The organism is Motiliproteus sp. MSK22-1, assembly GCF_001968815.1.
GTDB lineage: Bacteria > Pseudomonadota > Gammaproteobacteria > Pseudomonadales > Balneatricaceae > Motiliproteus.
In genome coordinates, this window is the sequence record NZ_MIEQ01000096.1 from 403,701 (window position 1) to 460,126 (window position 56,426).

57 protein-coding genes and 1 riboswitch (1 of these 58 only partly in view) are annotated in these 56,426 nt (G+C 47.6%); of the genes, 26 read left to right on the forward strand and 31 right to left on the reverse strand.

Annotated features, from left to right (window positions below):
* Positions 1 to 913, forward strand: partial view of an ABC transporter substrate-binding protein gene (locus BGP75_RS25395; protein WP_198939539.1) — the 3' portion only. Its footprint begins 164 nt before the window's first position; the window shows 913 of its 1,077 coding nt (coding positions 165–1,077); its start codon lies off the left edge, out of view; the stop codon is at positions 911 to 913.
* Between the two features lie 165 nt (positions 914 to 1,078).
* On the opposite strand, the gene BGP75_RS25400 is transcribed toward BGP75_RS25395, so the two are convergent.
* Complete coding sequence (locus tag BGP75_RS25400; protein ID WP_076721688.1) at positions 1,079 to 1,315, reverse strand: hypothetical protein; 237 nt, start codon at positions 1,313 to 1,315, stop codon at positions 1,079 to 1,081.
* A gap of 166 nt (positions 1,316 to 1,481) precedes the next feature.
* Between BGP75_RS25400 and BGP75_RS25405 the strand changes: the two genes are divergently transcribed.
* Positions 1,482 to 1,850, forward strand: a complete 369-nt coding sequence (locus BGP75_RS25405; protein WP_076721689.1) for a hypothetical protein — start codon at positions 1,482 to 1,484, stop codon at positions 1,848 to 1,850.
* A gap of 82 nt (positions 1,851 to 1,932) precedes the next feature.
* On the opposite strand, the gene BGP75_RS25410 is transcribed toward BGP75_RS25405, so the two are convergent.
* Positions 1,933 to 2,442 carry an HPP family protein gene (locus tag BGP75_RS25410; protein ID WP_076721690.1) on the reverse strand — a complete coding sequence of 170 codons (510 nt, stop codon included), beginning with the start codon at positions 2,440 to 2,442 and terminating at the stop codon, positions 1,933 to 1,935.
* 376 nt (positions 2,443 to 2,818) lie between these two features.
* Here BGP75_RS25410 and BGP75_RS25415 point away from each other — a divergent pair, with 376 nt between their 5' ends.
* The gene (locus tag BGP75_RS25415; RefSeq protein ID WP_076721691.1) at positions 2,819 to 3,133 is read left to right on the forward strand and encodes a hypothetical protein; all 315 of its coding nucleotides are present in this window, start codon (positions 2,819 to 2,821) and stop codon (positions 3,131 to 3,133) included.
* A gap of 138 nt (positions 3,134 to 3,271) precedes the next feature.
* Here the strand turns inward: BGP75_RS25415 and BGP75_RS25420 are convergent, their stop codons facing one another.
* From BGP75_RS25420 to BGP75_RS25445, 6 genes are all read right to left on the reverse strand, one after another.
* Positions 3,272 to 4,087: an ATP-binding cassette domain-containing protein gene (locus BGP75_RS25420; RefSeq protein ID WP_076721692.1), complete on the reverse strand. Its 816-nt coding sequence runs from the start codon at positions 4,085 to 4,087 to the stop codon at positions 3,272 to 3,274.
* Positions 4,088 to 4,124: 37 nt separating this feature from the next.
* On the reverse strand, positions 4,125 to 5,204 hold the full coding sequence (locus BGP75_RS25425) for an ABC transporter permease (RefSeq protein WP_076721693.1): 1,080 nt from the start codon (positions 5,202 to 5,204) through the stop codon (positions 4,125 to 4,127).
* Positions 5,205 to 5,332: 128 nt separating this feature from the next.
* Positions 5,333 to 6,352: a sugar ABC transporter substrate-binding protein gene (locus BGP75_RS25430; RefSeq protein WP_076721694.1), complete on the reverse strand. Its 1,020-nt coding sequence runs from the start codon at positions 6,350 to 6,352 to the stop codon at positions 5,333 to 5,335.
* A gap of 430 nt (positions 6,353 to 6,782) precedes the next feature.
* Positions 6,783 to 7,580, reverse strand: coding sequence for an enoyl-CoA hydratase-related protein (locus BGP75_RS25435; RefSeq protein ID WP_076721857.1), 798 nt, complete (start codon positions 7,578 to 7,580; stop codon positions 6,783 to 6,785).
* A 10-nt stretch (positions 7,581 to 7,590) separates the two neighbouring features.
* Positions 7,591 to 8,454, reverse strand: a complete 864-nt coding sequence (locus tag BGP75_RS25440; RefSeq protein ID WP_076721695.1) for a 3-hydroxybutyryl-CoA dehydrogenase — start codon at positions 8,452 to 8,454, stop codon at positions 7,591 to 7,593.
* 474 nt (positions 8,455 to 8,928) lie between these two features.
* Positions 8,929 to 9,963: a LacI family DNA-binding transcriptional regulator gene (locus BGP75_RS25445; RefSeq protein ID WP_076721696.1), complete on the reverse strand. Its 1,035-nt coding sequence runs from the start codon at positions 9,961 to 9,963 to the stop codon at positions 8,929 to 8,931.
* A 208-nt stretch (positions 9,964 to 10,171) separates the two neighbouring features.
* Between BGP75_RS25445 and BGP75_RS25450 the strand changes: the two genes are divergently transcribed.
* From BGP75_RS25450 to BGP75_RS25465, 4 genes are all read left to right on the forward strand, one after another.
* The gene (locus BGP75_RS25450) at positions 10,172 to 10,684 is read left to right on the forward strand and encodes a gluconokinase (RefSeq protein WP_143821191.1); all 513 of its coding nucleotides are present in this window, start codon (positions 10,172 to 10,174) and stop codon (positions 10,682 to 10,684) included.
* 56 nt (positions 10,685 to 10,740) lie between these two features.
* Positions 10,741 to 11,793: a TRAP transporter substrate-binding protein gene (locus BGP75_RS25455; protein ID WP_076721698.1), complete on the forward strand. Its 1,053-nt coding sequence runs from the start codon at positions 10,741 to 10,743 to the stop codon at positions 11,791 to 11,793.
* A 101-nt stretch (positions 11,794 to 11,894) separates the two neighbouring features.
* Positions 11,895 to 12,554, forward strand: coding sequence for a TRAP transporter small permease subunit (locus BGP75_RS25460; protein ID WP_083705058.1), 660 nt, complete (start codon positions 11,895 to 11,897; stop codon positions 12,552 to 12,554).
* Complete coding sequence (locus BGP75_RS25465; protein WP_076721859.1) at positions 12,547 to 13,878, forward strand: TRAP transporter large permease subunit; 1,332 nt, start codon at positions 12,547 to 12,549, stop codon at positions 13,876 to 13,878. The genes BGP75_RS25460 and BGP75_RS25465 overlap by 8 nt, the downstream gene beginning before the upstream one ends.
* A 138-nt stretch (positions 13,879 to 14,016) precedes the next feature.
* Here BGP75_RS25465 and BGP75_RS25470 read toward each other — a convergent pair whose 3' ends face one another.
* From BGP75_RS25470 to BGP75_RS25480, 3 genes are read right to left on the reverse strand one after another with little or no spacing between them, the layout of a single operon-like run.
* Positions 14,017 to 15,063, reverse strand: coding sequence for an iron ABC transporter permease (locus BGP75_RS25470; RefSeq protein ID WP_076721699.1), 1,047 nt, complete (start codon positions 15,061 to 15,063; stop codon positions 14,017 to 14,019).
* A 26-nt stretch (positions 15,064 to 15,089) separates the two neighbouring features.
* Entirely contained in the window at positions 15,090 to 16,049 is a 960-nt protein-coding gene (locus BGP75_RS25475) for an ABC transporter substrate-binding protein (protein ID WP_076721700.1), read from the reverse strand.
* A gap of 1 nt (position 16,050) precedes the next feature.
* Entirely contained in the window at positions 16,051 to 16,848 is a 798-nt protein-coding gene (locus BGP75_RS25480) for an ABC transporter ATP-binding protein (protein WP_076721701.1), read from the reverse strand.
* A 135-nt stretch (positions 16,849 to 16,983) separates the two neighbouring features.
* A riboswitch (cobalamin riboswitch) is annotated at positions 16,984 to 17,194 on the reverse strand.
* Positions 17,195 to 17,400: 206 nt separating this feature from the next.
* Between BGP75_RS25480 and BGP75_RS25485 the strand changes: the two genes are divergently transcribed.
* The gene (locus tag BGP75_RS25485; protein WP_158070177.1) at positions 17,401 to 19,359 is read left to right on the forward strand and encodes a DUF3592 domain-containing protein; all 1,959 of its coding nucleotides are present in this window, start codon (positions 17,401 to 17,403) and stop codon (positions 19,357 to 19,359) included.
* A gap of 570 nt (positions 19,360 to 19,929) precedes the next feature.
* Positions 19,930 to 20,445, forward strand: a complete 516-nt coding sequence (locus BGP75_RS25490) for an adenylate kinase (protein WP_076721703.1) — start codon at positions 19,930 to 19,932, stop codon at positions 20,443 to 20,445.
* A gap of 61 nt (positions 20,446 to 20,506) precedes the next feature.
* Here BGP75_RS25490 and BGP75_RS25495 read toward each other — a convergent pair whose 3' ends face one another.
* Entirely contained in the window at positions 20,507 to 21,034 is a 528-nt protein-coding gene (locus tag BGP75_RS25495; RefSeq protein ID WP_076721704.1) for a Crp/Fnr family transcriptional regulator, read from the reverse strand.
* A gap of 97 nt (positions 21,035 to 21,131) precedes the next feature.
* Between BGP75_RS25495 and BGP75_RS25500 the strand changes: the two genes are divergently transcribed.
* The 4 genes from BGP75_RS25500 (at position 21,132) to BGP75_RS25515 (ending at position 23,707) form a co-directional block, all read left to right on the forward strand.
* Positions 21,132 to 21,863: an SDR family NAD(P)-dependent oxidoreductase gene (locus BGP75_RS25500; protein WP_076721705.1), complete on the forward strand. Its 732-nt coding sequence runs from the start codon at positions 21,132 to 21,134 to the stop codon at positions 21,861 to 21,863.
* 94 nt (positions 21,864 to 21,957) lie between these two features.
* Positions 21,958 to 22,392: a DUF2141 domain-containing protein gene (locus tag BGP75_RS25505; RefSeq protein WP_076721706.1), complete on the forward strand. Its 435-nt coding sequence runs from the start codon at positions 21,958 to 21,960 to the stop codon at positions 22,390 to 22,392.
* A gap of 12 nt (positions 22,393 to 22,404) precedes the next feature.
* Positions 22,405 to 23,079 carry a TVP38/TMEM64 family protein gene (locus tag BGP75_RS25510; RefSeq protein WP_076721707.1) on the forward strand — a complete coding sequence of 225 codons (675 nt, stop codon included), beginning with the start codon at positions 22,405 to 22,407 and terminating at the stop codon, positions 23,077 to 23,079.
* Positions 23,080 to 23,335: 256 nt separating this feature from the next.
* The gene (locus tag BGP75_RS25515; protein WP_076721708.1) at positions 23,336 to 23,707 is read left to right on the forward strand and encodes a VOC family protein; all 372 of its coding nucleotides are present in this window, start codon (positions 23,336 to 23,338) and stop codon (positions 23,705 to 23,707) included.
* A 323-nt stretch (positions 23,708 to 24,030) separates the two neighbouring features.
* Here the strand turns inward: BGP75_RS25515 and BGP75_RS25520 are convergent, their stop codons facing one another.
* From BGP75_RS25520 to BGP75_RS25535, 4 genes are all read right to left on the reverse strand, one after another.
* Positions 24,031 to 24,423: a hypothetical protein gene (locus BGP75_RS25520; RefSeq protein ID WP_076721709.1), complete on the reverse strand. Its 393-nt coding sequence runs from the start codon at positions 24,421 to 24,423 to the stop codon at positions 24,031 to 24,033.
* Positions 24,424 to 24,573: 150 nt separating this feature from the next.
* Positions 24,574 to 25,503, reverse strand: coding sequence for an SEL1-like repeat protein (locus tag BGP75_RS25525; RefSeq protein ID WP_076721710.1), 930 nt, complete (start codon positions 25,501 to 25,503; stop codon positions 24,574 to 24,576).
* A complete protein-coding gene (locus BGP75_RS25530) occupies positions 25,485 to 26,546 on the reverse strand; it encodes a hypothetical protein (protein ID WP_076721711.1) in 1,062 nt (353 codons plus the stop codon). The genes BGP75_RS25525 and BGP75_RS25530 overlap by 19 nt, the downstream gene beginning before the upstream one ends.
* Positions 26,547 to 27,100: 554 nt before the next feature.
* Positions 27,101 to 27,955 carry a LysR substrate-binding domain-containing protein gene (locus BGP75_RS25535; RefSeq protein ID WP_076721712.1) on the reverse strand — a complete coding sequence of 285 codons (855 nt, stop codon included), beginning with the start codon at positions 27,953 to 27,955 and terminating at the stop codon, positions 27,101 to 27,103.
* Positions 27,956 to 28,066: 111 nt separating this feature from the next.
* Between BGP75_RS25535 and BGP75_RS25540 the strand changes: the two genes are divergently transcribed.
* Both BGP75_RS25540 and BGP75_RS25545 read left to right on the forward strand, forming a co-directional pair.
* Positions 28,067 to 28,624 carry a tautomerase family protein gene (locus tag BGP75_RS25540; protein WP_076721713.1) on the forward strand — a complete coding sequence of 186 codons (558 nt, stop codon included), beginning with the start codon at positions 28,067 to 28,069 and terminating at the stop codon, positions 28,622 to 28,624.
* A 45-nt stretch (positions 28,625 to 28,669) separates the two neighbouring features.
* Positions 28,670 to 29,434 (forward strand): pyrroline-5-carboxylate reductase, encoded by a 765-nt coding sequence (locus BGP75_RS25545; RefSeq protein ID WP_076721714.1) that lies wholly within the window; start codon positions 28,670 to 28,672, stop codon positions 29,432 to 29,434.
* A 13-nt stretch (positions 29,435 to 29,447) separates the two neighbouring features.
* On the opposite strand, the gene BGP75_RS25550 is transcribed toward BGP75_RS25545, so the two are convergent.
* A complete protein-coding gene (locus tag BGP75_RS25550; protein WP_076721715.1) occupies positions 29,448 to 30,044 on the reverse strand; it encodes a MarC family protein in 597 nt (198 codons plus the stop codon).
* Positions 30,045 to 30,606: 562 nt separating this feature from the next.
* Between BGP75_RS25550 and BGP75_RS25555 the strand changes: the two genes are divergently transcribed.
* Positions 30,607 to 30,945, forward strand: a complete 339-nt coding sequence (locus BGP75_RS25555; RefSeq protein WP_076721716.1) for a carboxymuconolactone decarboxylase family protein — start codon at positions 30,607 to 30,609, stop codon at positions 30,943 to 30,945.
* A 79-nt stretch (positions 30,946 to 31,024) separates the two neighbouring features.
* On the opposite strand, the gene BGP75_RS25560 is transcribed toward BGP75_RS25555, so the two are convergent.
* The 8 genes from BGP75_RS25560 to gap all read right to left on the reverse strand — a co-directional run bounded on the left by BGP75_RS25560 (position 31,025) and on the right by gap (position 38,648).
* On the reverse strand, positions 31,025 to 32,026 hold the full coding sequence (locus BGP75_RS25560) for a Gfo/Idh/MocA family protein (protein WP_076721717.1): 1,002 nt from the start codon (positions 32,024 to 32,026) through the stop codon (positions 31,025 to 31,027).
* A 72-nt stretch (positions 32,027 to 32,098) separates the two neighbouring features.
* The gene (gpmI, locus tag BGP75_RS25565) at positions 32,099 to 33,667 is read right to left on the reverse strand and encodes a 2,3-bisphosphoglycerate-independent phosphoglycerate mutase (protein WP_076721718.1); all 1,569 of its coding nucleotides are present in this window, start codon (positions 33,665 to 33,667) and stop codon (positions 32,099 to 32,101) included.
* Positions 33,668 to 33,822: 155 nt separating this feature from the next.
* Positions 33,823 to 34,281 (reverse strand): methylglyoxal synthase, encoded by a 459-nt coding sequence (locus BGP75_RS25570; RefSeq protein ID WP_076721860.1) that lies wholly within the window; start codon positions 34,279 to 34,281, stop codon positions 33,823 to 33,825.
* Between the two features lie 7 nt (positions 34,282 to 34,288).
* Positions 34,289 to 34,462 (reverse strand): hypothetical protein, encoded by a 174-nt coding sequence (locus BGP75_RS27125; RefSeq protein ID WP_158070178.1) that lies wholly within the window; start codon positions 34,460 to 34,462, stop codon positions 34,289 to 34,291.
* A complete protein-coding gene (gene eno, locus BGP75_RS25575) occupies positions 34,434 to 35,726 on the reverse strand; it encodes a phosphopyruvate hydratase (protein ID WP_076721719.1) in 1,293 nt (430 codons plus the stop codon). The genes BGP75_RS27125 and eno overlap by 29 nt, the downstream gene beginning before the upstream one ends.
* Positions 35,727 to 35,821: 95 nt before the next feature.
* Positions 35,822 to 36,046, reverse strand: coding sequence for a hypothetical protein (locus BGP75_RS25580; protein ID WP_076721720.1), 225 nt, complete (start codon positions 36,044 to 36,046; stop codon positions 35,822 to 35,824).
* A gap of 70 nt (positions 36,047 to 36,116) precedes the next feature.
* The gene (gene pyk, locus BGP75_RS25585; protein ID WP_076721721.1) at positions 36,117 to 37,565 is read right to left on the reverse strand and encodes a pyruvate kinase; all 1,449 of its coding nucleotides are present in this window, start codon (positions 37,563 to 37,565) and stop codon (positions 36,117 to 36,119) included.
* Between the two features lie 72 nt (positions 37,566 to 37,637).
* Entirely contained in the window at positions 37,638 to 38,648 is a 1,011-nt protein-coding gene (gene gap, locus BGP75_RS25590; RefSeq protein WP_076721722.1) for a type I glyceraldehyde-3-phosphate dehydrogenase, read from the reverse strand.
* Positions 38,649 to 38,941: 293 nt separating this feature from the next.
* Here gap and BGP75_RS25595 point away from each other — a divergent pair, with 293 nt between their 5' ends.
* Positions 38,942 to 39,847, forward strand: a complete 906-nt coding sequence (locus BGP75_RS25595) for a MurR/RpiR family transcriptional regulator (RefSeq protein WP_076721723.1) — start codon at positions 38,942 to 38,944, stop codon at positions 39,845 to 39,847.
* A gap of 94 nt (positions 39,848 to 39,941) precedes the next feature.
* Here BGP75_RS25595 and BGP75_RS25600 read toward each other — a convergent pair whose 3' ends face one another.
* Positions 39,942 to 41,147 (reverse strand): multidrug effflux MFS transporter, encoded by a 1,206-nt coding sequence (locus BGP75_RS25600; RefSeq protein WP_076721724.1) that lies wholly within the window; start codon positions 41,145 to 41,147, stop codon positions 39,942 to 39,944.
* Positions 41,148 to 41,355: 208 nt separating this feature from the next.
* Between BGP75_RS25600 and BGP75_RS25605 the strand changes: the two genes are divergently transcribed.
* A complete protein-coding gene (locus BGP75_RS25605) occupies positions 41,356 to 42,315 on the forward strand; it encodes a LysR family transcriptional regulator (protein ID WP_076721861.1) in 960 nt (319 codons plus the stop codon).
* A gap of 120 nt (positions 42,316 to 42,435) precedes the next feature.
* The gene (locus BGP75_RS25610) at positions 42,436 to 43,341 is read left to right on the forward strand and encodes a transporter substrate-binding domain-containing protein (protein ID WP_076721725.1); all 906 of its coding nucleotides are present in this window, start codon (positions 42,436 to 42,438) and stop codon (positions 43,339 to 43,341) included.
* 133 nt (positions 43,342 to 43,474) lie between these two features.
* Here the strand turns inward: BGP75_RS25610 and BGP75_RS25615 are convergent, their stop codons facing one another.
* A complete protein-coding gene (locus tag BGP75_RS25615; RefSeq protein ID WP_076721726.1) occupies positions 43,475 to 44,248 on the reverse strand; it encodes a ferredoxin--NADP reductase in 774 nt (257 codons plus the stop codon).
* A 131-nt stretch (positions 44,249 to 44,379) separates the two neighbouring features.
* Between BGP75_RS25615 and BGP75_RS25620 the strand changes: the two genes are divergently transcribed.
* From BGP75_RS25620 to BGP75_RS25640, 5 genes are all read left to right on the forward strand, one after another.
* Positions 44,380 to 45,258 (forward strand): LysR family transcriptional regulator, encoded by an 879-nt coding sequence (locus BGP75_RS25620; RefSeq protein ID WP_076721727.1) that lies wholly within the window; start codon positions 44,380 to 44,382, stop codon positions 45,256 to 45,258.
* Between the two features lie 184 nt (positions 45,259 to 45,442).
* The gene (locus BGP75_RS25625; protein ID WP_076721728.1) at positions 45,443 to 46,888 is read left to right on the forward strand and encodes a nodulation protein NfeD; all 1,446 of its coding nucleotides are present in this window, start codon (positions 45,443 to 45,445) and stop codon (positions 46,886 to 46,888) included.
* A gap of 2 nt (positions 46,889 to 46,890) precedes the next feature.
* A complete protein-coding gene (locus tag BGP75_RS25630) occupies positions 46,891 to 47,664 on the forward strand; it encodes a slipin family protein (protein ID WP_076721729.1) in 774 nt (257 codons plus the stop codon).
* Between the two features lie 327 nt (positions 47,665 to 47,991).
* Complete coding sequence (locus tag BGP75_RS25635; protein WP_076721730.1) at positions 47,992 to 48,564, forward strand: rhomboid family intramembrane serine protease; 573 nt, start codon at positions 47,992 to 47,994, stop codon at positions 48,562 to 48,564.
* Between the two features lie 176 nt (positions 48,565 to 48,740).
* Positions 48,741 to 50,021 (forward strand): DEAD/DEAH box helicase, encoded by a 1,281-nt coding sequence (locus BGP75_RS25640; protein WP_076721731.1) that lies wholly within the window; start codon positions 48,741 to 48,743, stop codon positions 50,019 to 50,021.
* Between the two features lie 64 nt (positions 50,022 to 50,085).
* Here BGP75_RS25640 and BGP75_RS25645 read toward each other — a convergent pair whose 3' ends face one another.
* From BGP75_RS25645 to dapA, 3 genes are all read right to left on the reverse strand, one after another.
* Positions 50,086 to 50,712, reverse strand: a complete 627-nt coding sequence (locus tag BGP75_RS25645) for a LysE family translocator (RefSeq protein WP_076721732.1) — start codon at positions 50,710 to 50,712, stop codon at positions 50,086 to 50,088.
* Positions 50,713 to 50,903: 191 nt separating this feature from the next.
* Positions 50,904 to 51,860 (reverse strand): DMT family transporter, encoded by a 957-nt coding sequence (locus tag BGP75_RS25650; RefSeq protein WP_083705062.1) that lies wholly within the window; start codon positions 51,858 to 51,860, stop codon positions 50,904 to 50,906.
* A gap of 375 nt (positions 51,861 to 52,235) precedes the next feature.
* Positions 52,236 to 53,102 (reverse strand): 4-hydroxy-tetrahydrodipicolinate synthase, encoded by an 867-nt coding sequence (dapA, locus tag BGP75_RS25655; RefSeq protein WP_076721733.1) that lies wholly within the window; start codon positions 53,100 to 53,102, stop codon positions 52,236 to 52,238.
* Between the two features lie 551 nt (positions 53,103 to 53,653).
* On the opposite strand from dapA, the gene BGP75_RS25660 reads away from it, so the two are divergent.
* Positions 53,654 to 54,112: a DUF1499 domain-containing protein gene (locus BGP75_RS25660; RefSeq protein ID WP_158070179.1), complete on the forward strand. Its 459-nt coding sequence runs from the start codon at positions 53,654 to 53,656 to the stop codon at positions 54,110 to 54,112.
* A gap of 179 nt (positions 54,113 to 54,291) precedes the next feature.
* Here the strand turns inward: BGP75_RS25660 and BGP75_RS25665 are convergent, their stop codons facing one another.
* Positions 54,292 to 55,383: a cation diffusion facilitator family transporter gene (locus BGP75_RS25665; RefSeq protein ID WP_076721734.1), complete on the reverse strand. Its 1,092-nt coding sequence runs from the start codon at positions 55,381 to 55,383 to the stop codon at positions 54,292 to 54,294.
* A 347-nt stretch (positions 55,384 to 55,730) separates the two neighbouring features.
* Between BGP75_RS25665 and BGP75_RS25670 the strand changes: the two genes are divergently transcribed.
* Positions 55,731 to 56,279, forward strand: coding sequence for a cytochrome b (locus BGP75_RS25670; RefSeq protein ID WP_076721735.1), 549 nt, complete (start codon positions 55,731 to 55,733; stop codon positions 56,277 to 56,279).
* Positions 56,280 to 56,426: the final 147 nt, after the last annotated feature.

Below are 56,426 nucleotides of genomic sequence, written 5' to 3' on the forward strand. Positions count from 1 at the left end.
CAAGCGATCGAAGCCAACGGCAATATCGGCCACGGATGCTAACGCGCTGATGCCAAAAGCTGGTTTGTCTATCGGTGTAACGGTGTCGGATCTGGGCAATCCATTCTTTGTACAGATAGCCCGTAGTGCGGAGAACAAAGCACGAATGTTAGTTGGTGATAATATTCGAATAAAAGTGGTTTCTAGCGCTTATGATTTACACCGACAGATAAACCAGATTGATCAGTTTATTCTGGATAAGGTCGATATGATCCTGTTATCCGCTGCTGATGAGCAAGCCATAGAACCCGCCGTATTGCGCGCCCGGCAGCACGGTATTCAGGTGCTGGCCGTTGATGTAAAGGCCAAGGGGGCTGATGCAACCATCAGCACTGACAATACCCAAGCGGGAGAAATCGCTTGTGAATTTCTTGCCACTAGTCTGGGGGGCACAGGTAACGTGGTCATTCTTAACGGCCCGTCGGTTTCCTCCGTATTGGAGCGGGTCGATGGCTGTAAGCAGGTTCTGTCACAGTATTCCGATATTCATCTGCTTTCTGACAATGAGAATGCAGGAGGCAGTTTCCAGGGCGGAATGGAAAAAATGATTTATCTGATGACAGCATTCCCCAGCATTGATGGTGTTTTTACCATTAACGATCAGATAGCAGCTGGAGCAGAGGAGGCTGTCAGGCAAGCCGGTTCAAGGGTCATTATTGTGGGTGTTGATGGCGCTTTGATAGTGCGTCAGAGGCTTAAACAAAGAGACTCGATGATTATCGGAACAGCAGCTCAATTCCCCAACCTAATGGCTGAAAAAGCGGTGGAAATAGGATTTAAACTGATGCAGGGAGACTCTGTCCCAGAAAACTCCGTTTTGATTCCAGCAGAGCTGATTACCCGAAAAAACGTCGAGCAGTATCAAGGCTGGTAAGTATTCTGACCTGGGGGGGCCAGGGATAGTTATTCTTCGGAAAGAATAGTTAAGCAGAACCGCTAATGATTCGGATTTCATGCCTATTCATAGCAGGCAGTTAAATACTACCCGAGGGATGAGCTGCAGCGCTTAGTCAGCTGCAGCCTGACAGGTTTGTTCAGGTTATGAGCAGGCCATGCCTTCGAGTTTTCGAGCGCTGTCCGCTGCTACCCTACAACCATAGACGTTCACTTCACCTTTCCAGCGCATCCAGGTAATAAACTGAGCGACGGCTTCAATCGCTTTAGAAAAAGAGGACTCCTTATCTTCTGTTGAGGACTCGAAAGCGCCCATTGCCTGTAGATCCCGAGCGATCCGACGGTCATCATCAGGCAGTCCGGTAAATACCCTGTTGTTCATCGATTTTTTCCAATAGAGTTTAATATAAGACCTAAGTATAACCTGAGGCCCTGCATTGAAATATGACATTGGTTAAGTATGGTGTTGTTTCAGTAAATCATGAGTTAACGTCTTGCCGGTTGTGGTTCTATACTGCTTTAAACGGACAGTCCAACTAGGATTAAATATGGCATACAGTGTTGTAAAAGACGGTGAAGGTATAATTTCAGTAACCTACAAGGATAAGGTTGATTTGGCAGAGAGGTACTCGGCTGTCAGTGATGCATGTAAACATATTGATGATATTGCTGCCGTCAGGCTGTTGATTGATGTACGCGAAGTTGTTGTAAATATGACGCTGAATGAGCAGAAAACATTTGGTAATTTTTTGGCCAACAAATATGAACTGAGCGAGGCAAAAGTAGCTGTCCTGCACAAGAGTGACAATAATCCTAATCAGGCAATTGATACCTATGCCTATATGCAAGGTTACCACCTGGTGGAATTTACCGATCCTGGTGAAGCCCGGCTCTGGCTAAAGGGGGCGATTGCCTGAAGAAAACGCGAGATGCAGTACCAGCGAACCCGCTGGTAACAACCTTTGAGTGAAACCGGTTCGCTATCTGGCTGTTACTGATCTACCAATATTTGGGGTATTTCTCCTTTCTGTGTAAGTTGTTGTATACCAGCGCAACCAGTACTAACAATAACGCTCCGAAAAGTGTTGGTAGCAGCAAGAAGTCCCAACCCGGTTGAGCCAGGAAAACTATCACGGGATTGGATCCAGCAGGGGGGTGAACTGTACGTGTCAGCATCATCAAGGTGATGGCTGTACCCGTGGCCAGGGCTACTGACCACCAGGTTGGTCCGCATAGTGTCAGAAATAACAGTCCCATCAATGATGCCAGGAAATGACCGAGAATGACGTTTCTCGGTTGCGAAAAGGGAGCATCAGGAAAACCGAACACCAGCACGCAAGAAGCACCAAAAGAGCCCAGTACCAGTGTAGCTTCAAGATTCAGGGCAAGGCTGGCAATCACTGCAATGGCCAAAAAACCGCCGATCCCGGCAATAATAGTACTCTTAAAGGAATGTTTTGGTGGCAGAGGTGCAGCATCCCCTTTAACTTTTTCGACAATGTTCAGCATGAATAAACCCTTGGAATAGAAAGCCTTTGAAGAGTCCGTCCAACAACCACTCCAAAAGAAAACAGTAAAGATAAACCGCAAGTAGACAGATCTGTCTGCTTGCGGGTTGAATGGTAGACTGGTCTGTATACTGACGTCAATATATTTTTAAAAAGGGGCTTAGGTTAAGAATATGAAAAGGTTATTTTGACTCTCCTGCCTTTTCAGCAAAGGATCATTCGCTTAGGGATTTCTTGCCCTAAAGGGGTAGTGCTTACTATGCTGTTAGAGGTATTGACAATTTTAACGGATGTTTAAAATTTTTTCTCCGCATCGTTGTCTATACCATGGAACATGCTAGGCCCGGATAGCTGATAGATCCTGGGAGGACAGTTAGATGAAGCAGAAAATCACCGATAATGGCTATACCTATGATCCGGAATATATGATTCTGGAACCCATACTCGAATTTCTTCTTGATAATGTTAACGCAGTCGATACAGCGGCTCGGTGGGAGCATCATTCTGGTGGCTGGATATGCGTAATGAGCTACCCTATTGATTTTGAATTGATACGAGCGAATTTCGATCTGCCTAGAAGTATCAAAATTAATGAGTATTATGGTTCAGTCGATTACTGCCTGGGAACGGCTATCATTCGGCATAAAACTGAGCTGGACCCTGACACTGGTAAGCCTGTCCTGCATGGTTAGGGCAGGGGTCAATAGAGTCTTTGACGGCTTTTAATAACAAGTAGAACTCTTTAATAACAAATCGAGCTCTGCTGAACCAGGGAGAACCGACCGAAAGCTCTCCCCGGGATCTTTTGTGTAAGTGGATTCAATGAGACACTAGGCTGCCGCAAAGGCTCCGGATTCGTGCTCGTTAGGATCCATCGCTCCCGTCATGATAGCAACGGCTTCTGACATACTGTGGGTATTGGGTCGGATCACTGCAATGCGTTTTCCCAAACGGTGAATGTGAATTCGATCCGCGACCTCAAAAACATGTGGCATATTGTGACTTATCAGAACCACCGGCAATCCTTTTGATCTAACATCCTGTATCAAATTCAGAACTCGTCTGGACTCTTTCACTCCGAGTGCTGCTGTAGGCTCGTCCATAATCACTACATGCTTACCAAAAGCCGCTGCACGTGCCACGGCTACCCCTTGGCGCTGGCCCCCGGACAGAGTTTCTACCGACTGATTAATATTCTGAATAGTGAGTAATCCTAGTTCCGACAGTTTATTACGTGCGAAATCGTGCATTCCTTTACGGTCCAGCATTCTGAACAGGCTACCCAGGATACCGGGGCGCAAACGCTCACGCCCCAAAAACAGGTTATCAGCAATGTCCAAAGACGGGGAAACAGCGAGATTCTGGTAGACCGTTTCTATACCCTGGGTGCGCGCCTCCATTGGGCTTTTGAAGTGCACAGGTTTGCCATCAAGTAAAATTTCGCCTTCATCGGGTGTTAAGGCACCGGACAGGGCCTTAATCAAAGATGATTTTCCAGCCCCGTTGTCGCCTATGACCGCGAGTATTTCCCCGGGCATCAATTCGAAATCGGCATGATCAAGGGCGGTTACATGGCCATAGCGTTTGACCAGTCCCCGACCTTCAAGTACCGGTGTTTTCTGACGGCTGTTTGTGTTCTTGTTCATGACTCTGCTCCAATCAGTTCTATCGGGTATCGGTGGTTTAGGCTTTTCGAATCCATTGATCGACGCCTACGGCAACGATAATGAGCAGTCCTACGGTAAATTCCTGCCAAAGTACGTCAACGCCAGCCAGGGCCAATCCATTACGAAAGACACCTACAATCAATGCGCCTATCAGCGTTCCGAAGATAGAACCTCTGCCGCCGAACAGGCTGCAGCCACCGATCACCACTGCTGTGATGCTATCCAGGTTGGCTGTCATTCCTGCCTGTGGGCTGATTGACCCAATGCGGCCAATAAGCGCCCAGGCTCCAAGGGCACAGATCACACCGGCCAGAATGTAAATGGATAAAAGTACCCGATCGGTGCGAATACCGGCGAGTTGTGCGGCCACCGGGTCATCACCAGTGGCGTAGACATGTTTGCCCCAGGCTGTCCACTTAAGGGCGTACCAGACCAGGACAAACAGGGCGATCATCATTAAGGAGCCGTATGTTAATCTGGCGCCAAAAAAATCAATAGTGGTTCCTGTCCAGTGCAGCAGGGGCGCGACTGCGTCAATTTCCTGAGATCGAATGGTTTCGCTGCGGGAGTACCAGAGATTAAGTGCAAAGAAGATATTCCATGTGCCCAAAGTCACTATAAAAGGGGGGAGTTTAAAGCGAGTCACCAGGGTTCCGTTAATCAGCCCGGTAATAGCACCGGCGATTAATCCAATGGCCAGGGCTGCAAAATCCGGCAAACCGACTTCGATGGCCATACGGCCCATCAACACTGAGGTTAATACCATGATAGCGCCGACCGAAAGATCGATGCCTGCGGTCAGAATAATAAGGGTCTGGGCGATGCCAAGAATGCCGATGATTGTTACCTGCTGCAAAATCAAAGACATATTAAAAGGATGAAGAAATCGGTCGCCGATAATGATACTGAAGGCCACCAATGTGACTAAAAGAACAATCGCTGGGGCGGCGATGGGATGCTTGTGGAAGAAACGGTGGGCTTTTTCAGAGAAAGACAATCGCTCTTGGTTAAAAGCAGCGATCTCGCCGTTCGCTGAGACTGCGACCAGTTCATGGTCTGCGGTCTGAGCGCCACTGGTTATATTTGAATTGGCCATGAGAACTCAACCTCTGGAAACATAAAGGGCCAACGTATAGCTTGGTGTTGGCCCTGAACCGGCGTGAAATAAGCCGTGCTTTGAACAGTCAGCTTTGGAGCTGATTTTAAAAATCAGTTGATTAGGGGTTAGCCCCAGCAGAAATCGAGGCCATCTTTGGATCTCATGGAAGAAATGCCGCCGACAGGCTTATCCGTAATCAGCTCGACACCGGTGTTGTAGAAATCCAGACCCTTACTGTTTTTCGGTTTGCTACCGGTTTTGGAAAATTTGGCGATGGCTTCCACACCCTTGGAAGCCATTGTCAGAGGGAACTGCATTGAGGTCGCTCCTATGACCCCATCTCTAATGTTGCTGACCCCCGGGCATCCGCCATCGACTGATACGATAAGTACATCTTTGTCACGACCCACTGCTTTGAGTGCTTCATAGGCACCGGCGGCAGCGGGTTCGTTTATGGTATATACGACGTTAATGTCCGGGTCTTTTTGCAATAGATTTTCCATTGCCCTACGGCCCCCTTCTTCCGCGCCATTGGTCACATCGTTACCCACTATTCGGGGATCGGTTTCGTCCCCTATGTCTGTTGGGTCTTTGATGTCTATCCCAAAACCTTTCAGAAATCCCTGATCCCGGGCTACATCCACCGTTATTTCACTGGAGTTCAGATCCAGCATGGCAATCTTGGCATTCTTGGCTTTGTCTCCCAAAGATGCCGCTGCCCATTCTCCAATAAGCTGCCCGGCCTTGAAGTTATCCGTGGCGAACGTTGCATCAGCTGCTGTAGCCGGGCTTAGGGGAGTATCCAGTGCAATGACCAGTAATCCAGCCTCACGGGCTTTTTCTATCGCAGGAACGATTCCCGCCGGATCGCTTGGTGTGATTAGAATGCCTTTGGCCCCGGAAGAAATCAGATTTTCAACTGCTTGCACCTGGCTTTGATTGTCGCCATCAAACTTGCCGGCATAGGTACGAAGGTCAATACCCAGCTCCTCTGCTTTCGCCTGGGCGCCTTCCTTCATTTTTACAAAGAAGGGATTGGTGTTGGTCTTGGTAATTAAACCGACAACCATTTGCTCGGTTGCCAGTGAGTAGGGAGTGGCCATTGATGCAGCGACCATTGCCAGACAAGCTAGTTTCTTTTTCATGAATAGATCTCCACTTTTTTGTTTTATGCCATTGCTGGACTGTATGTCGAACTATGTATGTCGAACTGCGCCCTGGAAGCGCTACGACAGGAGTAACTGCAAACCCGGTTTTGACAAAGGTTGCGGTGAAATCTATTAGAAGGGAGCTGTGTTAATGGTAAATTTCAGTCGAGCGATAAGGCTGTAACAAATGAAACAGAGCGCTTTGACGAACAATTAATTTTCGGGGGGATTACCGGATCAAATAATCAGAGAATCAAAAAACCGGGGGAAGAGGGAAGGTTAACAACTGAGGCTAGAATGGATTGTATAAGCGGCAGCGACAGAAAGCAGGGCAGTATAAAGCTGCCCTGTCATGGCTTGATAGCAAGCATAAACGCCACGTACTTAAACTAGGCACAAGCGTTATTAAGCGATTAGTCAATAAGCCTCAGGAAAAGTTGGGAGCGCGGTTTTCAAGAAATGCCGCCATGCCTTCTGTACGGTCATCAGTAGAAAAGCTGAGGCCGAACAAGTCACTTTCCATGATGCATGCGTTATCCAGATCGAGATCCTGTCCCCGTTGCACCAGTTGCTTGGTGAGTTGAATAGCACTGCCACTTTTACCAGCAATCATCGACGCCAGTTTAAGACCATGGTCCAGCAATTCTTCCAATGGGTAAACGTGGTTTACCAAACCACGGCGCATTGCCTCATCGGCAGACATACTGCGACCGGTAACCAGCAACTCCATTGCCATTGCGCGACCGACCAGGCGGGTCAGACGTTGACTGCCACCGAACCCGGGGGTGATTCCAAGATTGACTTCTGGCTGTCCAAATTTGGCGTTTTCTGAGGCGAGAATAAAATCGCAGCTCATAGCCAGCTCACAACCGCCACCGAGCGCATAACCGTTAACCAGCGCAACCACCGGAATATCAAGCGTTTCCAAGCGGCGGAACAGGTGCATACCATGCTCGGCAAAGGCTTTACCTTCAATCGGGGATAGGTGGCTCATGTGCTCGATATCCGCACCCGCTACAAAAGCTTTCTCGCCAGCCCCTTTTATCAGCAATACCCGAGCCGACTTGTCGGTTATAATGATCGACAGCGCCTGGTTCATCTCTTCAAGAGTTTCTTCGTTGAGGGCGTTCAAAACCTTAGGACGGTTGATTGTCAGCAGGTACACCCCTTCGCGAACTTGTTCCAACAAAATATTTGAGAAAGTCTCAGAACTCACAGTACTCATGGTTTGCTCCTCAATCGTATTGATAAAAACCGCGGCCAGATTTTCGACCCAGGTAACCAGCATCTACCATCTGTTTCAGCAGTGGGCAGGGGCGGTATTTGCTGTCGTTGAACCCGTCGTAAAGCACTTCCATAATATTCAGGCAGGTGTCCAGACCGATTAAATCTGCTAAAGCCAGCGGCCCCATCGGATGGCTCATGCCCAATTTCATTACTGTGTCGATTTCCTCTGCTGAAGCCAATCCTTCGTAACGGCAGAAGATAGCTTCGTTGATCATCGGCAGTAATATACGGTTGGAAACGAAACCGAAGCTATCTTTTACGTCTACAGGTACTTTACCGATGAATTTTGACAGTTCGTTGACTTGTTCAAAAACACGGTCGTCAGTCTGTAAACCGCGGATAACTTCCACCAGTTTCATCATCGGAACCGGGTTCATGAAATGCATACCGATCACCTGCTGGGGCCGTTCTGTAACTGCCGCCAAGCGCGTGATGGATATGGATGAAGTATTTGTTGCCAGAATGGCGTTTGGCTGACAAATGCGGTCAAGGTCTTTAAAAATGGATTGTTTAATCGATTCGATTTCGGTGGCTGCTTCGATAACGATATCAGCCTTGGCTAAAGATTCCGTTGAGGTGCTTGAGGTGATGCGTGCGAGAGTTTCAGAGAGCTGGTCCGCGCTGATTTTTTCTTTAGCCAGCATTCGTTCCAGGCTGGTTTTAATGGCGTTGATGCCTCGGTCAACAGCTTGCTGATTTTGATCACAGAGAGTGACTTTCAAACCTGCTGCGGAACAGACCTGAGCAATTCCACTCCCCATCTGGCCTGCACCGACAACTCCAACATGTTCAATACTCATATCAGTCTCCATTATTCTTGTCTGTAAACTTATTTTGCAGGTATCTAAGAAGCTCTGATTTTAACCACTTCCTGAAACCTGGATGGATAGCTTAAAACCTACTATACATGTTTTTGTGCTGTGCAAAAACAATCTAGCGGGCTTTGCTTTCCGTTTCCGTAAACTGTCACTTTTTTGAGTTTGATGCAAATCAGACAAAATGTCGAATTTAGTGGCTTGGTGGTGAGGTATAAGGCTAGGAGAGGTAAAAAAGAGTTGAGTTCACTAACTGTTGATATTTTGTTGCAAGTGCGCAGTTATCAGGAATTACGGCTTCATCGAGAGGGAGAGGAGCTTACTCATATTAAGGGGCAAACAGATAAAACCTACCGATAAGGATACTCATCCCCACAGGGTATCGGTGATCCCTGTGGGAGCTATATCGGCCCTGAACACCCTGTTCAAAGATCTTTTAACGATCCTGGTCCTGTTAAGCGCTCAATCTCGTTAAGCACTATCGCGTTCCTGAAGCTTTATGCCGAGGTCTATCTGAGTTTCTTTGATAGGCTGGTTTTTGAGTCGCTTAATCAGCAATTCTGCGGCAGTTTTTCCGATCTCATAGAGCGGCGTTTTTATCGTGGTCAAAGAGGGGTTAATACAAGCAGATGCATCGAGATCGTTAAATCCGGCAATGGCAATTTGCTCGGGAATACGCAAATGTCTGCGCTGACATTCGTATATAGCGCCATAGGCAATATCATCGTTGTTACAGAAAACTGCATCTATATCAGGATGTTCCATCAGCATATCGCCGATAAGTTGCCCTCCCAGTTTAACCGTTGAAGGTTCAGGGGTCGTGAGGACATAACGGCTTGAATCATGACCTGCTTCTGCCAGGGCTGACAAAAAGCCGCTCATCCGCCTTTGTGATCGAAAGTCCATCTGAGCGCCAATAAAACCAATGCGTTGGTAACCCTTTCTGACGAGATATTTCCCCATGGTTTTACCCGCATCGTAGTGGGAAATACCGACATTCATATCAATGGGTTGCTGTTGGCCAACTTCCATAATCTGGACTACGGGAATGCTGGCTGACTTGAGTAACTTTTCTGAACGCTCCGATATATCCAGTCCTGTTACGATGATTCCGTCCGGGTGCTGGGTCAGTAACTTTGACAGCAGGTTTTCTTCATTTTGGATAGAGTAGTAAGTATTGGCAAACAGAACTTCGTAATTCAGCGGCGTACAGACATCATAGATTCCTTTTACAACGCTGCTGAATACGGTATTGGATATTGACGGAATCACTACGGCTATGGTGTTGGTGCTGTTGGTTGCCAGAGATTTTGCGGCTCGATTCGGGATGTAACCAAGCTCGCTCACGGCTTTTTCAATACGATCGCGAACGTTGGGAGATACTTTTTCAGGATCGTTCAATGCTCTGGATACTGTAATTGCGCTGACGCCTGACCGTTGTGCTACGTCACTGAGCGTGACTCGACCCTTACTGCGGGAACGAGATTTGGATGGGGCCTGGGTCACATGGAGCTCCTCTCAGTGATTGTAATCTCCCCGGAATTATATCACTGCATACTCAGGATACAATGATCCTATGGTAGCGCTAACATTTTTTTTGTCTGATCTGTTGACAGCTTGTAATTCCGAAGAGTAGGCTAGATATAAATTATCTGAACCAATTCGTTGGTCTTTTTTTAAACGAAAATGTTAGCGCTAACATTCGGAGGTGGAAATGAACATTATTGTGATGGGGGTCTCTGGATGCGGGAAAAGTACGGTTGGCAAAATGCTGGCAGAGGTCATGGGGATTGAGTTTCTGGAGGGGGATGCTTTTCACCCCCAAGACAATATCTCTCGTATGACGGCCGGTGTTCCTTTAACGGATTCAGATCGATCCCCCTGGCTCAGACAATTGAGTGCAATGGTTTCAGAGCGACAGGGGCAACAGCGTGACTTTGTATTGGCCTGTTCTGCCCTGAAAAAGTCTTATCGACAGCAGTTGGCCAGAGGGGCAGAGGAATTGATTTTTGTATATCTGAAAGGCAGCCGGACGGAAATCTATAAAAGAATGGCTGAACGCGAAGACCACTTTATGGCCTTGTCACTAGCGGACAGCCAATTTGAAGCATTGGAGGAGCCTGATCAGGATGAGAATTCGATTACGGTTTCAATCGATAACCCGGTCCAGCAGATTGTGGATCAAATCGCTCGTGCGGTGGAACAGCGTCATGATGAGCTGGGCTAGGTTGCGGGTATCTAAACTTAATGTACGACCCAAACGGCAATAATAAGAGGTTTGTGATGAGAATAAATAAAAAACAATTAGTAAAAGCAGCCGGATCCATTGGTAAAAATCTGGTTGCATCCCTCCTGGGTGCGGGTCTTCTGACAACGATGTCGATGGCGGCAGATTTTACGCTTAAGTTTCAGTCAAGTGATAACTCGGGTAATCCCAATTATGTCATTCAACAAGAGTGGGCTGAGCGGGTAAAGGAGATTACCGGCGGTCGGATCAGTGTTGAAATGCTACCCGTTGGATCTATCGTTAAACACTCTGAAACGCTCGAAGCAGTGGGGGCCGGAATTATTGATGGTCACGTGACTGCAACGAGTTATTTCTCCGGAAAAGATCCGGCATTTGGTTTATTGGGCAATACCGTAGGAGCCTGGGGAGATCCAAATGAAATGCTTGATTTTATTAACAATGGCGGTGGTCGAGAGCTTTACGAGGAACTGCTGGCTCCCTATGGTGTTCAATTTATTGGCGCTTCTGCGACCGGGCTGGAAGCCTTTGTATCAAAGATACCCTTAAATGGTGTGAGTGATCTGAAAGGTCTCAAGCTAAGGGCTCCGGAAGGGTTGGTGCAGGCCGTATTTTCGGCGGCAGGCGCAACCCCTGTTAACCTGCCGGGATCAGAAGTTTATACCTCATTGGACAAGGGATTGATTGATGCGGCGGATTACACCGTATTCTCAACCAATCACCAACAGGGAATGCATAAGATTGCTACCCACCCGGTTTATCCGGGATTCCATTCCTTGCCGGTTATTGAAATCTCAATGACCAAGAGAACCTGGGACCGTATGCCAGAGGATCTGCAAAAACTGTTGACTGAATCCGTCAGTGAGTTTGCTCAGAACATTGTTTCAGCGTTGAAAAAAGAAGATTTAAAGGCTGTTGCCGAAGCCGAGGCTTCAGGCAGTGTAACCATCCATAACTGGAATATGGTTGAGCGAAACAAATTCAGAAATATTGCCCGAGGTCAGTGGAAAGTGTTTGCTGAGAAATCACCAAACGCCAAAAAGGTTTATCAGGTGTTGACCAAATATCTTGCTGAAAACGGCATGCTGTAGTTCTTTGTTTTCAGGCTTTACCTGGAGAGGCTAAAGGTATTCTACCGGCCTCTCTTTAGAAATGATTTCTGTGTTACCGGTTTTGATAAGGGCATTTGCCTATGAACAGTTCAGATCCAAATCCATCAGATAACAACAACCGCAGGTCCGGGCCCGAAACACCGGGTCAGCAAAGGGAACCTGATCAGTTAGAAAATTTAATCACCGGGCCGGGGGCTAACCGGGCATCAGACAACCACCAGCCTATTACTCAATTGGATCGTTTGATCGTCAAATTGGGGGATATATTGAGTGTGGTATTTCTGGGCAGTGCCTGCATTATTGTATTCGAAATAGTGGCTCGGTATGTGTTCGACTCTCCGACCATCTGGGTTCATGAAACCACTACGCTGTTATGTGCAATTTGTTTCTTGTATGCAGGCAGTTATTGCTTAGCCTGCAATAGACATATCCGTATAGGGCTCTTCTATGATGCGGTTTCTGCCAGGGTCCGACGAATCCTCGATATCTTTATTGCATTTCTTGGGTTGGTTTACATGCTGGTGCTTAGCTGGGCCGCATTCGGTGTCGCCAATAAAGCGCTTTTTGCTCCTTGGGGAGCGTTCAGACCGGAAACCAGCGGCAGTGCCTGGGACCCTGCACTACCGGCCATTGTAAAAACCTTTCTGTTTTGTGTTGTTGTCTTGATGTTAATTCAGTTTTTACTGCAGCTGATACGGCTTGTTGTAGTCGGTAGTCCGAGAGATGATCATGATGTTTGAGTTATTTGATTTATCAGTCATCGGTATTGAGTGGGGAAGTATTCTGCTACTCGGTATGATGTTCCTGCTTTTAGCGACAGGTATGCCCCTTGCTTTTGTGACTGGTATAGTGGCGTTGTTTTTTACTCTCTTTTGGCTTGGTCCTCATGCCGCACCATTACTGATCAGCCGAATTTACGGGTTTTCTACATCCTATGTGTTTGTCGCAGTGCCGATGTTTGTGCTGATGGCAGCCATTCTGGATCGGTCTGGAATCGCCAAGGACTTGTTTAACGCCATGCGTTTAATGGGCGGTAAAATGCGTGGCGGTGTTGCCGTACAGACGCTGGTTGTCGCCGTATTCCTGGCAGCAATGTCCGGTATTATCGGTGGTGAGACGGTGCTGCTGGGATTATTGGCATTACCGCAGATGTTACGTTTGGGTTATGACCGTAATCTGGCTATCGGTACCGTCTGTGCAGGTGGTGCTTTGGGAACCATGGTCCCACCGTCAATCGTATTGATTATCTATGGTTTGATTGCCAATGTTTCCATCGGCGATCTTTTTACCGCCTCTTTCCTGCCTGCCATGATATTAGCGGCTTTATACGTGGGTTATGTCCTCATTCGCTGTTATTTCAACCCTGATCTGGCTCCTATTGCTGATGAGCAAGAACTCTTGATGACCTCCACTGAGAAATGGAAGGTTATCAGAGGCGTTGCTTTGCCTGTCGCAGTGGCATTCAGTGTGTTGGGGAGTATCTATGCCGGTATTGCCTCAGTGACCGAGGCTGCCGGGGTGGGTGTGGCGGGGATCGCCGTGTCAACCTGGATTAGAGGAGAGTTACGCTGGGCGTTGCTGCGAGACAGTGCCATTCAAACCATGCGGACCTGCGGCATGATTATTTGGATTGGTGTCGGCGCAACCCTGATCGTCGGTGTCTACAACCTTATGGGTGGAATGCGGTTTGTCGAGAATATGCTACTTAACTTCGGTGACGGTAGTCCTTTAAGTATTCTTCTTCTGATGATGGCAATCCTCTTTATGCTGGGGCTGTTTCTGGATTGGGTTGGTATTGCACTTCTGACAATGCCGATATTTGTGCCGATTATTATTCAACTGGGTTATGACCCGATCTGGTTTGGCGTAGTGTTCTCATTAAATATGCAGATTTCATTCTTAACACCTCCTTTTGGTCCGGCAGCCTTTTACCTGAAAAGTGTTGCGCCTCCTGACATTACTCTGGGGCACATATACCGAGCAGTACTGCCCTTTATCGGTTTACAAGCCGTTGCTCTAGCGTTATTAGTCAGCTTTCCAATCCTGGCTCTTTGGTGGCAGTAGGTTGCCGTAGGGCTTTAACGGGTTGAGTTGCAAAGTATTATCGGCCACGGGAACAAGATCTCCGCTCAGGCTGGCTCAGTAGCATGACAAAATTCTCCAGCGGCGGTGGAACAGCGTTTACCGTCGTTGCTGTGGAATTTACTGAGTTCGCCTGATCCGGATGCGACTGATCCAGATAAATGCGATTCCGCCCATCAGCCCGGTGACGATACCAATAGGCAAGTCTTCTGGTGCCATGATTTTGCGTGCGACCACATCGACCCAGACCAGAAAAATTGCACCCGTTAACGCTGAGAGTGGCAGCAGGTAGCGATTATCGCCTCCGACTAACAGACGCAGAACATGAGGAATCATTAGGCCGACAAAGCCGATGGTACCGGAAAATGCCACCATCACCCCGGTTAAAAGTGCGCAGACAACGAACAGAGAAAGGCGTAGCCGAGTCGTGTTGATGCCCAGAGTCAGGGCCGTTTCTTCTCCTGACATCAAGGCGTTGATCTGTCGTCCCTGAAGTAGCAGAAAAGCCAGACCTGACGCCAGGGTAAGGGCTGGGTACCAGAGTTGGTCCCACTGGGCGAGCCCGAGACCTCCCAGCATCCAGAAGATTACAGAATGGGCGGCTCGATGGTCCCCCAGAAAAATAAGCAGATTGGCCAGCGCCATACACACGAAGGAAACCGCGACACCGCTGATTACCAGGCGGTCAGGTAAAATATAACCTCGTTCTCTTGAAATCCCCAGAACCAGGCCGGTGGCGAGCAAAGCGCCGACAAAAGCGAACAGGGGCAGCGTCGCCAGACCGAATATCAGGCCCACATGCATCATGGCAACCACCGCTCCCAGCGCAGCACCGGAAGAAACTCCCAGCAGATGTGGATCAGCCAGCGGATTGCGGGTAGCAGCCTGGAGTACGGTGCCGACAGTGGCCAGCGCAGCGCCTACCAATGCTCCCAGTAATACTCGAGGGAAACGAATTTCCCAAACGATATTATCCCGACCAGCACTCCATGCCACCTCGACCGTATCGGGCAGAATATGGTTAAGCGCGACTCCCCAGACCGTGTTTACCGGAATGGCGACGGAGCCAAAACCTATAGCTGTGGTGATGCTGATCACCAGGACGATAAGCGCCAGGGCAATCAGCAGGGGAAGAGAACGAGGGGAGCTCGCTAGACAGACGGACATGGGCAATTAACTCTGAATGGACGTGATCATAAGTTCCCAGGGTAGAAGCTACTGGCAAGCTTTTGGACTGCTTTCAAATTACGTGGACCGGGAGTGGCTTCATCGTATTCGAGGACAACAAAACGGTTGTGCTTTATAGCGCTGATATCCTTGAACGCGGGATTATTCATCATAAAATCCCGTTTCTGCTCAGCTGTCACTTCGCCGTAGTTAACGATGACGATGATTTCGGGATTACGCTCGACCACGGCTTCCCAGCCGACTCTTGTCCAGCTTCCGTTTACATCATCCATGATATTGGATCCACCCGCGGCTTCAATCATAGCGCTAAGCATGGCGTATTTAGCCGCAGTGAAGGGGCGGTCCTCGCCGCTGTCGTAGACGAACACCCGTTGGGGATTCTGTCTGGCTGTTTTCGCTGTGATTTGGGCCAGTCCCACCTGATAGCTATCGATCAGGGCTTCAGCGCGTTCCTCGACGCCGAAGATTTTGCCCAGATTGCGCAAGTCGTTGTACAGGTCATCCATGGAAATCTTGGGTTTGTCCATGATGTGGATGCAGGACTCGGTAAGTTCATAAACCTGAATGCCAAATGGGTCCAGAGACTGGGGTGTTACCTCGCCCCCAACCCTCATGCCGTAGTTCCAGCCGGCGAAATAGAAATCGGCGTCTGCTCCCAATAGCACTTCCTTGCTGGGATATTTGGCGGACAACTGCTTGAGGTCACCGAGTCCTTCACGCAGTTCAGGAGTAATCTTGTTCCAGCCGGTTATGCCGGTAAAGCCTGCCATATGATCCTGTAATCCCAGGGCCAGCATCATTTCAGTCAGGTTTACGTCGTTACTAACGGCACGCTGAGGAGCTGAGTTAAAAGTGACTTCGCGATCACAGCTCTTGACGGTGACTGGAAACGCCAGTGCGTTCTGGGTTCCGAGTGTGAGGCTGGCGCCGAGTGTGACGGCGGTCAGGAGTTTCAGCAGTTTCATTTTATTTTCCTTTAAGGGCGGTTGTAGGCTTGGGTATGTGGAATGACAGGCGGGGTTTGTTGCTTTCCGGGTGCTTGTCGACGTGTGTCTGCACCTGAAATACTTCAGCCAGTGGCTGAGGTCTGAGTACTTCCTCAGCGGTCCCCTGTGCTTGGATACGGCCCTGATTCATCAGGTAGATCCGATCGCAGTAATGAGCGGCTATGTTCAGATCGTGAATGGTGGCGATCACGGTAATGTCGAGCTGCTGAATCAGATTCAGCAGCTCGAGCTGGTGTCGGATATCCAGGTGGTTGGTCGGTTCGTCGAGGATCAGCACACTGGGGCTTTGTACCAGTGCCCGGGCCAGTAGCACTCGCTGTTTTTCACCACCGGACAGGGCAGCGAAGGGACGTCTGGCCAGCTCCCTGAGTGAAAGACGGTCAAGAACGTCTTCTACGATTTTGCGGTCCTGTCGGCTATCGCGTTCGAACAGGCGCTTATGAGGAGTGCGGCCCATATCCAGAACCTGGCGCACATCCAGATTGAAATCGGTAGAAGATTCCTGGAGCACAACCGCGATGGACTGAGCGCTTTCGCGGATATTCATCTTCCACAGGTCCCGGCCTTGCAAAGTGACGATACCGCTATGGGGACGATTCACCCTGTAAATACAGCGCAGCAGGCTGGATTTACCCGAGCCGTTGGGACCGACGATACCGGTAAAGCTACCAGGTTCAGCCGTCAGGCAGATATCTTCGAGCAGTTTTTTGCGGCCTTGTGGTGCCCAGTTCAATCGATCAACGACGATTCGCCCCATTGGGTTATTATCCTGGTGGGACGGTATGGCTAGAGGGAGAAAGGTGGCGGAGCAGGGGGAGATAACCACTGCTATGAAAAGAAAAGTTCTCGGAGTCAGCCACAAATACCCGCCCCCGGGGACACCCCGTCCGGTTGCAATGATTTTTGTAGCGGCAGGTTTCCTGGCTTACACCTCTAGCGCCTTTCCCAGCCTTCCCGGTTTCCCAGTGGCGATGAATGAGAGTGGCATCGGTGCTTACAGTTGCGGGGGCAGCCAAGGTTTAGACATCCGATAAATATCGCACCCTGTTCCCTCTTAGTCGCCGGACAATGAGTTACGGCGAACCATCTACAGCCGGCGATGCTACGGGAAAGAAGTGATGGATGTCAACTATCCCAATCACGCATCTATTTCGGCATCCGGGACTCCAGATCCCCTCATTTGATTCCATTTCAGCCAGTAGCGCTTGATCGCGGGTTTCTTTGCTTTTACTGTTTATCGACCAATAAAGTAAATAGAGCAAGGAAGAACCTTTTGATCGTGCTAAGGGCCCTAAAGAAAATTTACCAATTGTTCGTTAGATTTGCTGTTGGGCTGGTTTTTGGATTTGCTTTTACCGGCGGTGGCTTACTGATCTTATCTGAAACGGCTTGGCCTATGTTGGTTGATTGGCACAGTATGCAAAAATGGCAGCCGACCAATGCATTCCTGTTAAACGTATCGGGAGGATCCAATTACATCAAGGCACGTTATCAATACCAGTTTAACGGGCGATCTTATTCCGGAAACCGCGTTTATGTTGCAGAAGTTAATGACAATATCGGGTCTTACCACAAATATCTGTTTGCACGATTGAAAAAAGAAGAGGGCTCGAATGAGCCGATTATCGTTTGGGTTGATCCTCAGAATCCAGAACAATCGGTTATTGACCGGAATATGCGCTGGGGATTGTTTACTCTTGAATCTGTTTTTTGCTCCATCTTTATTGTGATCGGACTGCTGATTGCCTACGCCAGTATTCGTTCGGAAGGTAAAAAGACATATCCTGGACCCCCGTCCCTATCTGAGTTGCGTAAAGAGTGGGAGCAGAAACTGGATGATCCTCATTTTGGTGATAGTTTCATTGCATATAAGAACCGTCGATTGTGTGATTTTGAAGAATCTTCATATTTAGCGACTGAAAATGATAAAAAGCCTGCAACAAAGATAGAACCGCTCAAAACTAACTGGCGTGACCGCTATGGCTGGAAAACCTCCAGTATTCGATCAACCAGTGCGTCTCGTACATTATTGATTTGGTTAGTCGGCCTTTTTTGGATAGGAATAACGTCACCGGCGTTAATTGTGATACCTGATGAACTGGGTAAAGAGAATTATGCGGTGTTACTGGTATTGCTGTTTCCATTGGTGGGGCTGTTTATTTTGTATAAAGCAGTTGTAAAAACACTTGAATATCAACGTTTTGGTAATGTTGTTTTCAAAATGGATCCATACCCCGGCGCTATCGGTGGCCATATAGGGGGAACTGTCCATGTTTCCCAGTTGAGCCATGGAGTTGCTACGGATCAAGCAGCGAGCTTAGCGGTACGGCTTGAATGCGTTTATTCATATGTGCCAAAAACCGGCAAGAATCGATCGAGACAGGAAACCATAACATGGTGTGAGGAGGGCGCCCCTAAAATAGAGCCACTGAGTAGCGGAGTCAATTTGATATTTCGGTTTGATGTACCGGATAACTTACCTGAGTCGGATATAAAGCAATCCGGCTCCTACCACTTTTGGCGGCTAACCATTAAGAGTGATATTCAAGGTGCCGATCTTGATCGAGAATTTAATATCCCCGCTTTTCACTCTAGAGAGGCTTCTCGTACAGTCAAGTACGATATAAGTGCTCAAGGGGTTATACGCAAACAACAGGAACTGGAAGTCATAAAAGACTCCATTTCCCAGGGGGATTTTGACGTTCCCGGTTTATCCCGTGCGATGCGCTTTCGTATAGAAGGTGACGGTATTTACCTGTTTTTTCCGATGCTGCGTAACAGACTGCTATCTCTAATTTTAGCTATCTTTTCCGGTGGCTTTGGGTTGGCTGGTTATTCCATTCTGGGCTCTGCATTTACAGGAGGCTGGATTGGGATTCTGTTAGGTTTATTTAGTGTTCCCTTTGTGCTGATAGCGGTGATTGCCATTATAGGATTTGTGTTTCTGACTTTTAATTCTTTACGGGTGGATATAACGCCAGATCAGATATCAGTATTACGCCGTCTGTTATTTTTTCCAGTGTACTGGCGACAGTTACCGGTTTCTGATATTTCACATTTAGAGCTTAAATGTTCAGGCTCCACCAGTGGTCAAGGGAAAAAAACAGAACATTTCAGGATTCTGATTCATGACAATCTGGGTAACAAAATGGCAATTGCGGAGGATATTGACGGTAGAGAAGTAGCAACACATTTTTGCCAATACCTTAGGTGCCGACTTAACCTGAAACCTGATAACAAAAGCAATGACACAGACGTTCCTTGCTAAATGTTATAGCTCGGATATTTTGTACATCCGATATCTATGTTCAGGCTAGTTTCTGGGTCGCTCGTGCAATTGATTGAGAGTAGAGTGATTGAGTGATAATTTGGATAAGATTATGGGTATCCGTTTCGAAATCGACAGCCAGAATGCACAACAGTTTTAATTTAAACACATAACAATCAGATCAAGGTTCGCCCACTTTGTGGGATGGGAGCTCCGTAAGCTTCGCTTTATCTGGATCGTTGAGGCTGTCGGAAAAGTCCCCAAGTCTTTGGCGAATGAGGCTCTGTCTCGCTAAACTCGACGAAAAGAATTTAGCCGCTGAGGGAGAACGGGATAAAACCGCTTCTCTCTGCCCCCTGATATTCTCTGAACAGATATTCGTTGACAATCAGTTTTCCATGTATAACGATGCTTGAATGAAAGTGAATCTTGAGCAGCACAAAGCACGAATTATCATCATTCCATAGGAATGGTGGGATTTTTGATGTGCTTGTTACTTATCGAACCCACCCCATAGAGGTGGGTTTTCTGTTTCTGCCTCATGGGAATAATCGATTTTAAGGAGGCAGTATGAACAAAATAGCAGTTTTTGGTAAGCCGGGAAGCGGAAAGTCTACTTTAAGTAAAGCGCTAGCGTCAGCGACTGGCATACAGCTACATCAACTGGATTCGATAGTGTACAAGAAGAACGGAGAACTAGTGGATCGCAAGTCATTTGATGAAGCGCATGAAAACATCCTCTCGTCTGAACGTTGGATAATTGACGGGTTTGGTCCAGTAGGTTCATTTAATCAGCGCCTGAAAGCTGCTGATACGTTGGTTTACATTGATCTACCATATTTAACGAGCTACTGGTTTGTGACCAAGCGGCTGCTAAAAGGGCTTGTTGTAAAACCTGAAGGTTGGCCTGACGGCAGCTCCGTACTGAAAGGAACTTTAGAAAGTTATAAAGTATTGAGGTTGTGCCCAAAATTTTGGAACGATGACTTTATGTCCAGGCTAAGAGAAAAATCGAATAGTAAAGCCGTGTTCGTAATTCGAAGCGTCTCGGAGTTGAATGATTTTGTTCATCAACATGCACAATAGACGCATATAACTAATACAGATTAAGTTGTAGTTAGGCGCAACCTAAGGCTCCCTGATCGTATTAGTTATGCACTCGCTTTTTAATTCGGCTGAAACCAACGGGAGTTAATCCCAAATAACGAGCTAAATCGTTCTGTGTGACTTTTTCTAGAAGTGCCGGAGTTGATTTTTCAAGTCTGATGAACTGTTCTTCTGCGCTCAAGCAGAGAAATTCATACTCCCGTTTTTCTTTCTTCATGGCAACATGAATTAACAGCTCGATCATCATATTTGCCAGTTCCAGATCATTCCTGCTGTATTCCTGCAGGGTCTCAACCGGGATCATGTTCAGTCTGGCAGGCTCCAGGCAAACAAGACTGAAAGAGCAGTTTCCTTCAGAAAAGGCTGAGGTCATGCTTCCAATCGAATCACCTGGCAGTAGGAATGATTTTATCGATTCTTTACCTTCTTCAGAAGTGTAGTAGGCCTTAAGCAAGCCTGATTCAACCTGGTAGAACGATTTGTCGGAGTCACCCTGCATAAAGACATGTTCCCCCTTGCTCTTTTCTATCCTTTTGCCTTCAAGCTGTAACAGTTCATCAAATTTCATGAATTTTAACCCGGGTTAACGATCATCCATTCTCATCGCCCTAGTATAACGGACAGCAACGCGAAAATTGTAGCCTGTCCAAGGAGGCAGCTCACCTATGAGACTTAACAACAAGCTTATTGTTATTACCGGAGGCACTTCGGGCATTGGTTACCAAATGGTGCAATACCTCCATCCCGATAACAGGTTAATTGTGATCTCCAGAAATGCTGACAAACTGAATGACCTTTCCCGGCAATTTGAAGGAGTAGTCACCTTTCAGGCTGACCTGTCTCGGCTTGAGGAAGTTGAGGCCGTGGCTGATCTGATTGTAAAGCGCTTTGAATCCATTGATGTACTGATCAATAACGCGGCTATCCAAAATACTCCGACATTTTTGGATAACGACTTTCAATACGAAACCATATCCCGAGAAATCACCATTAATTTCACCAGTATTTGCAGCTTAACCTACCTGTTATTGCCGACTCTGTTACACCGGGATAAGTCAGTGATTCTAAATATTAACTCTGGTTTGGCCCTGGCACCAAAAACGACTTCAGCAATCTATTGTGCAACCAAAGGAGCACTGAATATTTTCACTCAATCACTGCGCTATCAGCTGGAACAAACCAATATCGGGGTACAACAGGTTTTCCTGAAGCTAGTGGATACCACCATGACTCAAGGAAGAGGGGCCAACAAAATGACAGCCGAGCAGGCTGCCCGGCAGATCATCGAAGGCGTTGCGCGTGATATTCAGGACCATGATATTGGCAAGGTTAAACTGCTGCGGTTATTACTACGCTTCGCGCCATCGATAGCGCGGAAAATTATGAAGAAGTATTAGGGACGTTGGGAACAGGTCCCTAGGGCTCTGTAGGGCCCTGGAGGGCTCGCTGAGAACATAATGGACTATTCAAAGGTTCCTTAGAGAGATTCTGATGAAAACATTATTAATTATTCTGTGGAGTTTACTGATGTTGATAGCCAACAGTGCCATCGCGACCGAATTGAAGGTAAAGGTAAGGAACATCGATGTGGGACGAGGAGGGCAGGTTATCGTTATGGTATTTGGCGAAGCAGGGTTCCCCAAAGATCACGATCAAGCGGTTTTTTACGAGGCCAGGGATTCACTGCAACCGGTCATGGAGTTTGTCTTTGAGGTCAACATGGAGGTACTGGCCATCAAGGTACTACATGATGAAAACAAGGATGGAACAGTCACCAAAAACTGGACTGGCATATACCCGAAAGAAGGCCTGGGCTTTTCCAATAAACAAAAGATCGGGCTGACCGGACCACCCAAATACAAATATTCAAAGTTATCAAAAGAGCAGTTCATGGGCGGACTGGACATTTCACTGTTGTATCCATGAGGCGTAACCCTGATGAAACCTTTAATAAAAGTTTTTCTTATTATTGCCGCCTGTTTTGCAACCACTTTCCTGCTGATTAAAGTAAGCGGTATTTTAACCGTAGAACAGATTGAAGGCTGGTTGATACAGACCAGGCAGCTATCGCCCATCTATGTAGGAACGCTGGTCGCTATGCTCCTGTTTGCCGACCTGTTCATAGCGGTGCCGACTTTAACGGTGATTATTCTGTCCGGATACTTTCTCGGTCATACCTATGGAGCAGTTTCAGCATTAAGCGGTGTGATGCTGGCGGGTATCTGTGGTTACACATTAAGCCGCTACTACGGCAATGCCATTCTTGGTTTCCTGGTGAAAGATGAAGATAAGCGCAATGAGGCCATCATGACTTTTCGAAAACACGGTTTCATGATGATACTGCTATCCAGGGCAATGCCCATATTACCGGAGGTGACTGCTTGCCTTTCGGGAATGACACGGATGAGTTTCAGGTTATTTTTGCTGGCATGGCTTGTCAGCTCAGTGCCTTATATCCTGATCGCCACCTATGCAGGCTCAATCAGTTCTATTGAAAACCCAAAGCCCGCCATATACACCGCCATCGGGCTTTCACTATTGCTGTGGGGCGCCTGGTTTATATACCACCGAGCAAACAACAAAGCCAAGTTAAATCTGATCGCCAAAGAATAAACTGTATCTTACAAGCCTTATTGTCAAACTGGATCGCTTGCTCCTTTGCTTACGCCCGTTTTGAACTGGACCTAAAGACAAAAATGTTGCAATATCAGGGGCATCTTACATGCGCACTTTCGCACAGAAAGGTGGCTGTGAATGTCTGAAAAAATCTCTATAGTTCCAAGTTATTATATGGATATCGGCCGATTGATCGGATCGACAGACCGGGCGTGCGCGAGATACAAATGTTAAGCGAAGAGAGTTATAAATTATGAAAATGAATTATTTTGTTGTTGGAACAAATGATATGGAAGCTTCTGTTAAGTTTTATGATTCATTATTTAAAGAAACAGGAATAAATCAAGTTCTGGCAGGAGAAAGAATGACCTTTTGGCAGGACGAAGAGGCAGATTTTGCATTTGCGGTTGCTAAACCTTTTGATGGAGAGGAAGCGACTAATGGTAATGGAACAATGGTTGGCTTTGGTGTTAGCTCTATCGAAGAAGTAAAAAAACTTCATAAAAAAGCTATCGATTTAGGTGGCGCTAATGAGGGTGATCCAAATCAGCGTGGCCCTAAGTTTTCTGCATATGTTAGAGACTTGGATAAAAATAAAATAGTCTTTGCGTGTGATGTCGCTTAACAAGTAAAGGCAAGCGATGCAAAAACCTCGCCACAAAACCCGTGCCAGAGAACAAATATTGCTAATATACTAGTGAAAACTGCCGATGCCTGTGTCTCCTTAATCTGGTGAGAAGGTTATATTAGCTGATGGGTGACCCCGTTTTTCGCAGCACTGAAAGTCTTGAAAATGGGTTTTGGAAGGATAACCAGAAACAGATGACTCCGGTTGTTCGTTGGTTCAAGACTGATAAAGTAACGGATTACCTGAGAACCAAATATGGGATGAGATTCTAAATGCTAACGAACACCGGCCAGACAGCAACGTCGCCTGTTTCTTAGTGGTCATTCTGTATTTTTTAGCCATTCAGGGACCCGGCTAGCTGTTTTGGACCCTTGGTTCTGGCTGTCCTTGCGAGTTTTCTGAACCGCTGTGTTGTTAAGCTGTAAACGTTTAGAAGGTCGATAAAGGGAATAGGTACAACGCTTCTGCAGCGGTTTTTCAACCAGATTAAAGTAAGCATTGGATTCTGTTAGTCCGGGCTGATAATACTTACCCTGCTTGCATATTTTTTTCCATCGCCGACATATCTTAAAAATTTGTTGTGTTTCTTCATACGATAATAAAATATCCATTTGATTCAGACCATAGTCCTGAATAAGATTACTGCTTTCTAAATAAAGAGCGCCATACTCATTATCGTTTAAAATACTATTGGCTATGTCATATAGTTGCATAGTTCAACTTCCTTTTTGTAGAGTTCATGGAGCATAACCTTTTTCTCTGCCGTTGTTTTCTTATAGGTCGAAGGATACCAACAGGGCCTGAATTATATGTTCCTGAGAGCTATCGTGATTTTACCCGTTTTGGACCGTGATTTAATTTTTTTATTCCACTGGAGGCCCCGCCAGATACTGATAAGCCTCGGTCCTGAGTTCCTTCACGATGTTATAACTATCTCTCTCTGCGTGTTGTGGACAGATAAAGAGAAGTGATCCAAACGTTGAGCAAAAGTCAGGTTCTGAATCGTAGGTAAACGGAGGCGGAATCAACTGGGCAGAGGGTCCTTTAAGCCCTTCCACCCAGTCGTCTGTTGGCCAGGATTTAGCGGCCTTGGGATAGCGTGCCTCCCAGGCATCGGCCAGCCGTAACGCCTCGGCGATATCCTCTTTCGATACTCGCCCGGAAGATTCCAGATAATCGACAGCATTGCTGGCAAAACCGGAGTAACTGAAGTTTTCTTTTACTCGTCGAAGAGCGAGCACATGCCACATATAGGCCGAGACTGAATCAAAAGAGTACTTTCTGAAGGCTTTGCCGATCTGAAAGAGTGCTTTAGGATGACCCTGTAAGGCCGCCTTGTAATACCAGCTAAAAGCTTTTTGTAAGACGGGTTGACGTTCTTTAAACCGAAAAGAGCCGCTGTTATCAAGGTAAGAAGCATATTTATGCTGAGCTACCGCATTACCCTGTAATCCGGCTTTTTCTGCCCAGACCAGCGATTCTTTTTCATCAGATAAGGGGTTGTTGGGGCCCTCGTAATATACCGCAGCTAGAGCCAGTTGCGCGGCGGCATCACCGGCATCCGCACAGGGTTGTATCATCTCCCGTGCTTGATAAGCCTGGTAGGGTATTTTTTTATAAAGCGTCCTAAGAGTTCCATTAACCAGCTCTCCAGTACAGTTTAAGTGGTTACTGTCAGTTATCGTCACAACCTGATCAGTTTGCCCTTGGTCCACTGGATGGCTTGTGGCATATACTGGTATGGCCAATAGCCAACCGATAAATAGACCTGAAATTAGCTGCGTCTTGCCCATACCGCCTCCTCTGCCAGCGTTAATGCCTGGATGACCTGACTATTTAGCCCTTGCGCAAAGGACCCAGCCAAAGCATCCAAGGTGCTGTTGTTTCGCTGATTGTTCCAAATATAGGTTTCCGTGGAGCCAAGTACAGGAACCGTTGCCGGATCATGATAAAGATCATAACGATCGATATTGGCCAGTATCCGCATGGCCTCCCGTCGGGCCGGAAAGCCCCCCAGATTGCCCTTATTGATAATGCTTAGAGGTAAAATACACTGGCTTTTACCGATAAATTGGCCCTTAAGTTGGGCCAGCTCCGCTTTATATTGGCTCTTCTGGGCATTGACATTAATATCATCCACCTGAACGTGCAATCGATGCCTGGGGTCCGTATGGGGGCCACATTCAGCCTGATCGGTTCGGACCAGATAGAGGGCTGTTCGCCCCGGGCCGTAGTTACTACCGGCATAAACCGCCTTAACCTTTTGCAGCACCTTACCAAAGCCCTGATTCATACGGTCCCGATGCACCCCAGAGTCATCATCAATCACCTTGCTGTCATCCACAAAACTGCGGATATGCTCTACTGCATCTGCTTCGTCCTTAAACTGTCGTTTGCTGACAATCTGGCCAATTTGTTTCGCCGCCTGACGACCAAAGGGGCTGTTAAGAAAACCGGTTTCTACCTGATCGATCTTGTCGGCAAAGGCATCCTTAAAACGCAGGTAGTCTTGTTGCAGCAGTTTATTGGCATCCTTGGCTTGGTTGGCATACCCCTGCTTATACAGGCTAACCGCTTCACTGGTCAGCCAAATCGGTATCGCAGCGCGTTTCAACAGCAATGCTCCCAAGGAGGTGGGGAACAGTTTTTCCGTGGCATTGCTGGCAAAACTAAAGGCGGCAGCAGAACGAAAGGCCGGCGGTAAGGTCGAAATATCCTTGGCATGTTGATTAAAGCAATTATCCAATGCATTTAAGCTGGCTGACTTCCAGTCATAAATTTCAGTACGAAGCGCTTCTGAGATATCGTTAGGGGTTGCCTTATGAGTTGTTTCCATACGTATTCCATCCTGGAAAGCTTAATAGGTGATTCAGTTTGATAGGTTGGTTTCGATTGGTCAGGCTTTGGCCAGTCGTGACCAAGGCAAATAAAAAACCATGGTTTGCCTATTGCTGAAGGATCAGCAGGGCCGTTGTATTGCGTTAACAGCAGGTTCGACCAGAAGTTCTTGCGAGGTAAGGTTTGTGAAGCGTGCAACAAGTGGCATATTTAATTCCTTATAGGGGTCCAATGCAGCAATTCCTTGCTTAGCGGTTTTTGCTGAAAGTTGCTTAGAAAGCTATCCTTTCTGAATTTCCCGGATATCCTACCAGTAGATTAAATGACAATCAATCCTGATTCAGGGAAAAGCTGAGTAAAAAAAATCGTGAATCTGGCAGAAAAAGGACTGGTTTGTTTGCAGTTAACCGGTATTTACATTTAGTCGGCCTTTGAATTTTCTGATTGCTTAGTTTGCTAGCTAATGCGGGTGTTTTAAGCGCTGGGGACTTTGCCCGGAGGCTTGTTGTTAGATGTTATGGGTCTGATGTTCCATACATCCGTTATCTATGTTCAGGCGGCTTTCAGGGTTGCGCGGCTTAGTTCATCCGCAAGGATCTCGCTGGCTTCACTACTGACCCGGTTACGTAAAACAACCTGCATGGATGGTAATTCCGGTAAATCCAGCCGAGGTGTTAAAACTTCAGTACCGGAACTAATGGCGTTTTTGGCTCGTACTGTTACACCGAGTCCTGCTTTAACTGCTGCCATCAGGCCCAGTAAATCCGGTGATGTATAGACGATATTCCAGGGGATCTGTGCTTTATCGAGCGCTGAGATACAGCAGCTGCGAAAATAGCAGGGGGCCGGGTAGCTGGCTAAGGGTAGCGGTCGATTGGGTGACCATTCGTAATTTTCCGGACCTAGCCATACCATCTGCTCTGTTGCTATTATCTGGCCCGAGCTGGGGTCTGCTTCCAAGGTTAGTGTTAGATCATATTCGTTTCGATCGTATTGTTTGACTATTTCTGTGACGGAAGCCGATTCGACAAATAGTTTCACACCGGGATAGGTCCGGGAGAAGCGACCGAGGACCTGTGGGAGAACACCTTCACTCAGGTCTCTGGAAACGCCAATTCGGATGGCCTCTTCGATAGATGTCTGTTTGACGGCAAATAATGCTGCATCCTGTAACGACAACATGCGTTTGGCGTATCCCAACAGAATTTCACCCGAAGGGGTTAATACCCTGCGTCTGCCGGAAGCGATAAACAGCTCGGTGCCGGTTTCCTGTTCCAGCCGCTTGATATGCTGACTTATTGTTGATTGTGTTTTATGCAGATGCTCAGCGGCGCGAATAAAACCGTCGGCTTCGATCACTGTGACAAAGGTTCGTAGTAGTTCAGAACTCAGATTGGCTTGATTCATAGTTATCACCGTTAATCGTAATATACGATCAAAAACATCATAAAAGATCGTTAGATAAAAACATAGCACGCTCTTACAGTAAAAGCATGTCTAATCAACAGGAGTGTCATCATGCCTTTTATTGAAGTTCGTATTGCTAAGAATCATATTGAAGATGAGATCGTTCGGCAGGTTTCTACCGGTATCGCAGAGATTATGAAAGATGTATTGAATAAGAATTATGATTTAGTGGCTGTCACCGTAACAGCCGTGAACCCCAGTCAGTGGCTGATAGCCAACCGTTCTCTCGATCAGTCCGCACAGACATCAGCGTTTGTTTGCGCCAGAATCACAGCAGGTACCAATACCGAACAGCAAAAGAGTCAGGCGCTGGAGGATATACATGATTTGTTGCAGCGTACGCTCGGGCCATTGAGTGAGGCCAGTTATGTGGTGCTGAAGGAGCTGCCCGCCAGCGACTGGGGATACAGCGGGAAATCCCAGCTAAGCCGCCAAAATCAAATCAAACGAAATTCCAATGGATCAATTGATACCGAGCACTATGTCAGAAAAATTCATACGGAGCGGTCAGCCTCTGTGTATTTTGTTTTCAACAAGGCACTAAAGTGGCTAAGATCGACACTGAGTGGCTTTACAGGTAGCGGGTCTCTGAAAGGATCTGTCAGGTAGGTCTCTGTAAGCGGATTGATTCGGCAAGAAGACTGGAGAAAGCAGATGGAAACATTGGGGATTATTGGGGTAGGGCAGCTGGCCGGCTATTTGATTGCAGGGCTGCGCAGGGGAGGTGATCGTCGTCGGATTCTGCTGGCTCCACGTAATCTCCAGACAGCAAAGGAGCTTGCATTACAGCATCAATGTGAAGTACTGGACAGCAACCAGGCGGTAGCGGACCAGTCTGATATTGTGCTGCTGGCCACGCGCCCGGAACAGAGTTTACCGGTATTGCAGAAGCTGGTTCTTCGAGAAGATCAGTTATTGTTGTCTGTTGCTGCTGGCGTATCCCTGAAAGACCTGGAATCTTTCGCACAGCCTGCATCTGTTGCCCGTTGCCTGCCGTTGGCACCGGCCGAAGTCTGTGCCGGTGCCACTCCTTTGATACCCAAAGATCCACGGGCAGAGAATCTTCTTAAATCGATAGTGACGGTGGTTACTGTGGAGACTGAGGAGCAGTTTGAAATGGGGGGTGTCGCTGGTTGTATCGGTGGTTGGGTTTTTCAGCTTGTTGCAGAATTACAGCAATGGCTGCAGCAAGCCGGTATGTCGGAATCCCAGGCTCGAACATTAGCAATCGAAACTTTTCATGGTGCTACCGGTTTAGCAAGGGAAAAACCGGAACTGGTGTTGCAACAACAAGCTGATGAGATTGGTCGTGAAGGAACCTATACCAAGATGTTTATTGATGACTTCAGAGCTCGAGGTGGTTTCAAAGCCTTACATGATAGTAGCGATGCATTGCTGGCCAATTTAGAGAAGGCTTAGGGCCTTGCAGTGATTATCCGGCCAACTGCACGATGCCGTCATAAATAAACTGAATGGCCAGCGCGGCGAGAATAACACCGAGAAAACGTCGTAGAATTTCATCCCCGGTTCGACCAATAAGTACCTTTACAAAACCGGATAACAGCATCAGCACCAGAGTAATCAGGCTAATGCTCAGAATTGCCAGCACAATAGCAATATCTGTAGCCTGGCTGGAAGAGTTTGAAAACAGCAGAATTGCCAGGGTAAGTGAGCCTGGACCCGCCAGCAGAGGAATCGACATGGGGAAGACAGAGATGTCTTTTTTCTCTGTTGTCACCTTGTATTCAAGATCCTGAGTGATCATGTTAAATGCGGTATAAAACAGCAACAAGCCACCGGAGATCCTCAGGGCTTCAATGCTGATGCCGAGTTTTGATAAAAACAATTCTCCGTAGTTACCAAAAACTATCAGTAGAGTGGTTGAGATCAGCAGGGATTTAACCGCCATAACGGTGCGATGACGGGACTCACCTGCCGGTAACAGAGAATGGAAAATAAGGGCCGTGCCAATCGGGTCAATAATGACAAACAGGCCCGTCATGGCATTTAAGTATACTGACAAATCCATTTTGAATCCCCTTGGGACAGATTGGCAACCGTTAGATGACACCCCTGAGCAACTTAGGGCTGGTTACAACAGCCGCAGCACTGATCATAGCAAAACCGCTTTAATGTAAGGATGTTTGCAATAGAACTGACTGATGCGGGAATAAGATAGTAACAGAACTTCCTTGAGCTTTAGTTGAGTTGAGAGAAATATCCAGTCTCATTCGTTCACATAGCCGTGTGACGATATACAGCCCTAAGCCAGACAGGGGGGGAGCCTGCCATCCGTTTGTCAAAGTGACTTTCCCGGCCAAAGCATTGAAAATATTTCCTTCGGATATTCAAGGTATGATAAAGAGGCGGTTTGGGCGAAGATCGTATTCCAGAAAGGCGAGTACCGACAGCCCCAGTACCAGTCATACTCGACTTATCACCCTCCATCCATCCCTTTAGATTGGCAGAGTTCTGTGCAAAGGATTGGGTGTAGAGGTACGCCAAGCACAACCTATTCTGCAGCTGCTATTCTTAAACTACGCATGTAAAGGGCGTCTCTCTAACACTTCATTTTGCGGAGGTAACCGCTCATGTTGGAAACACCACTTCCTAAAACCTTTACCCGGATAAGGGAACAGCATCCTAAATTGGCTGCTGCTATTGATGAGTTGGGTCAGGCGGTAAAGCAGGAGGGACCTATCGATTTGAAGTCCGCGCAGTTGATTCAGTTGGCTGCGGCCGCGAGCATTCGTTCCGAAGGAGCGGTACATAGCCATGCCAGGCAGGCCAGGGAGGCTGGAGCCAGTCAGGAGGAGATTCACCATGCGATTATTCTTCTGACCAGCACCATAGGTTTTCCAGCGGTGATGGCGGCCTTGAGATGGGTGGATGATATCCTCGACCATGGCAGTGTTGGGCATTATCCATAGGTATCGGCTACCAACAGTTATCCGCTATCGATGGCTATCTGAGATCTATGGCTATCCGTGACCTATCGATAGCGTAACCTCAGATGTTTTGCCAGGAGTTGCTTTGGGCCGATCTGATAATGGCATCCAGTACTTTGGCGTTGGCCAGGGAGTCCTCAAGCGATACCGCTGGAGGTGTACCCTGTCGAACAGCCAGAGCAAATTGGTCCGCTTGAAGCCGGTATTGATTAACCGGGTCCAATAAGATCTTTTCTGCCGCCTGATTGCCCAGCCGACTTCCATCGTCAAGCCAGAGTCTGGCGGGTTGTTCTGCGTAGGGATTAAAGGGGATTTCAATCTCAATCCGCCCTTTGGTTCCCTGTATGCTGGCTTTTTGTGTGGGAACCAGTTGAGTGCCGCAGCTAAAAAAAGCCTGTCCTTTCGGAAATTCCATCAGCGCGCTGGTTAGGCAATCAACCCCGAAATCAGAATCCTGTTCCATCAGTGAAACCACCCTGAGCGGTTCATCATCAAATACAAATCGGGAAAGGTAACTCCCGTAGCAGCCCACATCGAGTAGGGCGCCTCCTCCAATACCCGGCTGGTTGCGGACATTCTGCGGATCTCGATTATAGTATGAGAAGGTAATGTTGACGGTCCGTACATCACCAATGGCTCCCTGCTGAATCAGTTCTTTTACTCTTAGCCACTGAGGGTGAACTCTGACCATAAAGGCTTCCTGCAACACTAAGCCATGCTTTTTCTGGGCACTGATAAGTGTTTCAACCTGTTCAGTATCCAGCCCTATCGGCTTTTCACAGAGCACGTGCTTTCCTGCGGACAAAGCCCTTAGGCAATAGGGGAGATGCAGGTGGTTGGGTAACGGAATATAGACAGCTTCAATATCCGGATCGGCCAGTAGTTCATCATAGCCACCGAAAGCTTGTTCCAGGCCCATCTCCAAGGCCGCTGCCTGGGATGACTCTTTATTACGAGAAGCAATTGCCACCGGCGTGCAATAGGGGGATTGTTTTAATGCCGGTATTACCTGAGTACGTGCAATTTTTGCATTACCCAGAATTCCAAAGCGTACAGGTTCCATTGATAAAACTCTTTTCCAATGTGGCGAGGAATCTTCTCAGAGTCCTCGCAACGTGCTGAATTAAAGGTTCAATTATTTCACCCTGACAAGGGGCTTTCCGGTCATTTCTGCTGGAATGTCCAGATTCATCAGTTCCAACAATGTGGGTGCTATATCGCTGAGAGCACCGTCTTTTAATGCGGTGGTATCAAATGGTGAAACATAGACCAGAGGTACCGGTTCACAAGTGTGGGCTGTATGTACCTGACCACTGGTTGGATCCAGCATTTGCTCGACGTTTCCGTGATCAGCGGTAATCAGGCATTGACCGCCGCTACTGGTAATCGCTTCGATAACCTGCCCAAGGCAGTGATCAAGGGCTTCGACTGCTTTCACTGCCGCATCAAAATTTCCAGTATGACCGACCATGTCGCCATTGGCGTAATTACAGACAATCAGGTCATGATGATTATTTTCGATAGCGCTGACCAGATGTCTGGTAACTTCCGGTGCACTCATTTCCGGCTGCAAGTCATAGGTGGCCACTGAAGGTGAAGGGACCAGTATTCGTTCTTCGTTCTCAAAAGGCTTTTCAACACCGCCGTTGAAGAAAAACGTAACATGGGCGTATTTCTCGGTTTCTGCCAGTCTAAGCTGCGACTTTCCGGCTTTGGCCAGCCAGTCACCCAAACAGTTTTTCAATACGATCGGCGGATAGGCGCAGGGGGCCGTGATATCGTCCGCATACTGGGTCAAGGTAACAAAATGGATGTCGCCGGGTTGAAGGCTAGTTTGAAAACCACTGAAACTGCTATCGGTAAAACTGCGACTTAGCTGACGGGCTCTGTCAGGACGAAAATTCATAAAAATGACGGCATCGCCCGTATTGATCGCAGAGCTGGACTGATCCGGGGTTTTGACAATTGATGCTGATACAAATTCATCATTCTCATCCCGGGCGTAAGCAGCATTCAGCGCATCTGCTGCGCTATCAAACTGATAGCTTCCCTGCGCCTGGGTCAGGAGCTGATAAGCTGAGGAAGTCCGCTCCCAGCGTTGATCTCTGTCCATGGCGTAGTAGCGACCGATAATTGAGGCGATTCGACCCACGCCTAATGCCTTAAACTTATTGTCGATGCTTTGGATAGATGAAGCAGCGCTGCGAGGGGGGGTATCGCGACCATCAGTAAACGCATGGAGATAAAGCTCCTTTGCCCCTCTTTTGGCAGCGATTTCGCAGGCTGCTTCGATTTGATGCTGGTGGCTATGAACGCCACCCGGTGATAACAGTCCCATAATGTGTACGGCATTACCGGTTTTTACCGCTTTATCAATTGCCTCGATCAGGGTAGGGTTTTCAAAAAAACTGCCATCTTCGATCGCTTTATCTATGCGAGTCAGATTTTGATAGACCGTTCGTCCAGCCCCCAGGTTCATATGTCCTACTTCGGAATTACCCATTTGCCCTTCAGGTAGGCCAACAGCATTTCCTGATGTGGCTATGCTGGCGTGAGGGTAGTGGCTGATAAGGTGGTCCCAGACCGGAGTTCGGGCACTATAAATTGCGTTTGCTTCGACACTGTCACTTTGACCCCAGCCATCAAGAATAATGAGCGCAAGAGGGCGTTTGTTGTTGGTTGTTTGTCCTGATGCATTACTCATAAGCTTTTACTCGCTCTCTCTTTAGTGTTGATACAGTACTGATTCAGTGTTGGTGCTGTTGTGATGATCCAGCCATTTTTTCTGCCGTGTTGATAGACACAACAGGCGTTGAATTGGATGAGTGTTCGGGGCTCCTGATCAGAGCCGGACGAAGGCTATTTTGTCCGTTCGTCTATGTAAGATTGGTAGTCGGGAACCGTTCTTGTGTAGTGCGCTGACAGGAAATCTGAACTGAACAGGAAATCGGCAGTGGCCTGATTACAGGCGACGGGAGTATTCCAGACTGCGGCAATTCTAAGCAGTGCTTTAACATCCGGATCATGGGGCATTTGGTCCAGAGGATCCCAGAAAAAAACCAACAGATCTATTTCACCTTCTGCGATACGAGCACCTAACTGTTGATCGCCACCCATCGGGCCGCTAAGTAAGGGTTCCACAGGTAATTCCAGCGTTTTGGCAAGAAGATTTCCTGTGGTGCCGGTTGCGAACAGTTGATGGCCTGCCAGTTGGCCCCGGTGCGCTTGTGCCCAGGTGATGAGTTCAGACTTTTTATGATCGTGAGCAACCAGCGCAATACGCTTACTGGCTGGCATGGTAACCTGAGTTGTTTTCATCATATTGTTAGGTTTCCTCGACCATATCATTTGCTTGAGTAAAAGAAACCGGCACAGGGCCGGTTTCGTAGAGGGCTTGATCAGACAGCTGAAATTCAGGCATGCCCGCAGACTGGGTTATGCGACCCAGATAGAGGTGTCTGAAGTACGCTTTATTGGCCTTTGATCTCTGAACGGCCATTGTATGGAGCTTGGCCGTTAAGCTCCTGTTCGATACGCAGTAGGCGGTTGTACTTGGATACCCGGTCCGAGCGACAAAGAGATCCGGTCTTGATCTGTCCTGCTTTGGTGGCAACGGCCAGATCGGCGATTGTTGTATCTTCGGTTTCACCTGAGCGGTGTGATATTACCGCCGTATAGCCTGCATCCTGAGCCATCTTAATGGCATCCAGGGTTTCGCTGAGTGTACCAATCTGGTTAAATTTGATCAGAATGGAGTTGCCGATCGAACGCTCAATGCCTTCTTTCAGAATCTTAGTGTTGGTTACAAACAGGTCATCGCCCACCAGTTGTACTTTGTCGCCGATTTTCTGGGTAAGATAGGCCCAGCCATCCCAATCGCTTTCGTCCATACCATCTTCGATAGAGATAATCGGATAACTGCTCGAAAGCTGCGCCAGGTAATCCGCAAAACCAGCAGAATCAAACTGTTTACCTTCACCCGACAGATCGTACTGACCTTCTTTGAAAAACTCGGAAGCGGCACAGTCCAGCGCCAGAGTAATATCTTCTCCCAGCACATAACCTGCATTATCAATGGCTTCTTTGATGACGACCAGGGCTTCTTCGTTTGATGAGAGGTTAGGGGCAAAGCCTCCTTCATCACCGACCGCGGTGTTTAATCCACGGGAGTTTAGTACGGCTTTCAGTGCATGAAATATTTCTGCGCCAATCCTTAGCCCTTCAGCAAAGCTGGGAGCACCAACCGGCTGAATCATAAACTCCTGAATATCAATATTGTTGTCAGCATGCTCGCCACCGTTGATGATATTCATCATTGGCACTGGCATGCTGTAGTCATCTGAATTTCCATTCAGGTCAGCAATGTACGCGTAAAGAGGCTGACCTTTTTCGGCGGCTGCCGCTTTTGCGGTGGCCAGAGATACAGCCAGGATTGCATTGGCGCCTAATTTGGCTTTGTTGTCGGTACCATCCAGTTCGATCATCGCCTGGTCAATAGCGCGCTGGTCAAAAGCATCCTTTCCCAGTAAGCACTGGCGAATATGGGTATTCACCGCTGCAACTGCCTTTAACACGCCTTTACCCAGATAGCGGGAATTATCTTTATCACGCAGTTCCAGTGCTTCGCGGGAGCCGGTGGAGGCTCCCGATGGAGCACAGGCTGTCCCGAAGGCTCCTGATTCAAGGATGACATCTGCTTCAACCGTCGGATTTCCGCGGGAGTCCAGTACTTCTCGTGCAATTATTTGCTTGATACTACTCATAGTTTTGTTCTTTATTCTGTGTTCTTTCTACGTCAGGTAGGCGTGTTCTCGGCTAAATATGCCCACCCGTCAGCTAAGGCAAATGGCGGTTGATCCTAAAAATCGTATTCAGAGCAATGCATTATCTGTTTAAGCTTGCCGTTTGAACGTTCCAGCACTTCTTTCTGCTCAGCAACTTCAATACGAATATCGAAATCACGAGGCCACTCGCTGTTGTTGTAATCGTAACTATCGTCGCTACCGTTTATTGCTTTACTGGAGTGCGGTTGCTTCTGTGCTTGTCCGTTTTGTTGTGATAGCTGTTCTGAAAGTTGTTGCATCACTCTGACCTCATCATATTGTCAGTAGATTTATAGTTATTCAGTCTGTTACGCAGTCGTCAGGACCCGTCTATTGAATACGGTCTCCGACACGGACGACTTTCATGGTATTGGTGCCGCCGTGAGCGTTAACGTAGTCACCCTTGGTAATAATTACCAAGTCCCCTTTGGCGATGACTTCTCTGCGTAATAACTCATCAACTGCAAGCTGATTCACATCCTGATTGGGAATCGCTGAGGTATCAAAAGGTACCGTCTTTACGCCACGAAACAGAGCCACACGATTCTGAGTACGAGGGTGTGGCGAGAATGCAAAAATCGGCTGATTTGAACGTATTCGGGACATCAGGAGAGGAGTGTCCCCGGTTTCTGTCATGCAGATAATGGCCTTGATACCGTCCAGATGGTTTGCTGTATACATTGCCCCCATGGCTATCGATTCATCAATATGCTCAAAGGATTCGTTAACCCGGTGTTTTGAGGTATGGGCCTGAGGGTGCTTTTCAGCTCCCAGAATCACTCTGGACATGGCTTCCACCGTTTGAATCGGGTATTCACCGGCCGCTGTTTCGGCTGATAGCATTACAGCATCGGTGCCATCCAGTACAGCGTTGGCCACATCAAAGACCTCTGCGCGAGTCGGCATGGGCTGAGTTATCATGGTTTCCATCATCTGTGTTGCTGTGATAACCACGCGATTCAGCGCTCGAGAACGATCGATAATGTGCTTTTGCACACCAATCAGTTCGGCATCGCCGATTTCAACACCCAAATCACCTCGTGCCACCATGACCCCGTCGGACGCTTCGATAATGCCGTCGAGTATTTCATCATCGGCAACTGCTTCCGCCCGTTCAATTTTTGAAATGAGTCCGGCTTTACCACCTGCTGCTTCCATGAGTCGGCGGGCTTCATGCATGTCTTCAGCGTCCCGGGGGAAGGATACAGCAAGATAATCAACGCCGATTGCTACGGCGGTAACAATGTCGATTTTGTCTTTTTCAGTCAGTGCTGCGGCCGATAGACCACCGCCTTGGCGATTGATGCCCTTGTTGTTGGACAGCGGACCACCAATTGAGACTTTACAGTAAATTCTGGGAGCATTTACTTCAGTCACTTCCAGAACCACACGACCATCATCCAATAACAGTATGTCGCCCGGTTGACTGTCTTCCACCAGGGCTTTGTATTCGATACCGACCTGGGTCTTGTCGCCAGCGTCTTTATCCAGAGATGCATCCAGAACAAAAGTTTGCCCTTTATCCAACTCAACCTTAGTATCCTTAAAGCGGGAGATACGAATCTTCGGCCCTTGCAGATCGCCAAGAATGGCGACAAACCGGCCCTGCTTGCGCGCAAACTCTCGAACCAACTCGGCACGTTGTTGGTGATCTTCGGCAGATCCATGGGAAAAGTTCAATCGTACTACGTTGACACCTGCCGTGATCAACTGCTCAATGGCTTCAGGACTGCTCGTAGAGGGTCCAAGGGTGGCGACGATTTTAGTTCTGCGCTTCATGATTTATATCTCTCTATTGCAAGGAGTCTGTCGAACCCAATACTGGTATAAGGTTGAAAACCTGACAGTCACCTATGCTTTGGCACTCATTAAGGCCAAAGTGTTATCCAACATTCTGTTGGAAAATCCCCATTCGTTATCGTACCAGGCCATGACTTTAACAAGGCGCCCATTAACACGGGTTTGAGTGGCGTCAAAGCTGGAAGATGCTGGGTTGTGATTGAAGTCTACGGATACTAAAGGTTGTTTGTTACATTCAAGCACCCCTCGCAGATATCCTTGGGCTGCTTCTTCAACAATGCCGTTGATTTCTTCCACGCTGGTGTCACGTCCTGCCAGGAAGGTGAGATCAACCAGAGATACATTGATGGTCGGCACTCGAACTGCCATACCGTCCAGTTTCCCATTCAATTCAGGTAGAACCAGTCCTACTGCGGCTGCCGCGCCGGTTTTAGTCGGGATCATTGACTGGGTAGCAGAGCGAGCCCGGTATAAGTCACTGTGATAAACATCGTTCAGGTTCTGGTCATTGGTATAAGCGTGAATCGTGGTCATCAGCCCATTTTCAATGCCCAGAGCATCGTTAAGCGGTTTGGCGATAGGCGCCAGGCAATTTGTTGTACAGGATGCATTTGAGATTATTTGATGGCTAGCGGTCAGCACATCGTGGTTGATTCCATATACAACAGTAGCGTCAGCCCCTTTGGATGGAGCAGAAATAATAACCTTGCGCGCTCCTGCATCAATGTGTGCCTTGGCCTTGGAGCGATCAGTGAAAAGCCCTGTGCACTCGTAAACCACATCGACATTCAGATCTCCCCAGGGTAGTCGGGAAGGGTCCCGTTCTGAAAACGTTTGAATGCGATCACCGTTAACGATAAGGCCATCACTTTCTACGGTTACTTCTCCTGCAAAGCGGCCGTGAACGGTATCAAATCGTGTCAGGTGAGCGTTGATGTTCGCATCACCAAGGTCGTTGATTGCAACAATCTTGATTTTGTCTTGTTTGTCGGACTCGTATAGAGCGCGAAGTACGTTGCGGCCAATTCGACCGTAACCGTTGATAGCAACACGAATTGTCATAGCCTGTCTCCTTAAAGTTATATATGTAATTTTACATACATAACGACCTTTGTGAAGCCGAATATGTAATTAATTTGCTATAATTACGTTATTTTTGATTATTAAAATTGTACTTTTAACTGTCAGACCCCCTTTTTTGTACTCTTAACCTGTTGAAATTGTTTAATAATAATAGATACAACTTAAAGTATAGTACGGCTGGTCGGATAACGGGATAATGATGAAGCTTTCTATGTAATTTTTATGTAAGTAAATTACATTTCTGTTATTCTAGCTATTCAAGAGGGGCTGATATGCACCAGAAGCGCCTTATACAGAGTGAGATTGATACCTTGAATAACATCCTTACCCACATTAATGACGAGTTGGAAAACCTGAATCGCTCCGAGCGTAAGGTTGCAGAAGTCATACTGGCAGATCCGCAAACGGCTACTCGCTCTACGATTGCTGTGTTAGCTAAAGCGTCCCAGGTCAGTGAACCAACAGTTAACCGGTTCTGTAAAAAGTTTAATACAGCAGGGTTTCCTGACTTTAAGCTGCATCTTGCTCAAGCACTGGCTCGCGGTGTTCCTTATGTCAATCGGAATGTTGAGCCAGAGGATACTTCTGACAGTTACACTCCTAAAATTTTTGACGCTACTATTTCAAGCCTGGCTTATGCAAAGGAGAAGCTGAGTCCCGCAGTGATCAATCAGGCAGTGGACCAGTTGATTCAGGCCAAGCAGATACTGTTTTACGGTCTCGGTGCATCTGGTCCTGTTGCTCAGGATGCCCAACATAAGTTTTTCCGTTTTAATATTCCGGTCACAGCCTATGATGATGTGTTGATGCAGCGAATGGCAGCAGCAGCCTGTGGTACCGGGGATGTGGTCGTGGTTATCTCTTACACCGGGCGAACCAAGGAACTTGTAGATATAGCAGCCTTGGCCCGGAAATCGGGAGCCTGTGTGATTGGAATAACCGCTTCAGCGTCTCCCCTGGCAAAGCATTGTTCCGTTGTTCTGGGTGTCGAGGCCCCGGAAGATACGGATGTCTACATGCCAATGACTTCCCGGATTGTTCATCTGGCAGTCATTGATGTTTTGGCGACAGGGGTTACCCTGCGACGAGGGCCGGGTTTTCTCTCCCACTTGAAGAAGATTAAAGACAGTTTGAAAGATACTCGTTATCAAACTGAACCGGCAACCAGACAAAACTAGAAAAAAGCCTCTTATGAAAAGGCTTGGCTGGCTATGTCGCTGTTAACTGAACCCCTGTTGAATGAGAAGCGTTTACCGGGGGCGTTGGATCGATTTAAGCTTTTGGCTGAACAGACCTGACACTCTGTAAGCGCTGTCCGAACCCTACGCCGGCGATGAGACAACTTCCCCCCAGTACCGCAAGCACCATGCTGACAGCCAGAGTTCCGCTCCATCCTGTTTCCAGAGCCATGGCGCTGATTGTCGCAGCTCCCACCATTTGACCGCAGCCAAGGGCGGCCGAAGCCGTGCCCGCCTGATCCGGGAAGGGGGCTAGAGCCTGACTGGTGGCTGCGCCCAATATCAAGGCAAATCCAATACTGGCAATAGCTACTGGAATGACGTATCCCAACAACGTGGTCTGGTTCAGATAATAGCTGAGAAGCATTATCAAACCAGCGCCACCGAGTATAGAGCAGCCGGATATAACCGTAGAAAAAGCTCCCAGCCTGGATATGATTCTGGGGGCAAAAAGGTTAGCCAGAATGATCAGTACTGCGTTGGCGCCGAACAAAATTCCGAAATCTTTTTGGCTGAGCCCTAATTCCTGTATCAGCACCAGAGGGGCAAAGGAAACGTAGCAGATGATCGAGGCCAAGGCTGCCATACACGCGAATCCATAATACAAGAATGAAGAATTGCTAAATAAAGGGCCGTAGTGCTTCAGGCTGAACAGTGATTCAGGTTTCAGCGTGCTGTCTGGCCGGGTCTCGGGTAATCGCGCATATATGTATCCGAATACACAGATTGAAAAAGCGGCCAGGGCTACAAATATCCAACGCCAGCCAAAACTGTCGGCTAAAACGGCCCCCAGAAATGGAGCCATAGCCGGAGCGACACATAATGATCCGTTGAGATAGTTATAGGCGGTTGCTCTGTCATTACCGTTGAAGCGGTCTCTTATCAGCGTGTAAGAAACGACGGAGGTGCCACAGGCTGCTAACCCTTGCAGTGTTCTGCTTATGTAAAGCTGGAATAGATCCTGGGCTGCAGCGGCTGCGAGAGAGGAAAGAAGAAAAAGTACGATGCTGCAGAGCGCGATGGGCCGCCGTCCATAACGATCAGCCAGAGGACCAGCAACTAACTGACCTAACCCTGAGGCAAAAATGAACAGACTAAGTGTGTATTGAATTTCTGCGGAGGTCGCTTCAAATACTCTGGCCAAGGTGGGCAGGGCGGGCAGGTAAATATCGATACCTAAGGGGCTGAAGAGTATCAGGAAAGTGGCTAATAATAAGATCGCAAATGATGATCGATTCAAAACTGAAGTCCCTGATTCCCCTGGTTTTCTCGAGTAACACTTATCGCAAGAAGCATTTATCTAAGGAACCATGGTAATTAATTTAAGATATGACGGATAATGTATTATCTTCTAATCTGATATTCCTGACAGGACTAATGCTCCCATGCTGGCAAGTCTTGTAATCGAGTCTCTTGTGGTAAGACCTTTTCTATTAAAGGGGAGTGGTGTGAATACCGATAAGCTTGCAAAAATGGACCTGAACCTGTTGGTGAGCTTACAGGTTCTGATTGAGGAAAAAAGCGTTACTCAGGCAGCAATACGCTTACATGTAACCCAGTCTGCCATGAGTAAAATACTGGGTCGATTACGGCAGGTGTTTGGTGATCCATTATTTGTTCGTTCGGCTTATGGACTTTCTCCCACTGCTCGTACAGCACAATTGGAAACTGAATTACGGACTATCCTGCAAGGGGTTAGCAAACTGACTGCTCCTCCGTGTTTTGACCCCGGAACAGCTAATCATAACTATAGAATTGCAGCCATTGATTCCACCAATCAGATATTTCTCCCGGACTATCTGCCTGAATTGATTACTCAGGCACCGAAAATGAGTCTTGAGGTTCTTAACTGGCAGGAGGATTCGTTAAAAAGAATTGAACAGGGAGACGTGGACCTGGGCATAACCGCTCGTGATTACGATGAGCTTTCTTTTGTCAGCTTACAGAAGCTCCCCAAGACTATTGTTCAGATGCCTATCGGTGATGACCATCTGGTGGTTCTTATGCGTCAGGGCCATCCGATATCAGGGCAAAAAAGTGCGTGGGATTTACAGAAGTATCTCTCTTGCGGTCACATTCAGGTGTGTTGTGAGGGAAAAAACCGTTGGCTACTCGATCAGGTTCTTGAACAACAGGGTTTGCAGCGCAATATGGTACTGAGGGTGCCTGATTTTCAAGCTGCTTTGAGTGCCACCTGTAATACGGATCTGTTATTCACCACCACTCAGAGTTTTGCCTCCTATGCCTGCCGGTTGCACCCGTTATCAGTTGAACAGCTACCGCTGGCCGTTGGTCCTACGACATTTTTATTGTTGTGGCATCAGCGCCATCATAAGGATCCGGGACATACCTGGTTGCGAGAGACTATTCACCAGGAAATTTGTGATAACCATCGCTTTGATCATTAAGAGAGCTGTTTGCAGGCTCCTGAGGCCAATCAGTCTGTCCGCAGCCAATCACTGTCTATACTGATACTTTAATCAGAGGTCTTTTCAGGGTTTCCAAACAAGCATTTCAGGCATTGATATATGAGTGTAATGACAAGGAGTGCATTTATTCAATCGAGTTCAGTGTTTCTCGTCTTTTTAAGCCTTTTTGGTTGCTGTCAGTTCTCCTGGAGTGAAACTAAAGTACGTTACCCGCGCGCCCTGACTGACAATGACAAACGGACGGAGTATCCGGTCCGTTTATTACAGCTGGCGTTGAGTGCATCTGACCGACGTTATGTGGTGGAGGCCAGCGAGTACCGAATGCCCCAGGGGCGGGCTTTGCTAAATCTGAAGCATGGATCAACACTTGATGTCGTCTGGTCAATGACCAGTAAAGACCGGGAGAGATTACTTCATCCGATACGTATACCTATCTATAAAGGATTAATTGGATGGCGCTTGCTGTTGATTCGACAACAGGATCAGAAAAAATTCTCACAACTGGAGCATGTAACCGAACTGACTAAGTTAGCGGCTGTTCAGGGGCATGACTGGCCTGATACGGCCATTTTGGAATCCAATGGTTTTTTGGTTCAAGGTGCATCGAATTATCAAGGGATGTTCGATATGTTAGCTCGTGGCCGGGCCGATTATTTTCCCCGCTCTATTGTAGAGATTTGGCAGGAACAAAATAACCATCGCAATAAACAGTTGGTTGTTGAGACAACGCTGCTGATGCATTACCCCACGGCGTTTTATTATTTTGTTAACAAAAACAACAGATTGTTAGCAGAAGACTTAGAAGCTGGTCTCAGACGGATTATTGCTAATAGTGAGTTTGATCGCCTGTTCAGTACCTATTTTGATCCGATTATGGACAAGGCCAGAATAGATCAGCGCCGTCTGGTCGAGCTTGATAATCCTACGCTGCCTGCGGAGACTCCATTAGGCCAGTCACGACTCTGGTTGGATATCCCTCCCGATTTGCCGAAGTGGCTTGAATAAGTTATTTAAATCAGGAACCGGGGGCTCTCGTTTATTGCCGAAGAGCCTTAACTCAATCTGCAGGTTAAGACTCTTGGTTTGAGGTGAAAAGCGCAACTGTAGCGGTAACAGGACAAGGGCATATCTTTCCTACTTATCTTTCAACAAAGGCCCGCTCAATTACATAGTGTCCCTGATCACCGTGGCGGGCTTCCTTAAACCCCATTTCATCCAGTATTTTACAGGTGTCCTTGAGCATACTTGGACTCCCGCAGACCATAAACCGGTCATCTTCCAGGCTGAAATCAGGCAGACCTAAATCGGCATTCAGCTTTTTAATCATCATCAGGTCCGTTAACCTGCCTTGATTACGGAACCGCTCTCTTGTGACTGTCGGGTAATAGAGCAATTTGTCTGCAACCATCTCACCAAAGTATTCGTTACTGGGCAGGCACTTCTGAATCAACTCTGCATAGGCCAGCTCTGACACGTAACGAACACCGTGGGTCAGTATGACTTTGTCGTACTGCTCGTAGATTTCCGGGTCTTTAATGATACTCATAAATGGCGCCAGACCTGTGCCGGTGCTGATAAGATAAAGACGCTTGCCGGGCAGCAGGTGATCATTAATCAGCGTTCCAGTGGGTTTACGGCTGATGAGTATCTGATCTCCGACTTTTATGTTCTGTAGTTTGGATGTTAACGGGCCATCCTGTACTTTGATGCTGAAGAACTCGAGCTTATCTTCATGATTAGCACTCGCGATGCTGTAAGCTCGCATCAGTGGACGGCCTTCATGCTCCAGTCCTATCATGGTGAAATGACCATTTTTGAACCGAAACCCTGGATCCCGGCTGGTGGTAAAACTAAACAAAGTGTCGTTCCAGTGCCGCACACTGAGAACTTCCTCACTTCCGATACTCGACATGGATTAACCCTCTTAATATATTCCAAAAAGATATAAATAATCGTTTATCTATTCAATAATGGCTATGTTAGTCTTTGTCTTTATATTGGTAAAATTGATAATTCAGCTAATGCTAATCGGAAATATCGATTATGAAATACAGCTTGCGTCAACTTGAGGTGTTTTTGGCGATTGCGCATTACGACAACATCACTAAAGCGGCTGAGAGTCTTTCCATGTCTCAATCGGCTGCCAGTGGTGCGTTGAAAGAGCTTGAGCAGCAATTTGATATACGTCTTTTTGATCGTATCGGAAAACGCCTGAAAATTAATGAACTCGGACGTTTACTGCGTCCGCGAGCAGAGGCTTTGTTGGAGCAGGCTCAAGCGTTAGAGCTGAATATGTCTCAACACCAGGCGGTAGGGCAGCTAAAGCTGGGAGCGACACTGACTATTGGAAATTATCTTGCAGTCAGGTTGATGGCTCGTTATATGGAGGCGCATCCGGCAGCTAAGGTTGAACTTCAGGTGGCGAATACCTCAACTATCGTGGCACGGGTAGCTAACTTTGATCTCGACGTCGGTCTGATCGAAGGAGAGATTCAGCACTCAGAGTTGGAGATAATACCCTGGCGTGAAGATGAGCTGGTTGTTTTTTGCGCCCCCGATCATCCTTTGGCAACCAAGTGGCAGCTTAATGATACCGATTTGCAGGCAGCGACCTGGATACTGAGGGAAAAGGGGTCCGGAACACGTCAGACCTTTGATCGGGCGCTGCACGGACTGCTGCCCGGTCTGAATGTGTTACTGGAGTTGGAACATACAGAAGCCATAAAAAGAGCGGTAACGGAAGGTCTGGGGATTGGTTGTCTTTCGCGCATAGCGTTGTTGGAAGCGTTTAGTCGTGAAACTCTGGTTCCGTTAAGAGTGGCCGGTCGAGATTTCAGTCGTCAGTTTTACCTGATTCTTAATAACCATAAATATCGCAGTGCCGGTATTGAGCGCTGGATAGAGCTTTGTCATCAAGCCTGAGTTTTCCCCGTGCGTATCTGACAGGCAGTCAAATCGAATTTGTTTTACTACACTATGGTTAATAGAGATTTCTTTCGTGGGCGTATCTTTCGTGAAAGTTCTTTAATTTGAATTGCCTCAGTTTTCTATCAGGTAACTCTTAACTAACAGCATTGCCAATTGCTACGCCCGTTCGGTGAGCGCCATGTGTTTGTTGTCAGAGTCCGGGCTTCGTGGTCATTGGTTATTGCTATACATCCTGGCAATCCTGCTTTTGCTGCTTCCCCGATTGTCTTTCTCTGAGGATTCTGAGCTGTTATCCGCAGACAATCGCCCTCAGGCCTGGTCAGTGAAACTTTCAGGTGGAATTGGTCCAGCCAGCAGTGATTATTTGATACGAGCGCTGGAAAAGGCCGCTAAAGAGGATATCCATCTGTTAATTATTGAAATGGATACCCCTGGGGGCCTGGACAAATCGATGAGGGCGATGATAAAGAAAATTATCGCGTCTCCCGTTCCGGTTGCTACCTTTGTGTACCCTTCGGGGTCCAGGGCTGCCAGTGCTGGAACCTATATTCTATATGCGAGTCATATTGCTGCCATGGCTCCGGCCACTAACCTGGGAGCAGCTTCTCCTGTGCAGATTGGCGCACCTGCACTACCAGGAACTCCTCAGCAACCTGCTAAATCCCCACAGCAGAGTAAAGATGAAAATCTCAGTGAAGAAAACCCGAGAACAGAAGACCTGCCCCCGGAAGATAGCGCTACGACAATGCGGCGGAAAGTACTGAATGATGCAACGGCCTATATCCGTGGCTTGGCTGAACTTCATAACCGTAATGCAGACTGGGCCGAGAAAGCGGTGCGGGGTGCGAAAAGTCTCAGTGCTGAAAAAGCAGTGGAATTGGGGGTGGTTGATTTAATTGCGACTGATCTTGAGGATTTAACCCGCCAATTAGATGGTCGGACAGTAAGGGTGCAGAATCAGGATTATCTGCTGAAAACCAGGAATATTGAAATCCTCCGAATAGAGCCGGACTGGCGCAGCCAGTTTCTGGTTATCATCACAAATCCGAATATTGCCTACATACTTATGCTGATAGGGGTGTACGGCTTGTTGCTGGAATTTTACAACCCGGGTGTTGGCGTGCCTGGCATTGTCGGTGGAATCAGTCTTCTGGTTGCCTTATACGCCTTTCAGCTGCTACCCATCAGCTATATCGGACTGGCGCTGATTTTATTTGGTATTGCACTGATGTCCATCGAAGCCCTGTCACCCAGTTTTGGAATCTTTGGCTTCGGTGGGGCTGTGTCCTTTGCTATTGGTTCGGTGATGCTGATGGACTCAGATCTGCCGGGTTACCAGATAGCGGTGCCTGTTATTGCCGCTTTTACCGTCTTTTCCTTACTGCTAACGGTTGTGATTTTAGCCTTGGCACTCAAGGCACGTAAAGGGGCAATGGTTAGCGGTGATGCTGTTTTGGTAGGGCAATGGGCGATTGCCATAGAGGACTTTCAGGCGGCAGGGAAAGTTCGTGTGCAGGGGGAAATCTGGAATGCCAGGTGCCAGGACGCTGTTCGCGCAGGAGAGCCTGTTTTCATTCAGGCTATTGAGGGGCTTACCCTCCGGGTAAGCAGATCAGGAGAGTAATAATGATTACTTACTACTTCATGATGGCTATCACGGTTTTATTGATTGCCTTGTTGTTCAGTATGTTTCGCATCCTGCGGGAATATGAAAGGGGGGTTGTGTTTATGCTCGGACGTTTTTACCGAGTCAAGGGCCCGGGGTTGATCATTGTTGTGCCATTGATTCAGCAGATGGTCCGGGTGGGGCTGCGTACAGTCGTCATGGATGTTCCTACTCAGGATGTAATATCTCGCGATAATGTGTCAGTTAAAGTGAATGCCGTTGTGTATTATCGGGTGATCGATGCCCAGAAAGCGATTATCAATGTTGAGAACTTCCATGAAGCTACCAGCCAGCTGGCCCAGACGACACTGCGTTCAGTACTGGGGCAGCACGAACTGGACGAGATGCTGTCATCCAGAGATACGCTGAACCGAGGAATTCAGCAGATTCTCGATCAGCAGACGGATGGCTGGGGTATAAAAGTCAGTAATGTAGAAATCAAACATGTTGATCTTAATGAATCCATGATCCGGGCAATCGCCAAGCAAGCGGAAGCCGAGCGGGAGCGCAGGGCCAAGGTCATACATGCGATCGGTGAGCTTGAAGCGTCTCAAAAACTGAGTGAAGCGGCACAGATTCTGTCTCAGCAGCCCCAAGCTCTCCAGTTACGATATTTGCAAACATTGACCGAAATTGCCGGGGATCACAGTAATACAATAGTTTTCCCGCTCCCCATTGATTTATTACAAAGGCTGCATGATGCGGTTAAAACCCCAGCAGACAGATCAGATTAAGATAAAAGGGGTTAGTGGTTATTTGGTTAACAGCTTTCGATGAGTTGGCTGCAAATGCGATTTAATGTGAATCCAGTGAAGAGACATGTTTTTATTAACGAAATAGTTGATGAATGCAGGTAGCGTTCTCTGATATGTCCATCGACAGCACCATGGACTTATTCATCGGTTCCCTGAGTAAAAAGAAACTAGAGTTTTGATTGCATGTCTATGTTACAGCAGTTAACAATTCCACATAGACTGTTGAAACCAGCCGCTCCCGGATTTTCTGCAAATAAATTGGAAATATCCGGTAACTAACTCGACTCTCAGATTAAAAGGTCAAGAATGCTCAAGTACCTGTTATCGGTTGAAATGCTATTGATTGTGTTGCTCATGTGGGCTGTTTTTATAATCGATTTTTTGCTGCCAGGAATAAACCTGAATTATTTGGGTATCCAGCCCCGAAAAATAGAAGGTTTGATGGGGATTCTGTTTTCTCCTTTTCTGCATGTCGGGTTAACTCATATCGTTTTCAATTCCATTCCCCTCTTGGTGCTTTCGGCGCTGATCCGCCTGTCAGTGGGAAGTTCTCAGTTGCGTACAGTTATCGTTCTCGGAATTATCGCCTCAGGCTTTGGGACTTGGGTATTCAGTTCAGCGGGAGTTGTGGTAGGGGCATCTGGACTGGTTTATGCGTTTATAGGGTTTCTTTTTGCAGATGCATACTTCAATCCGAGCCTGCGCAGTTGGTTGTTCGCAATTATTTCCTTTTTTCTTTATGGCGGCGCATTCTTGTCGCTGTTTGTGTTTAATCCGGTGGTATCCTGGGCTGCTCATTTCTGGGGTTTTGTTGCGGGGGCTTTAATCGCCTCTATTCTGCGCCGGCCAAAAACATCTGCCAGAAAATCATCATGGTAATAAGTGAGGAACCAACAGGGTTCTGCGGGTAACTGAGTCGTTGTATGGGCACATGGCTTGTCGAAGATGTTCAGTTGAATCGCCGCAATGATAGCACTTGGTGGCGAGTTCCTGTAAGCTTCACGCCCGCCATTTGACGCGGTTCAGACAATGATGCAGTTACCAGAGAATATCTTATGAGCTTTGCCTCCTTGGGCTTATCGACCCCTATCCTTGAAGCCGTCGCCGAGCAGGGTTACGACACGCCTTCGCCTATTCAGGCGCAAGCGATACCTGCCGTGATCGAAGGAAAGGACGTTATGGCCGCGGCGCAAACAGGAACGGGTAAAACGGCAGGGTTTACCTTGCCCATACTGGACCTGTTATCAAGGGGTGAGAGAGCTGGTGCAAATCAGGTGAGAGCGCTTATCCTGACACCTACTCGCGAGTTGGCAGCTCAGGTAGCAGAAAGTGTTGCGACCTATGGTAAAAATCTGCCACTACGTTCAGCGGTGGTATTTGGTGGGGTAAAGATAAATCCACAAATGATGAAGCTTCGCCAGGGTGTTGATGTGCTGGTTGCGACACCCGGTCGATTAATGGATCTGTACAGCCAAAATGCCGTAACGTTCAAGCACCTCGAAGTGCTGGTTCTGGACGAAGCTGATCGTATGCTGGACATGGGCTTTATCCACGATATTCGTAAGATCCTTGCTGTTTTGCCCAAGCAACGACAGAACCTGCTGTTCTCTGCGACATTCTCTGATGAAATTCGCCAGTTGGCCAAAGGGCTGGTTAATAATCCCGTTGAAATTTCTGTTAGTCCAAGAAATACGACGACTAAATTGGTGGATCAGTGGATCTGCCCCGTTGATAAAAGCAAGAAGTCGGCGTTGTTAACCCGGTTAATCAAAGACAATAGTTGGGAGCAGGTGCTGGTTTTTACGCGAACCAAGCATGGTGCCAATCGGTTAACCCGGCATCTTGAGGGTAAGGGGATTCAGGCAGCAGCAATCCATGGTAACAAGAGCCAGGGGGCGCGAACAAAGGCGCTGTCTGGATTTAAAGATGGCTCAATCCGGATTCTGGTGGCGACAGATATCGCCGCACGGGGCTTGGATATTGATCAGTTACCACAGGTCGTCAACTTTGATCTGCCTAATGTTTCAGAAGATTATGTGCACCGGATTGGTCGTACCGGGCGGGCTGGGGCCAGCGGGCAAGCCGTGTCACTGGTCAGTGCCGATGAGTTCAAACAGTTGTCGGATATTGAGCGTTTAACTCAGCAGCTTATCACACGAAAGCAAATCGAGGGTTTTGAGCCGGTTAATGAGTTACCCGAATCACGACTGAACAAGCGTCCTTTCAAACCGAAAAAACCCAAGAAGCCTAAAGTGGGCCATCGGGACGGTCAGCGTTCCGGGGATAATGCACAAGGTCATCGGCCTAACGCCAGACGACACGCAAAGGCGAGTTGAGTTTTCGTTCTTGGTTTTTTGGTGGTAGAGGGAAGATTGATAGAAAGTTGAGGTAAAGGCAGCGTTAGCTGCCTTTACCGGAAACCAGCATCCCGATACCGGCACTTGCCAATAACCCCGCACAACCACGATTGAATCGTTGTCGGTAGCGCGGGTGTGAAAACCAGCTGGCTAAATACACTCCTGCCAAGGCGTAGCATGCAATCGCGGTCCATTCCAGGATCAGAAACAAGCCCCCTAATATCCCAAACTGCAGCTCTATGTTTCCCGTAGGACTAATAAACTGGGGAAGAAAGGCCGTAAATATCAAGATTGCCTTCGGGTTGCCCGCTGCCAGTAAAAACTCCTGCCGCATCAGCAGAGGAACGTTTGCCAATTGTTGAGCCCTGAGTTCGGTATCTGCTGGAGCACCAGCTCGCCATAACTGGATAGCTAACCAGAAAAGATAAGCAGCGCCAAAGATTTTTATAATCAGAAACAGGGTCTCAGATGTATGCAAGACAACGGCCAGACCTGATGCCGCTAATGCAATCATCAGAGCAAAAGCAGTAAGCCGTCCAAGCCCTGCAAAAAAAGCGATCCTGAACCCATAACGTTTTGCATTACTGAGCGCTATCAGATTGTTTGGTCCAGGGGCCATATTCAGTGCAAAACATGCAGGAATAAATAACGCCAGTACAACCATCTCCATAAGATCCGTACTCCTCTGGGTTTAGCTTACTTTTCATATCCTCTGGCTGATTAGAGAGACAGGGATCGATTGGCAATCCATTGAACGATAACGCTAGACATAAGGCAAGGTTATTGCTGCGGTTCTGAAGATCCTTTGGGGATTAGCGGCCGATAGTGCGGCTTTGCGAATCCGTCGGGCTAGCGATACAGCTACTTGACTGGTTTTCGACAAATGGCAATGACGATGATGCCTGGAGTCAGTAGTAGTATTCCCAACCACCCGTTTAATCCCAGGTTTTCGTTCAGAAAAAGCAGTCCCAGTATGGCACCGAGACAGGGAACAGCTGACATCATCGCGGCTGTGGCAGGAGCCCCTATATGACGAACCGCGTATGAAAGCATAATCAGACCGACCATGGTCGGTAGTAGCCCCTGGTAAGCCCCTTGAAGCAAAATATGGGACATTTGAGCTTCTGCCAGATTGGATGGCAACAACAGTGCCCAGATGGGTAGATAAATAAGCCCGTTCAGCAAACTGGTGCATAACAGAACCTGCAAAACACTAACGTTCCAGCGACGGTTCAACAGCATATACACTGAGAAAACCGCGCCGGCGAGCATAAACAGCATGTCGCCGGTCCAGCTTTCAGAAAGTTCCAGCTTGTTGTTGCTTGAGGCTACCAGCCAGGCCCCTGCAACAATCACTGTTGAACCAATGACCTGAAGGTAGCCAGGTCTTTCCGATAACCATAACCAGCTGATCAGAAGCGTAAATGCAGGCAACAGACCATTGAGAAAGACGCCACCATGGGCAGCTGGTGCATAGGTAAACCCTGCATATGACAGCAAAACATAGGGCACACCGGCCAGGCTGCCTAATACCAACATTCGATATAGAGGCATTCCCTTCCAGGGCCGATAGTAAAGCACAATAGGCAGCGCTACGATCGAAGCCACGCCAAAACGTAGCGCCGCTATATCGTAGATTGTCATTGCCGATACGGCACCGGCTTTACTGACTACAATCCAGCCCGACCATACAAAAACAATAATCGATGCAGCCAAAAAACCCAGCACCGTCGTCGAGGGCTTATAGCCGTCAAACAGTGATTTTTTTCCGGGCTCTTCATTAATGAGATCTTTACTGTCCAGAGTGCTTTCATTCATTTGTATCTACCTGTCATTACACTGCGATTCCCTGATGCTTGATTCAAGCTGTTTCAGACATGCTGCAATCAGGTAACTTTTCAATTTAACGTTTGTTACCCAGATTGATCGTTTTTAACGTTGATCGCTTTAAACATCGATTGTGTTAAAGGTTGATTGTGTTAAAGATCGATAGTGTTAAAGGTCGATAGTGTGAAAAATTGATAGCGTTAAAAGTTGATTCTGAAAAAGCTCAGTGCTCGTTGAACGATTAGAGATAGATTACCGGGACAGTTTGATGGGCTATATCACGATCTTGCGGTCTTTTGCTTTGTTTTAGGAGAGGCGCGTGGGCATCGCCTCTCGCAGGTTAAACAGCTATCAGATGTAAGTCTGTTAGCCCATGATATCCAGGCAATTCCGAATGGCTTGCTTGCTGGTTTCGGATAGCGGCAATATGGGGGCACGGCACTCTTCACTGCAAAGCCCAAGAAGCGAAGCAGCATACTTAACACCCGCAGGGCTGGGTTCCACAAACATGGCATTATGGAGCGGAGCCAAGCTATCGTGATGCTTGAGCGCAGCAGTATAATCGCCTTCAAGACACGCGCTTTGCATTTTCGCACACAGGGTCGGTGCAACATTTGCTGAAACCGAGATACAACCGCGGCCGCCAGAGGCATTGTATGCCACGGCTGTCATATCTTCTCCCGATAGATAAGAGAAATCTTTGTTGATTAGCATACGTTCCTGGCTAATATGGGCCAGATCACCGGTGGCATCTTTTACCCCTAGCACACCGGGAAGCTCGGCCAGCCTTGCCAGAGTTTCCGGGCTGATATCAACAATTGCTCTGGGTGGGATGTTGTAGATAATCAACGGAAGATCGACACTGTCGTGGATCAGTTTGAAATGCTGATAAAGACCTTCTTGAGAAGGGCGGTTATAGTACCCGGCAACACAAAGCAGAGCATCAGCACCGGCGCTTTGCGCATGGCGCGCATATTCGACCGCTTCCAGCGGGTTATTCGAGCCGGCACCGGCAATAACGGGAACCTGACCAGCTGTTTCTGCAGCTACGATTTCCACCACACGCTTATGTTCTTCTTCACTGAGAGTAGGAGATTCACCGGTCGTTCCAACAGGCACCAGTCCGTGAGTGCCTTTGTCAAGTTGCCACCGCACCAGGTTTCTAAGGGCTTTTTCATCAAGGACTCCATTCTTGAAAGGTGTGATCAAGGCGACCAAAGATCCACTAAACATTTTTGACTCCATATAATTGGCTATGACTATAAAGTTAACGGCAAAAAAAAGCCCGGTACGCTTTCGCGACCGGGCTTCCATGATTGACTACGATTAATTTGTCATCAGATACACGCTGCCAAGCCGCCGAGGGTAACCTCAGGTTTATCACCGCGTTTGGACTCAGAAGACAGGTTATACATGATGACTGGTTTGATTCTCTGTACGAAGTTCGTTGGCTATGTGCAGGTAAGTCCATTTCTGATGTCGGACAACCCTGAACTCAACTTTGCAAAGGCTTGCTCGCCAGGCAAATCATCTTGTATCCAGGATTTATATGCACTGTAATGGACGTTACTGTATCGGTATTTTGACCGCCCATCAAGCTTAAAATGAACGTTGCTTCAATCTATCTGGAATCCTGGACAAACTATCTGGAATCCAGAACAAATTTTCTCGCCAGTATTGATAGAGAATCAAGGTGGAATTGTCATTGCCCATATTGTCTTTGTCGTTACACTGTAGACTTGGTGGTTATTTTTATTCCTGAGTTATCAAGAAGGATTGAGTTAATGGTAGTTCTGAAATGGATTGTTTTTTTGATAATTGCGTTAGCCCTCGCAATTTTAATACTGTTCTTTTACAAGGGATACGAATCCCGCGGGGGAAATTCTCCTGGGTTGCAGCAAGGGGTGTTGCAAGCATGTCCTGATAAGCCAAACTGTGTCAGCAGTGAAGAGGGAACGGATACGGAGCACAGTATTAAACCCCTGTTGCTAACGGATAATACTAACTCTCTGGATCAAGTTCGAGCGGCTATCGGTACGATGGGTGGGGTTGTGGTAAAGATGGATGAATCGTACCTGGCTGCAACTTTTACCTCCTCTGTGTTTGGCTTTGTCGACGATCTGGAGGTGCGTTTTGATCGGACAAAGGGCGTTTTTCATGTGCGTTCTGCATCCCGGGTCGGACACAGTGATATGGGAGTCAACCGCAAGCGTGTGGAGACACTACGGGAACTGTTGCAATAACTAAAAAAACCTGCCAACAAGTGACCTTTCCAGGGGCATGAGTCAGGTGGAAAACAGGCCTTCGATTTAAAAATCGAAGGCCTGTTTTAAGAGACGGGCTATGTTTCAGCAGATAGAGCGTGTTTTAAGAAACAGACCCGGTTTTAACAAATTGAAAATAGCCTTGGACTGGGGGCCTGTCAGGCCGTTACTTTCATCGGGCTGATTCCTTTCACCTCTATCGTGACATGACTAACACTCTGGACCTGAGCCCGGAGGTCTTTTTCCAAATCTGAGACTATTTGCTCTGTTCTGGCGAGTATTGCCTGAACGGCTGCGCGAGAATTGATGTAGTCGTTAAGAGCCTGATCATTCAGTTTGGAAGATGGAACCGACTGCAGCAGCAGCTCCCGCTCTTTTTGAATCTGTTGGTGCATTCCTGATACCATCGATTCTTCCCTTAACTCGATTTCAGCAACCAGTACCGTATTTGTTTCGTCAATAATGATCGAGCGGATGTCATGATAACTTTCCACTTCAGAATGGGATGTCGCAATTGCTGAAAAGACCTGTTCCGCTTTGGTATCACGTATATCTACCAGATACTTCATATTCACATAACCCAAATAGAACGCAATCATTCCAAGCATAACTGCTATCGCCCCGGAGAATAGAATATCCCATAATGGATTTCCGGTTATTTCAGCCAATATGATACCGCAAGCGGCCATGATCAACCCGAGCATCGCCACAGAATCCTCAAGCACGACAGCCACTAGAGTTGGATCGTTTGATTGGGTCAAATACCTGAAAGGATTTCTTAACCCTTCGCTGCGCATTCGCCGCCAAAACTCTTTAATTGCTATGACGAAAGAATACCCTTCCAGAACTGTAGCCACTGCCAGTACGATCAAACTTAACCAGAACCCGGAGATGATACCGAAGATTAACGTCTGCTCAACGGTGCTGGTACTCTGGAGATCGTGAAGGCTGTGCCAGGTGTGCGAAAGACCCAGGCCACAGCCGATTGAAAACAGGCCTATAGCACTCCAGAGGTTCCAAAGATACTTTTTTTGGCCATGACCGAAGGCATAGAGTGCATCGGCAGGCTGTTCTCCGACGACTAGCCCTCGCAATAAGAAACCCTGGTTTAAGGTATCCATCAGGCTGTGAACTGCTTCGTTCATCATCGATGCTGAGCCACCCAATAGCGCAGCGATAAACTTTATTACGGTAACGATGCCGTTTGCCACTATTGCAGTAACAACCGCCTTCCGTGAGCCATGAGCCATGTCAGTTCCTTAGTTTGAGATAATTCAGTCGTTGCGATAATCCAGAGCATTCTAGCGTTGCTGAGTATTTTCTCGCAACAATGATTCAGTTCGTGTCGACCAATCAAGTAATAACCTCGAATAATGTAATCCTGAGTTATCTAAGGAACCTAACCCTGGGGCTTGCCTGTTGGTTCTGCTGATAGTCGACGCTCAGTACTTTGTAGCAGAGATTTGACACTATTGATATTTACAGAATCTTTACGTTTATCCTGCGTTTCATTTACACAGCCGAGATTACCCTATTGAAAATACAGCTGAGGTTAACCAGCAAAGCAATCTATTGAGATCAAAGCAGGGGGTGTTGAATGAAAGTGGAAGGTTACCTGGATACGGAGCTTCGCTATGGAAGCGTATCCAGATTTAATCATTGGGTGGGTGCCTTATTAGTGGTTGGGTTATTGGCGATTGGGCTATATTTTCATGATATGCCACAAGGCGACGAAAAGTTTTTTTGGATACGCTTACATGCATCGATAGGCATGCTTGGTTTTGCTTTTCTCCTGTTTCGGATACTTTGGCGCGCAATGATTACCGGTCCACAGCCGGCACATCAGAGTCGAAAACTCAGTATTCTGACAGTTTGGAGTCATCGTTTAATTTTGTTTTTAATAGTCGTTCTGCTGGTCTCAGGTCCTTTCGCTATATGGAGTGGCGGTCGTCCTATCAATGTTTTTGATTGGGTCGTGATCCCCGGACCTATTGGTAAGTGGACGGCTCTGCATGAAATTCTGGAGAATATTCATGGACTGGCCGGTCGAATATTAATGTTTTTGGTGATCGGACATATAGTCATGGCTGCCAAACACCACTTTGTGGATAAGGACCAAGTCATGAAACGGATGACGGGCGCATGATAAGTAGTGGCGAATAGGGCTGATTTAACCAGAGGTTTCCAAGGTATGCTTGGAAAACAGTCAGTTAAGGCGGATACTTGAATAGTGATAGATGACTCTGCAGTGTTAATTAAACAATGAAAAGCCTCTGTTTAATCCAGAGAGGTT

Excerpts from the sequence above, each read along its gene's own strand:
- BGP75_RS25400 (WP_076721688.1), bottom strand. The coding sequence starts at position 1,315 with ATGAACAACAGGGTATTTACCGGACTGCCTGATGATGACCGTCGGATC.
- BGP75_RS25405 (WP_076721689.1), top strand. The coding sequence starts at position 1,482 with ATGGCATACAGTGTTGTAAAAGACGGTGAAGGTATAATTTCAGTAACC.
- BGP75_RS25410 (WP_076721690.1), bottom strand. The coding sequence starts at position 2,442 with ATGCTGAACATTGTCGAAAAAGTTAAAGGGGATGCTGCACCTCTGCCA.
- BGP75_RS25415 (WP_076721691.1), top strand. The coding sequence starts at position 2,819 with ATGAAGCAGAAAATCACCGATAATGGCTATACCTATGATCCGGAATAT.
- BGP75_RS25420 (WP_076721692.1), bottom strand. The coding sequence starts at position 4,087 with ATGAACAAGAACACAAACAGCCGTCAGAAAACACCGGTACTTGAAGGT.
- BGP75_RS25425 (WP_076721693.1), bottom strand. The coding sequence starts at position 5,204 with ATGGCCAATTCAAATATAACCAGTGGCGCTCAGACCGCAGACCATGAA.
- BGP75_RS25430 (WP_076721694.1), bottom strand. The coding sequence starts at position 6,352 with ATGAAAAAGAAACTAGCTTGTCTGGCAATGGTCGCTGCATCAATGGCC.
- BGP75_RS25435 (WP_076721857.1), bottom strand. The coding sequence starts at position 7,580 with ATGAGTACTGTGAGTTCTGAGACTTTCTCAAATATTTTGTTGGAACAA.
- BGP75_RS25440 (WP_076721695.1), bottom strand. The coding sequence starts at position 8,454 with ATGGAGACTGATATGAGTATTGAACATGTTGGAGTTGTCGGTGCAGGC.
- BGP75_RS25450 (WP_143821191.1), top strand. The coding sequence starts at position 10,172 with ATGAACATTATTGTGATGGGGGTCTCTGGATGCGGGAAAAGTACGGTT.
- BGP75_RS25455 (WP_076721698.1), top strand. The coding sequence starts at position 10,741 with ATGAGAATAAATAAAAAACAATTAGTAAAAGCAGCCGGATCCATTGGT.
- BGP75_RS25460 (WP_083705058.1), top strand. The coding sequence starts at position 11,895 with ATGAACAGTTCAGATCCAAATCCATCAGATAACAACAACCGCAGGTCC.
- BGP75_RS25465 (WP_076721859.1), top strand. The coding sequence starts at position 12,547 with ATGTTTGAGTTATTTGATTTATCAGTCATCGGTATTGAGTGGGGAAGT.
- BGP75_RS25470 (WP_076721699.1), bottom strand. The coding sequence starts at position 15,063 with ATGTCCGTCTGTCTAGCGAGCTCCCCTCGTTCTCTTCCCCTGCTGATT.
- BGP75_RS25475 (WP_076721700.1), bottom strand. The coding sequence starts at position 16,049 with ATGAAACTGCTGAAACTCCTGACCGCCGTCACACTCGGCGCCAGCCTC.
- BGP75_RS25480 (WP_076721701.1), bottom strand. The coding sequence starts at position 16,848 with ATGGGGCGAATCGTCGTTGATCGATTGAACTGGGCACCACAAGGCCGC.
- BGP75_RS25490 (WP_076721703.1), top strand. The coding sequence starts at position 19,930 with ATGAACAAAATAGCAGTTTTTGGTAAGCCGGGAAGCGGAAAGTCTACT.
- BGP75_RS25495 (WP_076721704.1), bottom strand. The coding sequence starts at position 21,034 with ATGAAATTTGATGAACTGTTACAGCTTGAAGGCAAAAGGATAGAAAAG.
- BGP75_RS25500 (WP_076721705.1), top strand. The coding sequence starts at position 21,132 with ATGAGACTTAACAACAAGCTTATTGTTATTACCGGAGGCACTTCGGGC.
- BGP75_RS25505 (WP_076721706.1), top strand. The coding sequence starts at position 21,958 with ATGAAAACATTATTAATTATTCTGTGGAGTTTACTGATGTTGATAGCC.
- BGP75_RS25510 (WP_076721707.1), top strand. The coding sequence starts at position 22,405 with ATGAAACCTTTAATAAAAGTTTTTCTTATTATTGCCGCCTGTTTTGCA.
- BGP75_RS25515 (WP_076721708.1), top strand. The coding sequence starts at position 23,336 with ATGAAAATGAATTATTTTGTTGTTGGAACAAATGATATGGAAGCTTCT.
- BGP75_RS25520 (WP_076721709.1), bottom strand. The coding sequence starts at position 24,423 with ATGCAACTATATGACATAGCCAATAGTATTTTAAACGATAATGAGTAT.
- BGP75_RS25525 (WP_076721710.1), bottom strand. The coding sequence starts at position 25,503 with ATGGGCAAGACGCAGCTAATTTCAGGTCTATTTATCGGTTGGCTATTG.
- BGP75_RS25530 (WP_076721711.1), bottom strand. The coding sequence starts at position 26,546 with ATGGAAACAACTCATAAGGCAACCCCTAACGATATCTCAGAAGCGCTT.
- BGP75_RS25535 (WP_076721712.1), bottom strand. The coding sequence starts at position 27,955 with ATGAATCAAGCCAATCTGAGTTCTGAACTACTACGAACCTTTGTCACA.
- BGP75_RS25540 (WP_076721713.1), top strand. The coding sequence starts at position 28,067 with ATGCCTTTTATTGAAGTTCGTATTGCTAAGAATCATATTGAAGATGAG.
- BGP75_RS25545 (WP_076721714.1), top strand. The coding sequence starts at position 28,670 with ATGGAAACATTGGGGATTATTGGGGTAGGGCAGCTGGCCGGCTATTTG.
- BGP75_RS25550 (WP_076721715.1), bottom strand. The coding sequence starts at position 30,044 with ATGGATTTGTCAGTATACTTAAATGCCATGACGGGCCTGTTTGTCATT.
- BGP75_RS25555 (WP_076721716.1), top strand. The coding sequence starts at position 30,607 with ATGTTGGAAACACCACTTCCTAAAACCTTTACCCGGATAAGGGAACAG.
- BGP75_RS25560 (WP_076721717.1), bottom strand. The coding sequence starts at position 32,026 with ATGGAACCTGTACGCTTTGGAATTCTGGGTAATGCAAAAATTGCACGT.
- gpmI (WP_076721718.1), bottom strand. The coding sequence starts at position 33,667 with ATGAGTAATGCATCAGGACAAACAACCAACAACAAACGCCCTCTTGCG.
- BGP75_RS25570 (WP_076721860.1), bottom strand. The coding sequence starts at position 34,281 with ATGAAAACAACTCAGGTTACCATGCCAGCCAGTAAGCGTATTGCGCTG.
- BGP75_RS27125 (WP_158070178.1), bottom strand. The coding sequence starts at position 34,462 with ATGGCCGTTCAGAGATCAAAGGCCAATAAAGCGTACTTCAGACACCTC.
- eno (WP_076721719.1), bottom strand. The coding sequence starts at position 35,726 with ATGAGTAGTATCAAGCAAATAATTGCACGAGAAGTACTGGACTCCCGC.
- BGP75_RS25580 (WP_076721720.1), bottom strand. The coding sequence starts at position 36,046 with ATGCAACAACTTTCAGAACAGCTATCACAACAAAACGGACAAGCACAG.
- pyk (WP_076721721.1), bottom strand. The coding sequence starts at position 37,565 with ATGAAGCGCAGAACTAAAATCGTCGCCACCCTTGGACCCTCTACGAGC.
- gap (WP_076721722.1), bottom strand. The coding sequence starts at position 38,648 with ATGACAATTCGTGTTGCTATCAACGGTTACGGTCGAATTGGCCGCAAC.
- BGP75_RS25595 (WP_076721723.1), top strand. The coding sequence starts at position 38,942 with ATGCACCAGAAGCGCCTTATACAGAGTGAGATTGATACCTTGAATAAC.
- BGP75_RS25610 (WP_076721725.1), top strand. The coding sequence starts at position 42,436 with ATGAGTGTAATGACAAGGAGTGCATTTATTCAATCGAGTTCAGTGTTT.
- BGP75_RS25615 (WP_076721726.1), bottom strand. The coding sequence starts at position 44,248 with ATGTCGAGTATCGGAAGTGAGGAAGTTCTCAGTGTGCGGCACTGGAAC.
- BGP75_RS25620 (WP_076721727.1), top strand. The coding sequence starts at position 44,380 with ATGAAATACAGCTTGCGTCAACTTGAGGTGTTTTTGGCGATTGCGCAT.
- BGP75_RS25625 (WP_076721728.1), top strand. The coding sequence starts at position 45,443 with ATGTGTTTGTTGTCAGAGTCCGGGCTTCGTGGTCATTGGTTATTGCTA.
- BGP75_RS25630 (WP_076721729.1), top strand. The coding sequence starts at position 46,891 with ATGATTACTTACTACTTCATGATGGCTATCACGGTTTTATTGATTGCC.
- BGP75_RS25635 (WP_076721730.1), top strand. The coding sequence starts at position 47,992 with ATGCTCAAGTACCTGTTATCGGTTGAAATGCTATTGATTGTGTTGCTC.
- BGP75_RS25640 (WP_076721731.1), top strand. The coding sequence starts at position 48,741 with ATGAGCTTTGCCTCCTTGGGCTTATCGACCCCTATCCTTGAAGCCGTC.
- BGP75_RS25645 (WP_076721732.1), bottom strand. The coding sequence starts at position 50,712 with ATGGAGATGGTTGTACTGGCGTTATTTATTCCTGCATGTTTTGCACTG.
- BGP75_RS25650 (WP_083705062.1), bottom strand. The coding sequence starts at position 51,860 with ATGAATGAAAGCACTCTGGACAGTAAAGATCTCATTAATGAAGAGCCC.
- dapA (WP_076721733.1), bottom strand. The coding sequence starts at position 53,102 with ATGTTTAGTGGATCTTTGGTCGCCTTGATCACACCTTTCAAGAATGGA.
- BGP75_RS25660 (WP_158070179.1), top strand. The coding sequence starts at position 53,654 with ATGGTAGTTCTGAAATGGATTGTTTTTTTGATAATTGCGTTAGCCCTC.
- BGP75_RS25665 (WP_076721734.1), bottom strand. The coding sequence starts at position 55,383 with ATGGCTCATGGCTCACGGAAGGCGGTTGTTACTGCAATAGTGGCAAAC.
- BGP75_RS25670 (WP_076721735.1), top strand. The coding sequence starts at position 55,731 with ATGAAAGTGGAAGGTTACCTGGATACGGAGCTTCGCTATGGAAGCGTA.